The following is a 57458-nucleotide window of genomic DNA, read 5'->3' as shown; positions in this document are numbered from 1 at the left end:
CGGATCCTCGCGACGCTCATCGACCGGCAGTTCGTCTCGCTCGCCGCGGACGGCACCTACCTGCCGGGGCCCAAGATCCTGTCGCTCGCCGGGCAGGCGATGGCCCGCATCGACATCGCGGCGATCGCCCAGCCGTTCGTCGACGAGCTCGTCGAGAGGACGCACTGCACGGTGCACGTGGGGGCCAAGAACGGCGACGAGATCGTCTACCTGGTCCGCGCGGACTCCGACAAGCCGTACCTCATGCCGTCGCGCGTCGGCCTGGCGATCCCGCTGCACACCTCGGGGATCGGCAAGGCCGTGCTCAGCGGCTTCACGGACCAGGGTCTCGAGCGCTTCGTCGAGCGCGTCGGGCTCCCGCGCCGCACCCCGCACACCATCACGACCCTCGAGGAGCTGCGGGCCGAGGTCGCCGAGATCCGGCGGCTCGGCTACGCGATGGACCGCGAGGAGAACGTCCCCGGCGTCGCCTGCGTCGCCGCACCCATCCGGGACACCACGCACAGCATCACCTACGGGCTCAGCATCTCGACGCTGACGCTCGAGCACAGCATCGACCAGATCGAGGCGATGGCCCCCTTGGCCGTCGAGGCGGCGGAGCGCATCTCCGCGGCACTCGGTCACACGGGCTGACCCTCCGGTCGGCTCGCCACCCCTCACCAGGAGAGCCGACATGAGCACCGCCACCAGCCCCGCCGCCCCGCACAGCACCGCCGCGTACGCCGAGAGCCTGTTCGGGCTCTCGGGCCGGACCGCGGTCGTGACCGGGGCGAGCCGGGGGATCGGCCTCGCGATCGCGGAGGCGCTGGCCTCGGCGGGCGCGGACATCATCGGCGTGAGCCACGACATGCCCGCGGGCGAGAGCGACGCGCGCACCGTGGTCGAGGGGCTGGGGCGCACGTTCGTGCCGCTGCAGGCCGACTTCTCGGTGCGCGAGCAGGTCACGGCCCTCGCGGCGGACCTCGCGGCGCGGGACGTGGACATCCTCGTGAACAACGGCGGGACGATCCGCCGCACGCCGGCGGCGCTGCACTCCGACGAGGACTTCGACCACGTGCTCGACGTCAACCTGCGCTCGGCGTTCGTCCTCTCGCGCGAGGTCGGCCGCACGATGGTCGCCCGCGGCTCCGGCAAGATCGTCAACACCGCCTCGATGCTCAGCTTCCAGGGCGGGATCAACGTCCCTGGCTACACGTCGTCGAAGTCGGGGATCGCCGGCCTGACGCGCGCGCTCGCGAACGAGTGGGCCGAGTCGGGCGTCAACGTCAACGCCGTCGCACCCGGGTACGTCGCGACCGCGAACACCCACGACCTGCGCCAGGACCAGGCGCGCAGCGACGAGATCCTCAGCCGCATCCCGGCGGGGCGCTGGGCGCTGGCCTCGGACATCGCGGGTGCGGTGCTGTTCCTGTGCTCGCACGCGGCCGACTACGTCAACGGCGCGATCCTGCCCGTCGACGGCGGCTGGCTCGCCCGCTGACGGCCGGGCCGGGGAGGCGTGCGCGGCTCGCTCCGCACGCCCCCGGGGGTTGAGCCGCACGCCCTTCGTGTGCGACAGTCGTTTCACACAACGACACGGCCATTGCGCCTAGCGAAACGGAACCCGAATGGACACCCTGTCAGCCCTCGCCGAGGCCCGCCTCGTCCCCGTGGTCGTGCTCGACGACGCCGCCGACGCCCCGGCGCTCGGTGACGCGCTCGTCGCCGGCGGCCTGCCGGTCGCCGAGGTCACGTTCCGCACCGCCGCGGCGGCCGAGGCGATCCGCGTGCTCGCCGGCCGCGGGGATGTGCTCGTCGGCGCCGGCACGGTGCTCACCGTCGAGCAGGTCGACCAGGCCGTCGCCGCCGGCGCGAGCTACGTCGTGTCCCCGGGCACGAGCCGCGCGGTCGTCGAGCGCTGCCACGAGCACGGCATCCTCGCGCTGCCCGGCGCGGTCACCGCGACCGAGATCCAGGCCGCGCTCGAGCTCGGCCTCACGACCGTCAAGTTCTTCCCGGCCGGCACCTCGGGCGGCGCACCGGCGATCGCCGCGCTCGCCGCGCCGTTCGGCGGCGTGCAGTTCGTGCCGACCGGCGGCGTGAGCCCCACGAACCTGCACGAGTACCTCGCGCTGCCGTCCGTCGCGGCCGTCGGCGGCTCGTGGATGGTCCCGCGCGACAGGATCCGCGCCCGCGACACCGCCGGCATCACCGAGCTCACGGCCTCCGCCGTCGCGCTCGCCGCCCGCGGCGCCTGACGGCCTCGCCGCCCGGCGGCGCCCGTCGGCTCGCCGCGTCCGACCCCGACGACCACCGGTCGCCGCACCCGCAGCACGCACCTGCACGCCGCACGCCCGGCACGCTGCACACCCGCACCCGCCCGACCTGCCCGACGAGGAAGCCCCGATGACCGAGCTCCAGATCCGCCCCGCGTCCGAGTGCCGCTACGACATCGTGTCCCTCGGCGAGGTCATGCTCCGCCTCGACCCCGGCGAGGGCCGGATCCGCACCGCCCGGCAGTTCCGCGCCTGGGAGGGCGGCGGCGAGTACAACGTGGCCCGCGGTCTGCGCCGGGCGTTCGGGCTGCGCGGCGCGATCGTCACCGCGCTCGCCGACAACGAGATCGGCCGGCTCGTCGAGGACCTCGTCCTCACCGGCGGGCTCGACACCGAGCACATCCGGTGGGTGCCGTACGACGGCATCGGCCGCAGCGTGCGCAACGGCCTCAACTTCACCGAGCGCGGGTTCGGCGTGCGCGGCGCGGTCGGCGTGAGCGACCGCGGGCACACCGCCGCGAGCCAGCTCAAGCCCGGCGACGTCGACTGGGACCACCTGTTCGGCACGCTCGGCGCGCGGTGGCTGCACACGGGCGGCATCTTCGCGGCGCTCAGCGAGTCGGCGGCCGAGGTCGTCCTCGAGGCGGTCACCGCGGCCAAGCGGCACGGCACCGTCGTCTCCTACGACCTCAACTACCGCCCCAGCCTGTGGAAGGCGATCGGCGGCCAGGCCAAGGCGCAGGAGGTCAACCGGGCCATCGCGCCGTCCATCGACGTCATGATCGGCAACGAGGAGGACTTCACCGCGAGCCTCGGCTTCGAGGTCGAGGGCGTCGACCAGAACCTCTCCGAGCTCGAGCTCGACTCGTTCACGGCGATGATCGAGAAGGCCGCGGCGACGTACCCGAACTTCTCGGTCATCGGCACGACGCTGCGCACCGTGCGCTCCGCGACGGTCAACGACTGGGGCGCCATCGCCTGGTCGAAGGAGACCGGCGTCGTGCAGGCCACGCACCGCGAGCGCCTCGAGATCCTCGACCGCGTCGGCGGCGGCGACTCGTTCGCGTCGGGCCTCATCTACGGCCTGCTCGACGGGCAGCCGCTGCAGACCGCCGTCGAGTACGGCGCGGCGCACGGCGCGCTCGCGATGACCACCCCGGGCGACACCACGATGGTGACCAAGGCCGAGGTGCTCAAGCTCGCCGGCGGCGGCAGCGCACGCGTCGACCGCTGACCGGCCGCGGGACCGGCGCCGAACCGGTCCCGCGCAGCAGGACGGCCCCCGGGTGTGCGGTGCACCCGGGGGCCGTCGTGCGTCAGCGTCCCGCGGCCCGGGCGACCTCGCGGCGGTCCGGTCCCGTCGCTCCGCGCACGCCCGCGCCGCCCGACGCCGCCGCCCGCACGGGACCGGGCGGCGGCGTGCGCGGCGTGTAGTCCTGCACGAAGAACCCGCGCCACCGACCGCCGACCGACGACGTCCAGCCGACCTCGTCGCGCTCCGACGTCAGGTGCACCTCGACCCCCGGCGCGGCGCTGTCGTGCACGAGCACCGTCGTGCGCCCGGTCGCGCGGTCGTGCTCGAACCCGTACGCGACGACCTGGTGGTTCTCGCCGGCCTCCGCGAGCGAGCGGGCCCGCACGAGCCCGAGCGGCACCGGGCGCCCGGCGCGCAGCTCCGCGACGAGCCGCGGCAGCTCGCCCTCGGTGCACCAGCGGTCGACGCCCTCGTAGAGCCACGTCGCGTGGTCCGGGTGGGCCGACCACTCGGCGAACCGCGCGGCCGACGGCACCCGGAACGAGTCGTCGGTGCGCGCGCGCAGGTGCTCGGTGAGCGGGTGCCCGTCGGGCGGCACGTCGTCGGGCACCGGGGCCGACGGGTCCGCCGCCGGGACGGGTACGCCTGCGTACCAGTGGTCGAGCGCCGCGAACGCCATGCCGCCGCACAGCCCGCACACCGCGACGTCGCCGACCCCGGGCAGGGTCGCGACGACGCCCGCGAACGCGTCGGGGAACGCGAAGCCGTCGCGCTCGGGCCGGAAGTCGACGCGCGCGTACCCGAGCCGCGTGCCCGACGCCCAGGCGGTCCTCCCGTCGGGCCGCTCGAGCACCAGGTCGCCGTCGTCGCGCAGCACGAGCTCCGCGCCCGCGCTGCCCGCCGTCCCCGAGTCCCACAGCACGTGACCGTCGGCGCGGCGCACCACGAGCTCGCCGTCGTCCTGCAGGTGCGCTACCGCACCCGGGCTGCCCGCGGTCGCGCTGTCCCACAGGTGCGCGCGCCGGCCGCTCGCGAAGTACTCGTACAGGACCAGGTTCCCGTCGCCCTGCATCGTCAGGAGCGCGCGGCCGTCCCCCGAGACGAGCGCCTGCCCGTCCCGCAGCGACGCGCCGGGACGCAGTCGTCGCTCCACGTGGACACCCCCTCGGCCGGCCGTCGTCGGGCCGTTCGGCGACGGCCCGGTCCGGACCGTGCGGCGACGGTCCTGTGTGGGAGGACAGCGGTGCGGGGCGGCTGATACGCGCGCCGGGGGGTGCGCCCGGTGGGCCGTGCCCCCGACCCGTGCACCCGGTCGGCCGTGCGCCCGAGCGGGCGCACCGCCCTCGCACCCGTGCACCCGGCCGCGCACCCGTGCCGCCGGGCGGCCCGCGTGCGCCTCGTCCTCGATCCTCCCCACCACCGCGCCGCCTCGTGCGCCAGGATGGCGAAATGGGTCGGGGTCGCACGGTGACGGTCGGGCGCCGGGCTGCGCTCGTGGTGGCCGGCGCGGTCGTGCTCGCGACGACGGTCGGGTGCACGGGCGACGCGTCGCCCCCGCAGCCGGCCGGGCTCACGTCGTCGAGCGAGGGGATCGCACCGCTGCCGCCCGAGGTCCTGGCCGCGCTGCGGGTCGAGGTGCGCCAGAGCCGGACCGACCGGGCCGCGCGCGTCGTGCAGGTCGCCGTGCACAACGACGGGACGACGGACCTCGATGTCGTCGGGGCGCGGCTCACGAGCCCCACGGTCGAGGGAGCCGCCGTGAGCGAGGACGGGCGGCGCGCACCGGCCGGGACGCGCCGCGACCTCTCCGTCGCGCTCGGTGCCCCGGTGTGCGACGCCGGCGCGGGGGCGACCCCGCGGGCGACGGCGGCTCCCGACGTGGCGGGCACGACCGGCGCACCCGACACGGCCGGGACGTCCGGGCCTACCGGGACGACCACCACGGCCGACGCGACCGTGCGGCTCGAGGTCGTCGACGAGGCCGGCCGCCGCGGGACGCTCGAGGTCGCGCCCGAGGACCCGAACGGGCACCTGGCCCGCATCCACGGCGAGGACTGCGCCGCGGTCGCGGTCGCCCGAGGGGGGACGCTGACGCTGGGCCCGCAGCTCGCGACGCGGCAGGAGCCCGACGGCCGGTGGGTCGGGACGGTCGAGCTCACGCTCGCCCCGCGCGCCGGCGGCCCCGAGATCGGGGTCGACGCCGTCGAGCGGACGGTCCTGCTCGACCCGGCGCCGGGCGGCGCGCAGTGGACCGCGGCGCTGTCGACCGCGCCCGGCGGCGCGCGCACGGTCCGCCTCGACGTCGTGCCCGCGCGGTGCGACCCGCACGCCGTCGCCGAGGACAAGCGCGGCACGGCGTTCGGGGTGCACGCCCGCGTCGACGGCGTCCCGCAGCACGTCTTCCACGTGACGGCGGATGACGACCTCCGCGGCCTCGTGCACGACTTCGTGGCGCTCGCGTGCGGGTGGCCCACGTCCTGACCCACCGCCGGGACACGCGCGCCGCACCCTCCGGGGACACGTCCTCCCACCCCCGGAGAGCGTTCTCTCCCGCGTGCTAGCGTCCCCGGCATGGCCGACCCCGCGACGTCCGCCGCGCGCCCGACGCTCGAGGACGTCGCACGGGTCGCCGGGGTCTCCCGGGCCACCGTCTCGCGCGTCGTCAACGGCCGCCAGGACGTCGCGGAGCACCTCCAGGAGCTCGTCCGGGACGCGATCGCCCGCACCGGCTACGTCCCCAACCGGGCCGCGCGCTCGCTCGTGACCCGGCGCTCGGGGCTCGTCGTCGTCGCGGTCGCCGGTGCCGCGTCGCCCCACGGCCCCCCGGACGAGGTCGACTTCCACGACCCGTTCGTCGGCCGCGCGGTCGGCGGGATCCTGCGCGCGCTGCGGCCCCGCGACGTCGACCCCGTCCTCATGCTCGCCGAGACGGACGCCGACCGCGTCCGTGTGCTCGGGCACCTGCAGCAGGGTCACGCCGACGGCGCGCTGCTCGTCTCGACGCGCCCCGACGACCCGCTCGCGCCGCTGCTCGTCGACGCGGGCGTGCCCGCCGTGATCTTCGCGCACCCGGCCGCGCCGCTCCCCGTGAGCTTCGTCGACGTCGGGAACCGGGAGGGCGGCGCGCTCGCGGCCGAGCACCTCGTCGCCCGGGGGCGGCGCCGGCTCGTCGTGATCGAGGGCCCGCCGGACGTGCCGTCCGCGCACGAGCGGCTCGCGGGCTTCCGGGACGTGGCCGCGCGCCACGGCCTGCCCGACGTCGCGACCGCCCCGGGCGGCTTCTCGTTCGTGACCGGTGCCGAGGCGATGCGCACGCTGCTCGCCCGGGAGCCGGCGCTCGACGGGGTGTTCGCGGCGAACGACCTCATGGCGCTCGGCGCGGTCGACGTGCTCGAGGAGGCCGGGCGTCGGGTGCCGCAGGACGTGTCCGTCGTGGGGTTCGACGACAGCGCGCTCGCGCCCGTCGCCCGGCCGGCGCTCACGAGCGTCCGCCAGCCGATCGAGGAGATGACCGCCGAGATGGTCGCGATCCTGCTCGCGCAGATCGACGCGCCCGACCGGCCCGTGACCGAGTCGATCTTCGAGGCGACGCTGCAGGTCCGCGCGTCGTCCTGAGCGGCGTCAGCGGCGCAGCATCAGGGCCCGCGCGGCGCTCGGGACGTCCACCCCGGCGCGCTCGGCGGCGTCGGTGAGCCGGCGCCGCGCCTCGTCCGCCCCGACCCGCTGCTCCGCCATCACGAAGCCGACGGCCTGCTCCACGAGGTCGAGCTCGTCGAGCGTGCGGGTCGCGCCCCGGGCGCTCTCCCGCGTCCGGAACGGCAGGTCCGCGTTCGACACCCCCAGGTCCTGGCCCCCGCCGACCGCGCGCCGCAGCTCCTCCTCTACCCCGGCGAACGCGCGCGGGTCGGCCGCGTACAGGTTGACGGCCCCGGCGATCCCGCCGCCCGCGGCGAGGGGCAGCGACAGCGTGCTGCGGACGTCCTGCGCCGCGGCGGCCCGGGCGAAGTGCTGCCAGCGCGCCTCGTCGAGCACGTCGTCGAGCTGGATCTCGTCGCCCGTCGAGGCGCTCTCGACGCACGGGCCGGACGCGACGTACTGGACGGCGTCGAGCGCGGCGACCTGCTCCGTCGTCGCCACGAGCGTGAACGTCAGCCCGCTGTCGACGAGGCTCACGCTCAGGCCCACGCAGCTCGGCACGATCGCGACGACGCGCTCCGCGAGGGCGTCGATCATCTCCGCGAGGTCGCGCTCGCTGGTCTGGTTGAGGGACCGGAGGACCTCGGCGGTCTCGGGTACGGGTTCCACGGCTCTCCCGGCGTGCACGGACGAAACGCCCGTCGTTTCCCGGGGCGACGTCTCCAGGATGCATGACGACCTCGGTGCCCCGCACCCGCTCCGGGGCCGCACCGCCCGGACCCCGGACCGGCGCCCGCCCGCGGCCGTCGCTGCTCGCTCCCGCGGCGCCGTTGGTAGGGTCGCGGCAGCCCGCCGGGGCCGGTCCGCGCAGGACCGTCGCGGCGGTCGCCGAGCAGCGACGACGCGCAGGAGGACCCATGGCGGCAACGGGCGCAGGCGCGCACGACGGGCAGTCCGGGGGCGGCCGGGAGGCGCTCGTCCGGCACGTCGTCCCGCGCACGGGGACGGTCGTGACGGGCCTCGGCCTCGGGACCGCGCAGCTCGGCAACCTCGGTCGCGTCACGACCGACGAGGAGGCCCACGGCGCCGTCGCGCGCGCGTGGGAGCGGGGCATCCGCTACCTCGACACGGCCCCGTCGTACGGGCTCGGGCTGTCCGAGCGGCGCCTCGGCGCGCTGCTCGCCGCGTACCCGCGCGAGGAGTGCACGGTCTCGACGAAGGTGGGCCGCCGCCTCGTCCCGAGCCGCGAGCGCGCGCACCTGCGCGACGACGAGGGCTTCGACGTCCCCGCGGACACCCGGCGGGCCTGGGACCTCACGCGGGACGGCATCCGGCGCTCGATCGAGGAGAGCCTCGAGCGCACGGGCCTCGACCGCATCGACGTCGCCTACCTGCACGACCCCGACGACCTCGGCGACGAGGCCGTCGCGACGGCGCTGCCCGCGCTCGTCGAGCTGCGCGACGAGGGGGTGCTCGGGGCCGTCGGCGCGGGCATGAACCAGTCGGCGATGCTCGCGCGGTTCGTGCGCGAGACCGACATCGACGTCGTGATGCTCGCGGGGCGCTACACGCTGCTCGAGCAGGGCGCGCTCGCCGACCTCCTGCCGCTCGCCGTCGAGCGCAGCGTCGCCGTCGTGGCCGCCGCGCCGTACAACTCCGGCATCCTCGCCCGGCCGCGCCCGGCCCCGGGGGCGCACCACAACTACGCGCCCGCGGCCGCCGCGCTGATCGAACGCGCCCACGCGATCGCCGACGTGTGCGAGCGGCACGGAGTGACGCTGCCCGACGCCGCGCTCGCGTTCCCGGCGGCGCACCCCGCCGTCGTCTCGGTCGTGGTCGGCGCGCGCACCGCCGGGCAGGTCGACGACGCCGTCGACCGGTTCCGCACGCACGTCCCCGCCGACGTGTGGTCCGAGCTGCGCGAGGCCGGCCTGCTCGACCCGTCCGCCCCCACGCCCGCGTGAGCCCGGCGGGCGGCGGCGCCGACGACCTGACCCTGCGCTACGCGGCACCGGCGGCCGCGTGGACCGACGCGCTGCCGCTCGGCAACGGACGGATCGGCGCCATGTGCTTCGGCGGGCCGCTGCGCGACCGCGTGCAGGTCAACGACGACACGTGCTGGTCCGGGTCGCCCGCGACGAACGCGGGCCTGCCGCGGATCGAGCCCGGCGAGGGTCCGGCGGTCGTGGCCGCCGCCCGCGAGGCGCTCGCGCGCGGCGACGTGCGGGCCGCCGAGCGCCACGTCCAGCGCCTGCAGCACGGCCACTCGCAGGCGTACCAGCCGCTCGTCGACCTGTGGGTCGAGCAGCTCCCCGGGCCGGGCGAGCGGGCGTGGCCGGACGAGCCGGCCGCCGCGCCCGGTGCCGGGACGTCCTACGCGCGCTGGCTCGACCTGCGCGACGCCGTCGCCGGGCACGCGTGGACGTCCGGCGGGGTCCCGTCGGAGCAGGAGGTCTTCGTCAGCGCACCCGCGGGCGTGCTCGTGCTGCGCCGCGTCGTCGAGAGGGCGCACGCCGACCTCGTGCTGAGCGTGACGTCGGCCCACCCGCTCGACGACGTGCGCACGTCGACGTCCGACCCGGACGACGACGGGGTGCGCGGCGCGGGCTGGGTCGCGGCCGCGCGGATGCCGTCGCACGTGTGGCCGCCGCACGAGGACGTCCCCGAGCCGGTCGAGCGCGGTACCGCGCCGGGCAGCGCCGTGACCGCGGTCGTGGGGCTGCGCGTGCTCAGCGACGGCGACGTCGTGGCCGGCGACGAGCAGGTGGCGGTCCGCGGGGCCCGCGAGGTCGTCGTCCTGCTCGCGACCGCGACCGACTTCGGCGGCCCCGGCGTGGTGCCGCACGGGGACGTCGAGCGGCTGCGCGCCGCCGTCGAGGAGCGGCTCGACGCCGCGGTGGCCGCGGGTCACGAGCGGCTGCGCGCCGAGCACGTCGCGGAGCACCGGGCGCTGCTCGACCGCGTCGCGCTCGTCCTCGGCCCGGCCGGCGACCCGCCGCGGCTCACGACCGACGAGCGTCTCGTGCGGCACGCCGACGGCGCCGCCGACCCCGGGCTCGCCGCGCTCGCGTTCCAGTACGGCCGCTACCTCCTGGTCGCCGGCTCGCGGCCCGGCACGCGGCCCATGGGCCTCCAGGGCCTGTGGAACGAGCACGTGCAGCCGCCGTGGTCCGGCAACTACACGCTCAACATCAACACCGAGATGAACTACTGGCCGGCGCTCGGGGCGAACCTCGCCGAGTGCCACGAGCCGCTGCTCACGTGGCTCGGTGCGCTCGCGGCGTCGGGCACCCGCACCGCGCGCGAGCTGTACGGCGCGCGCGGGTGGGCGGCGCACCACAACTCGGACGTGTGGGGCTTCTCGCTCCCCGCGGGCGAGGGTGACGGCGACCCGTGCTGGACCGCGTGGCCGCTCGCCGGCGCCTGGCTCTCGCGCCACGTCTGGGACCACTACGAGTACACCGGTGACGCCGCGTTCCTCGAGCGAGCGTGGCCCGTCCTGCGCGGCGCCGCGCTCTTCGTGCTCGACTGGCTCGTCGAGCTGCCCGACGGCTCGCTCGGCACCGCCCCGGCCACCAGCCCGGAGAACAAGTACGTCGCCGCGGACGGCCTGCCCGCCGCCGTCTCGACGTCGACGACCTCCGACCTCGCGATGGTCCGCGACCTGCTCGAGCGCACGCTCGACGCCCGTGCCGTCCTCGCGGGCGGGGCGGCGGGGGAGGCGTCCGGCGTCACCGGGTCCGCAGCCGCGGACGCCCCCGGGTCCGCCGGTGCGGACGACGACGACCTCGACGCCCGCATCCGCGAGGTCCTGCGCCGGCTCCCCGCGGAGCGCGTCGGCGCCGACGGACGGCTCGCGGAGTGGCTGACCGACGTGCCGGACGCCGAGCCGACGCACCGCCACCAGTCCCACCTCTACCGCGTGCACCCCGGGACGTCGATCGACCCCGACCAGGCGCCCGCGCTGGCCGCCGCCGCGGTCGCGAGCCTCGACGCGCGCGGACCGGAGTCGACGGGGTGGTCGCTCGCGTGGCGGCTGAACCTGCGCGCGCGGCTGCGGGACGTCGCGGGCGTCGAGGCGTCCGTCCGGGCGTTCCTGGCGCCGGTGGACCTCGACCTTCCGGGCCGCTCGGGCCCGCGGTTCGGCGAGGGCGGCGGGGTCTACCGGAACCTGTTCTGCGCGCACCCGCCGTTCCAGGTCGACGGCAACCTCGGCTTCACCGCGGGCGTCGTCGAGACGCTCGTCCAGGGGCACCGGACCGTCGCGTCCGACGGGGACGCGGTGCGCGAGGTGCACCTGCTGCCCGCGCTGCCCGGCGCGTGGGCCGAGGGGTCGGTGCGCGGGCTGCGGGTGCGCGGCGGGGTCACCGTCGCGATCACGTGGTCGGCGGGCCGGGTCACGCACGCCGAGCTGGTCGGGGACCGGGCGACGACCGTTGTCGTGCGCGAGGGCGCGGGGGAGGGGCCGCGCGTCACGCTCCGGCTCGACGCAGGCGTCCCGGCCCGGCTCGGCGCGGGCCTCGTCGCCCTCTGACCGCGCGGTCAGACCGCCAGACCGTAGACCCGGGTCGCCGTCCCGCCGAGCACCTCGGCCCGCTCGCCCTCGTCGAGCCCGCCGAGGGTGTCGCGGGTCGCGGTCCACACCTCGGTGTACGAGCGCGCGGCGAGCAGCGCGAGCGGCCAGTCGCTGCCGATCATGAGCCGGCTCGGGCCGAAGACCTCGAGCGCGTGGTCGACGGCGGGCCGCAGGTCGTCGACCGTCCACCCGGGCCCGGCCGCGGTGTTGAGGCCCGAGACCTTGGCGACGACGTTGGGCGCCTGGGCGATCTCGGCGATCATGCCCGCCCAGAGGTTCCAGACCGCGCGGTGGCCCGAGCGCAGCGCGGCGATCGGCGGCTTCGCGAGGTGGTCGAGCACGATCGTGAGGTCGGGGTGCCGCTCCGCGAGCATCGTGACGTGCGCGAGCAGCGTCGGCGTCTCGGCGCTCACGTCGAACGTCATGCGCCGGTCCGCGAGCAGGCCGAGGCTCTTGCCGACGTCGTCGCGCAGAAGCCAGCTCGGGTCCGTCTCGAGGTGCACCATGTGCCGCACCCCGACCACGGGCTCGCTGCGCCACGCGTCGAGCTGCGCGGCCGTGTCGTCGGGCGAGACGAGCGGGACCCAGGCGACGACGCCCGCGACCTCGGGGTTGCCCAGCGCCTGGTTGAGCATGTTCTCGCTGTCGGCGCGGTTGTCGGCCGCCTGGACGAGCACGACGTGACCGACGCCCTGCTCCCGCAGCTCGGGTGCCGCGTCGCCGACCGTGAAGACGCGATCGATCGCGGTCAGGTCGTGGGTGAGCCACGGGTAGTGCACGGCCTCGGGATTCCAGACGTGCACATGGGCGTCGACCACGGTGTCGGCAGGGGGCATGACGCGAACGTAGCATTGCGCGGAGATTTCTCCCAGGTTTACCGGGATAACCTCATCGAACCCTCACCAATGGGTGTAAGAGGTCTGATGAATGACGCGTCACGTTCCTGTCATGACGATTGTGACGGCAGTCAGATACGACTAGCCGTGCCGTGCAGCGCGGTCCACGACTCGGGCGCGAGCGTGACGGTCGTCGACCCGTCGCCCGTGCCGGCGGGCGGGGCGCCGAGCGTCGACAGGCACGCCGCCGCGACCTTCGCCGCGTGCTCCGGACCCTCGACCGCGGGCTCGTGGTCGGCGAGGAGCTGCACGCCGCCGGTGAGCTCGACGCGCAGGCCCGGGTGGGTCAGGTCGACGTCGACCGGCTCGCCGGACCGGTTGACGAGGAACAGCGCCAGCGCGCCGTCGGTCCCGTCGACGTCGTCCCACGTCGCCGCCGCCGTGACGAGCGGGACCGCGCCGTGCAGCGCGGTCGTGACCGACGGTGCCTGGACGCGCAGGTCGAGCGCGACGCCGCGCGCGAGGCGGGCCGTCTCGGCGAACGGGTAGAACGTCGGCTGGCGCCAGGCCGGGCCCTCGGGCTCGGTCATGATCGGCGCGATCGCGTTGACCATCTGCGCGAGGCACGCGACCGGCACGCGGTCGGCGTGGTTCACGAGCGTCACCAGCAGGTCGCCGACCACGACGCCGTCGAGCGCCGAGTAGACGTCCTCGATGACCCGCGGGGCGTCGCGCTGCAGCGGGAGGTTCTCGCCGCCGGCGAACCGGGACTCGAGGTACCAGACGTTCCACTCGTCGAACGAGATGGTGATCCGCTTGTCCGAGCGGCGCTGGGCGCCCACGGCGTCGGCGGTGGCGACGACCCGCTCGATGAACCGGTCCATCGCGGTGCCCGAGCCGAGGAAGCTCGCGCGGTCGCCGTCGCGGTCCTCGTAGTACGCGTGCATCGAGATGTGGTCGACGATGTCGTAGGTGTACGACAGGACCGTCCGCTCCCACGAGCCGAACGTCGTCATCTGCATCGAGGACGATCCGCACGCGACGAGCTCGATGCCCGGGTCGACGAGCTTCATCGCCTTCCCGGCCTCGGCGGCGAGCCTGCCGTACTCGTGCGCGTCCTTGTGGCCGATCTGCCAGGGGCCGTCCATCTCGTTGCCGAGGCACCACAGGCGCACGCCGTAGGGCTTCTCGCGGCCGTTCGCGATCCGCATGTCGGCCCACTTCGAGCCGGCCTCGCCGTTGCAGTACTCGACGAGCGCGGCCGCGGCGGCGACCCCGCGCGTGCCGAGGTTGACCGCCATCATCGGCTCGATGCCCTCGCGCTCGGCCCACTGGAGGAACTCGTCGGTCCCGACCTGGTTGGGCTCGATCGTGCGCCACGCGAGGTCGATGAACGGCTCGCGCTCCTCGCGCGGGCCGACGCCGTCCTCCCACACGCAGTTGGAGACGAAGTTGCCGCCGGGGTAGCGGACCGTGGTGACGCCGAGCTCGCGCGTGAGGTCCGCGACGTCACGCCGGAAGCCGTGCTCGTCGGCGGTCGCGTGCCCGGGCTCGTAGAGGCCGGTGTAGACCGCGCGGCCGATGTGCTCGACGAACGACCCGAACATCCGGCGGTCGACGGCGCCGATCCGGAAGTCGGGGTGGAGTACGACGGTCGCGCGCTGGCGCTCGGGCATGGGCAGAGCTCCTCGACGGTGGCCGGCTTCGTCGTCCGGCGCTTCAACAACGTTGTAGAACCCTAGGGCACAGGTGGCGCAGCGTCCGGAGGTCGGTCTCGACCTCGCCCGGACCTGCTTCGGCCGGACCGGTCGGCGGCTGCGGACCCGGCGCCCACGATACCGATATCGAAGCGGCGCAGGGTCGACTCCGCGGAGCGGGCTGGTGGGCGGAGGAGACGCGGGGGAGCGGCGACGCGGTCGATGACGAGGTCGGCGTGCGCGGTGGTAGGTGGCCGTGCGGGCGGCCGGCGCGCGCTGCGCCCGCGCGGGCGGCCCGCGCGCGCCTTGCGGCGCCCGCTCGACTGACGTCGAGGCGATCGCGGGCTACGATCGAGGCGCGGCGGGAACGCGCTTTCCCACTGGGTGCGACGACGCCCCGGAGCGACGGTCCGGCGCCGCCGAGGAGACCCGCGTGACCGACGTGCCGACCACCGTCCCGCAGCCCGCCGTCGCCCGGCCCGACGCCCCCGAGGCCGCGCCCGCGCAGCCCGCCGCCGCGCAGCCCGCCGTGCGCCGCCGCTACGCCGTCGCCGGGACCGGCCACCGCGCGCAGATGTACGTCGACGCCGTCCTCGGCGACCACGCCGACGTCGCAGAGCTCGTCGCCTGGTGCGAGCCCAACCCCGCGCGCGCCGACTGGTACGACGCCCGCGTCGGCGCGTCGCTCCCGCGCTACGCCCCCGCCGACCTCGAGCGCATGGTCGCCGAGCAGCGCGTCGACACCGTCGTCGTCACCAGCCCGGACCACACGCACGCGGACGTCGTCGCGCGCGTGCTCGACGCGGGCGCCGACGTGGTCGTCGAGAAGCCGCTCACGATCGACGCGAACGGCTGCCGCCGCATCACCGACGCGATCGCGCGGACCGGGCGCGACGTCGTCATGACGTTCAACTACCGGTACTCGCCCCGCAACACCGCGCTGCGGGAGGTGATCGCGTCCGGGGTGATCGGCGAGGTCACGTCGGTGCACTTCGAGTGGGCCCTCGACACCGTGCACGGCGCCGACTACTTCCGCCGGTGGCACCGCGAGAAGGTGCACTCCGGCGGGCTCCTCGTGCACAAGTCGAGCCACCACTTCGACCTGGTCAACTGGTGGCTCTCGGACGTGCCGGTGCGGGTCTACGCCTCGGGCGCGCTGCGGTTCTACGGCGACAAGAACGCCGAGGTCCGCGGGCTCGGCGAGCGGCCCGCGCGCGGCACCGGGAACGCCGGCGACCCGTTCGCGCTCGACCTGACCAAGGACGCGCGGCTCCAGGCGCTCTACCTCGACGCCGAGCACCACGACGGCTACGTCCGCGACCAGGACGTCTTCGCCCCCGGGGTCACGATCCAGGACAACATGGCGGTCCTCGTCGACTACCGCCGAGGCGCGACGCTGACGTACTCGCTCAACGCGCACAGCCCGTGGGAGGGGTACCGGGTCACGGTCAACGGGACCGCGGGGCGCGCCGAGCTCGAGGTCGTGGAGCGCGGCGCGGTCGTGCTCGACGCCGAGGGCAACGCGGTGCTCGACCCCAGCGCGACGCCCGGTGGCCCCGCGGCCGACCCGGTCCGGCCCGAGGGCGAGCGCCTGCTCGTGCAGCGGCACTGGGAGCGCGCGACCGAGCACCCGATCCCGGTCGGCGAGGGCAGCCACGGCGGCGGCGACGCGATCCTGCTGTCGGACGTCTTCCGCGGCCCGTCGCCCGACCCCCTGGGGCGTCCGGCGGGCTTCCTCGACGGCGTGCGCGCGGTGTCGGTCGGCATCGCGGCCAACCAGTCGATGCTCACGGGGCAGCCGGTGCGCGTCGCGGACCTCGGCCTCGGGGCGGACCTCACGGCCCCCTGACGCCGACGGCCGGTCGGTGCGCTGGTGTCGACCCCGGCCGTCGCCCTGGTGCCGGCCGACGACCTCCGACCGCCGGTCCCGGTCGCCGGTCGCGGCGGGGCTCGGCGCCGACCGCTCATGTCCGCGCTCCTCCGGTCGATACGCAGGGCGACCCGTGACGACTGGAGAAGCGTGATCAGCAACCGGACCAAGGCTCGCCTCGGCGTGCTCGTCCCCCTCGTGGCCCTCGTCGTCGTGTGCGTGGCGGCCCGCAGCACGACCTCCCGGGCGGCGGCGCAGCTCGCGGGCGGTGACACGGCGGCCGCGTCGGCGACCCTTGCGTCGCTCGGCTGGCTCGTCTGGGTGCCCGTGCTCGTGCTCGTCCCGTCCGTGGCGTTCGCGATGTGGGCCCAGGTCAGCGTGACCGCCCCGCTGAGGCGCACCGGCGAGTTCCTGCGCCTGGTGCACTCGGGCGACCTCACGGGCCGCATGGAGGCGCTGAGCAACGACGAGCTCGGCCAGATGGGCACCGCGCTCAACGGCACGGTGGACTGGATGGCGACGACGGTCCGCACGCTGCGCACGAGCGCCGGCGCGCTGCGTCAGGCCGCCGACCGGCTCACGGGCGTGAGCAGCTCGATGACGGCCGCGGCCGGGACGACCGCGACGCAGCTCGACATCGTCGACGAGGCGGCCCGCGGCGTGACCGCGGACGCCCAGACGGTCGCCGCGGGCGCCGACCAGATGCGCCAGGCGATCAACGAGATCTCGCACAACGCCGGCCAGGCCGCGCTCATCGCGGACGACGCCGTGCGGGCCGCGTCGGCGGCGCAGGAGACGGTCGGGCGCCTCGGTGACGCGAGCGCCGAGATCGGCCAGGTCATCAAGCTCATCACCTCGATCGCGGAGCAGACCAACCTCCTCGCGCTCAACGCCACCATCGAGGCGGCGCGTGCGGGCGAGGCCGGCAAGGGCTTCGCGGTCGTCGCGAGCGAGGTCAAGGAGCTCGCCCGCGAGACGGCGACCGCGACCGAGTCGATCACCGCGCAGGTCGGGTCCATCCAGTCGCAGACGGGCCGCGCGGCGACCGAGCTCGCGAGCGTGACGGACGTCATCAGGACGATCTCGGAGTACCAGGCGAGCATCTCCGCCGCGGTCGAGGAGCAGTCCGCGACGACCGCGCACATGTCGCGTGCGGTCGCGGGCGCCGCGGCCGGCTCGGAGCGCATCGCGAGCTCGATCTCGTCGGTGCGGGCCGCGGCCCGCGAGGCGCAGGACGGCGCGGCGGCCACCGACTCCGCGGCGCGCGAGATGCGCGAGCTCTCGGGCGAGCTGCTCTCGATGGTCTCGACGATCAAGGCCTGACGCGTTGCGCGCCCGGCACGCCGTGCCGGCGCCGACGGTGCACGACGACGCCCGCCCGACCCCTGCCGTGAGCGGGGGCGGGCAGGCGTCGTCGTCGTGCGCGAGGGAGCCGCGAGCGGCCCGGCGCTCAGGTGTCGATGCGGCGACCCGTGCGGGACACGCCCTCCATGTCCTCGAGCGCGATGCCCTTGGTCTCGGGGACCTTGGTCAGCACGAACACGAAGGACAGCGCCGCGAAGATCGCGTACATCAGGTAGGGCCCGGTCGCGCCGAACTGCTCGAGCATCGGCGGGAACGAGACGGTGATCAGGAAGTTCGCGATCCACTGGCACGCGGCGGCGACGCCGAGCGCGGCGGCGCGGATCCGGTTCGGGAACATCTCGCCCAGGAGCACCCAGACGATCGGGCCCCACGACGCCCCGAAGAAGACGACGAACGCGTTCGCGGCGACGAGCGCGACGGTGCCCCACGGGGCGTCGAGCTGCACGTCCTTGCCGCTGCCGGTCGCGTTCGTGAACGCGAGCGCCATGAGGCCGAGCGAGATCGCCATGCCCGCGGAGCCCGTCAGCAGGATCGGACGGCGGCCCACCCGGTCGACGAGCCCGATCGCGATGAACGTCACGAGGACGTTCGTCACGGACGTGGCCACGGTCACGACGAACGAGTCCGACTCGTCGAACCCGACGGCCTGCCACAGCGTGACCGAGTAGTAGAAGATCACGTTGATCCCGACGAACTGCTGGAAGACCGACAGCAGGATGCCGACCCACACGATGGGCAGGAGCCCGAGCACGGGCCCGCGCAGGCTCGCCTGCTGGGCGAGCGCCTTGTCGGCCGCGATCGTCTGCTCGATCTGGTGCACGCGCTCGACGGGGTCCTCGTCGGCACCCGAGACCGAGCGCAGGACCGCGACGGCCTCGTCCTTGCGGCCGGCGGCGACCAGGAAGCGCGGGGACTCGGGGATCCGCAGGGCCAGGACACCGTAGATCGCGGCCGGGACGACGGCGACGAGGAACATCCAGCGCCACGCGTCGAGCCCGAAGAGGGACGGCTCGGCGGCCCCGCCCGCGGTGTTGGCGAACACCGCGTCGGAGAGCAGGGCCGCGAAGATGCCGATCGTGATCGCGAGCTGCTGGAGCGAGCCGAGGCGTCCGCGCATCGCGGCCGGCGCGATCTCGGCGATGTACGCGGGGGCGATCACGGACGCGATCCCGATGCCGAGGCCGCCGACGACGCGCCACAGGATGAGGTCGTAGACGGAGAACGCGAACGCCGCCCCGATCGAGGACACGAAGAACAGCACCGACCCGAGCAGCATCACCTTGGTGCGGCCCCAGCGGTCGGCCAGGCGCCCGGCACCCCAGGCGCCGAGCGCGCAGCCGAGGAGCGCGACGGCGACCGCGAAGCCGGTCACGGCGGCGCTGAGCGCGAACTCGCCCTCGATCGCCTCGACCGCGCCGTTGATCACGGAGCTGTCGAAGCCGAAGAGGAACCCGCCGACCGCCGCGGCGACCGCGAGGCCCACCGCCTTGCCGTGCGACGGGTGACGGCCCGACGCCCCTGCCGAGCCCTGCGACGGTCGTGCAGCGGATGACGACATGGCGACGCCCTTTCCCTCGCTGGCCGATCACGGGCGGCGGCGCGGGAACCGTCCTCGCTGACGACGTGCGCTGCAGGATCGACCTGTCTGACAATCTAACGATGACCACCTCAGACGGCGCGGCGAGGCGTCCACGACGCCCGGCGATGCTCGACCCCCGACAGGCCGACGAGCTCCCCGGCGACATCGACCCCGCGCTGCGCTCCGAGATCGCGCACACCACGGCCGGCGCGATCGTGCACCAGGGCCGCAGCGCCGGCGACGACCCCGCGCTCGTGGCCCGGCTCGTGAGCCTCGTGGAGGCGGAGGGGCTCGACGTCGTCGCCGCGATGTGGGCGGACAGCCCCGCGGGGACGCTGCCCGGCGCGCTCTGGCGGCTGTACGTGCTGCGCGAGTGGGTCCGCCGCGACCCGCAGACGCTCGCCGAGCGGTACCGCCTGGGCGTCGAGGCGGCCCCGGTGCACGACGTCGTCGCCGGCGTCGCGAGCCCGCCCGGGCCGAACGACCTGCGCGACCTCGCCGACGCGGTCCTCTCAGGCGTGTACACCGGGGACCTCGCGGTCGCGCTCGAGCGCGGCGCGGCGTTCTGCCGGGTCCTCGCGACGGGCGCGGCGTTCGACGCCGACCACCTCGAGGGGACCGACGAGGACGCGGCGCACCGCCTGACGCGCGGCGCGTCCTCGCTCGTGCGGACCGCCGAGGAGCTCGAGCACGCCGCGGCGCTGTGGCGCGCGGAGCGGCTCGAGTGACCGGGCCCGAGGTCCGGCCCGGCGTGCCCGACGACGGCGTCCGGGGGCCGCACGGACCCGACGGCGCGCGCCGCGAGCACGGGGACGACGGCGCTGCCCGCGGGCACGGGACCGACGGCACCCCGCGCGGGCCCGCGCACGACGAAGCCCACGGCGCCCACGAGCACGACGGCGCGCTCGGCTCCGTGCGGGCGTGGCTCACGGGGCTGCCGCGCCCGGTGCGCCTCCCGCTCGTCGTCGTGGTCGGCTCGGTGCTGCTGCTCGCCGGCGCCGCGATGCTCGTGCTCCCCGGGCCGGGCCTGCTCGTGATGTTCGCGGGCGTCGCGGTGCTCGCGGCCGAGTTCCCGTGGGCCGGGCGCCTCGTCGTCCGGATCCGGCTGGTCGCGACGCGGGTCTGGGTGCCGGTCCGCAGGAGGCTGCGCCGCGAGCGGTGAGCCGTCGCGGGCCGTGCGACGTGGGCCGGGTCACCCGTGGGGGTGCCCGGCCCGCGGCATCCGGGTGACACGCGCGCGGCTGCGCGTCGTCCCTGGTCGCGCGGTCGTGGGTCCCCGCAGCGGTCGTCCCCCGGCGGCCTGGCCGCCCTTCGGGGCACCGCCGGGCGTGGGTCTCGTCACAGCGTGGGCCCAGACGGACGGGCGTACAGTTGTTCCCGACGCCGGGTCGCGGTAGCCCCGGGCTCCACATGAAGCCGCCTCGAGCGGCCTTCGCGCCGACAGGCGCTCCCGGCCCGGCGTCACTCATCTCCCACCGCGACGTCGCGTGCTGTACAGATCCAGGGTTGCGTGTTCACCCGAGCGTTGCCCTAGCCTGTCTGCGACATGCGTCCCCTTCACCGGAGCCTCCCGTGCGCCTGCGCCTGACCCCGCGCGACACCTCGTTCTTCGACCTCCTCGCAGCATCGGCGGCTCATCTGGTCACCGGCGCCAACCTGCTCGGGGAGCTCCTCGGAGCCGACCGCCCGACCCGCAAGGAGATCGGCAAGCGCATCAGCGACGCCGAGCACCTCGCGGACGAGGCGACCCACACGATCATGCGTCGGCTCAACCAGACGTTCGTGACGCCGTTCGACCGCGACGACATCTACAACCTGGCGTCGGCGCTGGACGACTGCATGGACTTCATGGAGGAGGCCGCCGACCTGATCGTGCTCTACAAGCTCGACGGTCTGCCGGCCCGCGTCTCCGACCAGGTCCAGGTGCTGCAGCGCGCCGCGGAGCTCACCGCCGAGGCCATGCCCCGGCTGCGCTCGATGGAGAACCTGTCCGACTACTGGATCGAGATCAACCGTCTCGAGAACCAGGCGGACAAGGTCCACCGCAAGCTCCTCGCGCAGATGTTCGACGAGATCACCGACCCCATCCAGCTCATGAAGCTGAAAGAGGTCGTCGAGAAGCTCGAGGACGCCGCCGACGGCTTCGAGAAGGTCGCGAACATGGTCGAGACCATCGCGCTCAAGGAGTCCTGAGCTCCGGTGGAGACTGCGCTCGTCATCGTCGTCGTCGCGTTCGCGCTCGGCTTCGACTACACCAACGGCTTCCACGACGCGGCGAACGCCATCGCGACCTCGGTCTCGACGCGCGCGCTGACGCCGCGCGCGGCGCTCATCATGGCCGCGGTGATGAACTTCGCCGGCGCGCTGCTGGGCACCGAGGTCGCCGAGACGATCGCCAAGGAGATCGTCAACCTCGACGGGGCCCCGACCTCGCACTTCGCGCTCGTCGTCGTGCTGTGCGCGCTCGTCGGGGCGATCACGTGGAACCTCATCACGTGGTGGTTCGGGCTGCCGTCGTCCTCGACGCACGCGCTCATCGGCGGGCTCGTCGGCGCCGGGGTCGCCTCCGGTCTGGGCATCTACTGGTCGGCGATCGTCGACAAGGTCGTCCTGCCGATGATCATCTCGCCGCTCGTGGGCTTCGGGCTCGCGTTCTTCATCATGGTCGGCGTGCTGTGGATCGTCCGGAACAACGCCCCGGCGAAGACGACGCGGCGGTTCCGCCTCGCGCAGACGGCCTCGGCCGCCGCGATGGCGCTCGGCCACGGCCTGCAGGACGCGCAGAAGACGATGGGCGTGATCTTCCTCGCGCTGCTCTCGGTCGGCTGGGCCCGGCCCGAGGACGGCATCCCGCTCTGGGTCAAGCTCTCCGCCGCGGCCGCGATCTCGGCGGGCACGTACGCGGGCGGGTGGCGCATCATGCGCACGCTCGGGCGCAAGATCATCGAGCTCGACCCGGCGCGCGGCTTCGTCGCGGAGTCGGTCGCGGCGATCGTGCTCTACGTCAACGCGTTCGCGCTGCACGCGCCGGTCTCGACGACGCACACGATCACCTCGGCGATCATGGGCGTCGGCGCGACGAAGCGGCTCTCGGCCGTGCGCTGGGGCGTCGCGAAGAACATCGGCGCCGCGTGGGTCCTGACCATCCCGGCCGCCGCCCTCGTCGCCGCGGTCATCTTCTGGATCCTGAGCCCGATCCTCAACTGAGCGCTGAGCGCTCGGCCGGCGGGCGCCGAGGTCGGAGCGCGCGGGCGCGGGCCGGCTCAGTCGTGGCGGACGGGCGTGTGCCGCTCCGTGGCCACGAGCCGCGGGCCCTTGGCCGAGTCCACCACGTGCGCCACGAGCATCTCGCCGGGCCGCAGGAACGGGTCCTCGTGCGGCAGCTCGTCGGCCACCGAGCGGCGCGAGTGCTGCGCGAGCACGTCGAGCACGGTCGGCAGCACCGGGCGGTGCGTGCACAGCACGACGTCGCGCCGCGACCCGAGCAGCGTCCCGACGAGCGCGGCGACGCGCGCGGGGGAGTCCTCGTGGCGTGACTCGGTCAGCTCGGCGGCGAGCCGCGGCTCGAGGTGGGTCGCGGCGGCGTACGGCGCGAGGGTCTGCGCGCAGCGGGCCCAGTGGCTCGTCACGAGGTCGGTGACCCCGAACGCCGAGAGCACGGGCACGAGCTGCTCGGCCTGCTCCTGGCCGGTCCGCGTGAGCGGGCGGTCGTCCTCGCTGCCGGGCCAGCTGCTGCGCTTGCGCGCCTGCCCGTGCCGCGCGACGACGACTGCGCGCGTGTCGAGCCGGCCCTTCGCGTGCTCCGCGAGCAGCACGTCGAGCGGCTCGCGGTCCTCGGCGCGCGTGAGCTTCTTGCGGGCCACCTCGGCGTCCACCCAGCGCACCGCGTCGATCTCGTCGCGCGACGCCCGCGGGACCGGCGGGCGGGCGAGCAGCGCGGGGCCGTCGGGCCGGCCGGCGACCTGCGCCGCCCAGTAGTGCACGCGCTTGAGGCGCCCGTCGGAGATCCGGTACTCGAGCCCGGGCAGGCGCCGCCCGAGCACGACGTCGCTCCCCGTCTCCTCGGCCACCTCGCGGACCGCGGCCACCGCGGGGGTCTCGTCGCCCTCGAGCTTGCCCTTGGGCCACGACCAGTCCTTGTAGCGGGGCCGGTGCACGAGGGCGAGCTGGAGCCGCTCCTGGCGCACGCGCCACACCAGCGCCCCCGCCGCCTCGACGGTCGTGTCCGAGGCGTGCCTCGTCGTCGTGCTCACCGGCTCACCGGGAGGCTCCCGGACGGCGCCGCTGACGCTGGATGAGCGCGGTCTGCTGGTCGAGCAGCGGCGCGCCGTCGGGGCCCATGTGGTGCCGGGTCCACGTCCCGTCGGCCTCGAGGTGCCAGGTCGACGTGCCGTCGTCCATCGACTCGTCGAGCAGGCTCACGAGCTCCGCGGTCTGGTCGGGGTCCGCGAGCCGCACGAGCGCCTCGACGCGGCGGTCGAGGTTGCGGTGCATGAGGTCCGCGGAGCCGATGAACACCTCGGGCCCCTCCTCGTCGGGCTGCGAGCTGCGCGAGGACGGGATGCCGTCGGACGCCGCGAACGCGAAGATGCGCGCGTGCTCGAGGAATCGCCCGAGGATCGACCGCACGCGGATCGTCTCGCTGAGGCCGGGGACCCCGGGGCGCACCGCGCAGATCCCGCGCACGACGAGGTCGACGGGGACGCCGGCCTGCGACGCGCGGTACAGGGCGTCGATGACGGCCTCGTCGACCATCGAGTTGACCTTGATCTTGATCCACGCGGGCTTGCCGGCGCGCGCGGCGGCGGCCTCGCGGTCGATCCGCTCGACGAGCCCCGAGCGCACCGAGCGCGGCGCGACGAGGAGCCGGTGGAAGCGCGACTTGGGCGCGTACCCGGAGAGCTGGTTGAACAGGCGCGTGAGGTCCTGGCCGACGTCCGGGTCGGCCGTGAGCAGCCCGAGGTCGGTGTAGAGCCGCGCGGTCTTCGGATTGTAGTTGCCCGTGCCGATGCGGCAGTAGCGGCGCAGCCCGTCGGGCTCCTGGCGCACGACGAGGCTCAGCTTGCAGTGCGTCTTGAGCCCGACGATGCCGTAGACCACGTGCACGCCGGCCTGCTCGAGCTTGCGGGCCCACGAGATGTTGGCCTGCTCGTCGAACCGGGCCTTGATCTCGACGAGCGCGAGGACCTGCTTGCCCGCCTCGGCCGCGTCGATCAGCGCGTCGACGATCGGGGAGTCGCCCGACGTCCGGTACAGCGTCTGCTTGATCGCGAGCACGTGCGGGTCCGCGGCGGCCTGCTGCAGGAACGTCTGCACCGATGTCGAGAACGAGTCGTACGGGTGGTGCAGCAGGATGTCGCGGCGGCGGATCGCCGCGAACGCGTCGCTGGCCGACGCGCTCTCGACCTCCGCGAGGTACCGGTGCGTCGAGCCCGCGAAGCGCGGGTTCTGCAGCGCCGGGCGGTCGAGGTCGGCCACGAGGTTGAGGCCCGTGTGGTCGAGCGGCGCGGGCAGCTCGTAGACCTCCTCGTCGACGACGCCGAGCTCGCGCACGAGCAGGTCGCGGATGCGCGGGGAGATCCCGTCGGCGAGCTCGAGGCGCACCGGCGGGCCGAAGCGGCGGCGCAGGAGCTCCTTCTCCATGGCCTGCAGGAGGTTCTCGGCGTCGTCCTCCTCGACCTCGACGTCCTCGTTGCGCGTGACCCGGAACGTGTGGTGCTCGATGACCTCCATGCCGGGGAACAGGTGGTCGAGGTGCTGGGAGATCACGTCCTCGAGCGGCACGAACTGCGTCGGGCCCATCTCGACGGCGGCGGCCTGGTTGCTCGGGCGGCCCCGCGCGTCGACGGCGATGTACCGGGGGAGCAGCGGCGGGACCTTGACGCGCGCGAAGTGCTCCTTGCCCGTCTGCGGGTTGAGCACGACGACGGCGAGGTTGAGCGAGAGCCCCGAGATGTACGGGAAGGGGTGCGCGGGGTCGACCGCGAGCGGCGTCAGCACCGGGAAGATCTGCTTGCGGAAGAACTTGTGCAGGCGCTCCTGCTCGTCGTCGCCGAGCTCGTCCCAGCGCGCGAGCGTGATCCCCTCGGCAGCGAGCGCCGGCTGGACCTGCTCGGTGAAGCAGCGGGCGTGCCGCGCCATGAGCTCGTGCGCGCGCACGCTGATCGCCTCGAGCACCTGCCGGGGGCTCAGGCCCGACGCCGCGGTCACGGCGAGGCCCGTCGCGATGCGGCGCTTGAGGCCCGCGACGCGGACCATGAAGAACTCGTCGAGGTTCGAGGCGAAGATCGCGAGGTAGCGCACGCGCTCCAGCAGCGGCTGGTCGGGGTCCTCGGCGAGCTCGAGCACGCGCTGGTTGAACGCGAGCCAGCTGATCTCCCGGTCGAGGAACCGGTCGTCGGGCAGCGGCCCGTCCTCGGGCGACTCGGCGTGCACGGAGGCGGGCTCGTCGGCGATGTGCTCCGCGATGTGCGCGGCGAGCTCGGGCGGCAGCGGGCGCGGCCCGGGACGGCCCGTGACGTGGTCGACCGGCGCCTCCGCCGGGTCGGCCGGGGGCAGCGGGACCGCGCGCGTGGCCTCGGCGAGGGTCGCGGCGTCGTCCGGTGCCTCGACCACCGCGGCGGCCGCGGCGGCCGCGGACGCGGCGCGGGTCGTGCGGGTCGTGCGCGTGCGGCGTGCTGGCGTGGCGTCGGTCATCGTTCCATCGTTCCACTCGCAGGTGAACCGGGGGTGTCCGGCGGGTTCGTCGGGACCGTGGGGTCCGTGCGGTCCATGGGGGGCTCCGTGCGCGCGGGCGACCCGAGCAGCACGTCGACGGCGCTGCGCACGAAGCCCGCGCGCGTGTAGGTGCGGACCGCGGCGGTGTTCTCGCGCTCGGTGTACAGGATCACCGTGCGCAGCCCGCGCGTCGCGAGGTGCTCGAGCGCGAGCCCGGTGAGCGCACCGCCGAGGCCGAGGCCCTGCGCGTCGGGGTCGACGCCGAGCGCGTAGATCTCGCCGACCGGCTCGGGGCTCGTCGCGTCCGGGGCGTGCACCTTGGTCCACAGCGACGCGAGCAGCGCGCCGTCGCGCTCCGCGAGCAGCAGCCCGTCCGGGTCGAACCACGGCTCCGCCTCGCGCGCGCGCAGGTCCGCGAGGGTCATCCGGCCCTGCTCGGGGTGGCCCGTGAACGCGCGCGCGTTGACGCGCAGCCACGCGTCCTCGTCCTGGCCCGGGACGAACGCGCGGACGCGCACGCCGTCGGGCAGTGGGCGCGGGGCGGGCGTGGGGGTGGTGGGCGGGGGTGCCTCGGTGTCCGCGACCTCCGGCGGGGCGGAGGCGAGGTCGAGGCGCATCTGCCACAGCTCGCGCACCGGCACGAGCCCGTGGCGGGCGGCGAGCGCGCGGGCCGCCGGGAGGTCGCCGTGCGCCCAGACCGCGACCGACCCGTGCGCGTCCCCGGCGGCGACCGAGCCGGCGCCGCCGAGCAGCGCGGTCCCGGTCCCGGCGCGGCGGGCGTCCGGCGCGACGACGAGCTCGGCGGTCGGCACGGGCGTCGCGGCGATGTCGACCTGCGCGTACCCGACGAGCGCCCCCGCGTCGTCGCGCGCGAGCACGTGGCGGACGGCGGCGGCAGGGTCGGTGAGCCAGAGCAGCGGCTGCTCGGATAGCGGGGCGACGCCGTCGGCGGCGTGCGCGGCGTCCGCCACACGGCGCACGTCGGCGGCGACCGGCTCGGGGAGCGGGCCGGTCACGACGTCGAGGGCCACCATGCGGCTCATCCCACCACGCCGGTCGGGGTGCGCGCAGCGCGACGGACCGGGGTGGGCGCCGCCCCCACCCTCAGCGCCCGGGCGACGACCGCACGGCGCGGACGAACGCCGCCGCCCGGGCGAGCCGGTCACCCAGCCCGGGCGGCACCTCGTCGGGCAGGGCGTCGACCGGCCACCACGCGACGTCGGTGCTCTCGTCGTTCCCCGCGACCGCACGGGCAGGGTCGGCGAGGACGACGTACCCGACGTCGAGGTGCCACGCGCACCGCCCGAAGCCGTCGCCGAGCGCGTGCCGGTCGAGGTCCGCCGCGCGGGCCGACGGGACCTCCGCGTCCGTGACCCCGGTCTCCTCGCGGAGCTCGCGCAGCGCGGCGGCGAGCACGTCCGCGTCGTCGGGGTCGACGTGACCGCCGGGCTGGACCCAGAACTGGCCCTTGCGGTGGAAGCACAGCAGCGTCCGGGTCAGCGACGGGTCGAGCACGAACGCGCTCGCGGTCAGGTGCTCGGGGAGCTCCCGGCCGATCGTGGCCTCGCCGTGCGCGTCGAGGTACGCGAGCACGGCCGCGCGCATCTCCGCCGGGCCGGGCCCGTCCGGGTCGACGCCCTCGACCACGCGCCGGGCGTCGTCCAGGAGCGCGCTCACCGCGAGGCCGCCCGCGCCGTCGTGGCCGCGGCCGACGCCGGCCACTCGTCGGCGAGCATCGCGAACACGAGCTCGTCCGACCACTCACCCTTGAACAGCTCGTTGCGCACGAAGTGCGCCTCGTGCCGCAGCCCGAGCCGCGCCGCGAGCCGCGCCGACGCGCCGTTGCGGGCGTCGAGCCGGGCGACGACGCGGTGCAGGCCGAGACCGTCGAAGCCGAGGCCGAGCAGCGCGGCCGCCGCCTCGTTCGCGTACCCGCGGCCCCGCACGTCGGGGTGCAGCACGTAGCCGATCTCCCCGGCGGCGTGCCGGACGCTGTGGAAGAACAGCACGACGTCGCCCACGAGCCGCCCGGTGCCGCGCTCCTCGACCCCGAGCGTCAGCGTCTGCCCCTCCGCCGTCAGCTCGTGGCGCGCCCAGTCGCCCGCGAGGCGCGTGCGCAGCACCTCGAGCGTCATCGGCTCGAACGGCAGGTAGCGGCACACCTCCGGGTCCCCGCGGTACGTGAGCATCGCGTCGAGGTCCGCCTCGGTGAGCGGGCGCAGGAGCAGGCGCCTCGTGGTGATCGGGTACGTCGGTCGCAGGTGCACGGCGCCCACCCTGGCACCGACCGCCGCTCTCGGGCCAGGCACCGTGCAGCCTGCCCGCCCGGCGGCGCGACCTGCACACGTCCCCCGCGGCGTCTCCTCGGGTCGGTGCCCGTCCCGGTGGGAGACTGGGGCAGTGCCCCCCACGACCCTGCCCCGCCGCGTGCGGGTGGTGGGGATCAGCGGCGCGGGCAAGACGACGACGGCACGCGAGGCCGCCGCGCGGCTCGGTGTCCCGCACCTCGAGCTCGACGACGTCTTCTGGCTCCCGGGCTGGCAGCTGCGCGAGATCGACGACGGCTTGCGGGAGCTGCGGGAGCGGGTCGAGCAGGCGCCGGGCGGCTGGGTCGCGTGCGGGAACTGGACGACGCGCGTCGGGTCGCTGCTCGACGACGTCGACCTCGTCGTGTGGCTCGACCATCCCCGGTGGCTCGTCATGGCGCAGGTCGTGCGGCGGACGCTCGTGCGGGCCGTGACGCGGCAGGAGGTCTGCCACGGCAACCGGGAGCTCTGGTCGGGGATGGTCGCGCGCGACCCCGAGCACAACATCGTGCTCTGGAGCTGGACGCGCTACGGGAGCACCCAGGAGCGGTACCGCGCGCTCGCCGCCGAGGGGACCGTGCCCGTGCTCCGGCTGCGGGGGCGGCGCGCGGTGCGGGCCTGGCTCGACGGCCTCGGGGGAGCGGTGTGAGCGGCGCGACGACGGATGACCTCATCGGGCCCGCGGTGGGGGAGGCCGGGCCCGCGGTGGGCGAGGCCGAGACCGAGGCCGGGCCCACGACCCGGCCGCTCCCGCCCGACGTCGACGTCGTCGTCATCGGCGCCGGCCAGGCCGGGCTGTCCGCGGCGTTCCACCTGCGGCGCGTCGGGTTCGTCCCGCACGCCGAGTCGGGCCGCGCGCGGTCCGGGGGGCGCGGCACGTTCGTCGTGCTCGACGCCGACGCCGCCCCCGGCGGGGCGTGGCAGCACCGCGCGGCCGGGCTGACGATGGCGCACGTCCACGGCGTCCACGAGCTGCCGGGCTCGGTGCTCCCGGACGCGGACCCCGATGCGCTCGCCCGGGACGTCATCAGCGCCTACTTCGCGGCGTACGAGGCCGAGCACGCGCTGCACGTCCGCCGGCCGGTGCACGTGCGTGCGGTGCGCGACGTCGGCGGGCCGGACCGGCTGCTCGCGGTCGAGACGGTCGAGTCCTCGGGCGTGGCGGTGCGCGCGGACGCCGGGGTCGACGACGGGCCGCGGCGCCGCGTCGACCCCGGACCGCGGGCCCGCACCTGGCGCACGCGCGCGGTCGTCAACGCGACGGGCACCTGGAACAAGCCGTTCTGGCCCGCCTACCCCGGGCGGTCGACGTTCCGCGGCCGCCAGCTGCACTCCCGCGACGTGCACGACGTCGCCGACCTCGCGGGCGAGCGCGTGATCGTCGTCGGCGGCGGGACGTCCGCGGTGCAGCTGCTCCTCGCGCTCGCGGACGTCGCCGCGCGCACCACCTGGGTCACGCGGCGCGAGCCCCGGTGGATCGACGACGCCGCGCTGACCCCCGAGCTCGGGCGCGAGGCGGTCGCGCGCGTCGCCGAGCGCACCGCGGCGGGCCTGCCGCCCGAGAGCGTCGTGAGCGTCACCGGGCTGCCGCTCACCGACGCCTACCGCGCGGGCATCGCGTCGGGCGTCCTCGCGCGCCGCCCGATGTTCGCCCGGCTCGTGCCGCGCGGCGCCCGCTGGGAGGTCGGGTCCGTGCCCGACGACGTGCCGGTCTACGTGCGCGCCGACACGATCGTCTGGGCGACGGGGTTCCGCTCGGCGCTCGACCACCTCGCGCCGCTGCGCCTGCGTGCGCCCGGCGGCGGGATCGTCATGGAGGGCACGCAGGTCGCCGCCGACCCACGGCTCCAGCTCGTCGGGTACGGCCCGAGCGCGTCGACCGTCGGCGCGAACCGGGCCGGGCGCGAGGCCGTGCGGAACCTGCGGCGCGCGCTCGGGCTCTGACCGCGGGCGTCGGTCGCGGCGCCGGGCCGACACCGGCGCCGCCCCGGCGTGGCGGCGCCGGCGCCTCACCACGGCGCCGGTCCCGGACGTCGCGTCCGACCTGCACCGTGCCCGTCCCGTCCCGCCCCGCCCCGCACGCCGGCGGCCCGGCCCCGAGGGATCGGGACCGGGCCGCCGGTGTCGTGCGGTGTCGCTGACCTGGCGTCAGCCGGGGTGCGTCAGCCCGCGGTGCACGCGACCGGCACGGAGCCGGTCGGGGCCGTGCCCGCGCCGATGAAGCCGTAGGTCGTGGTCCCGCCCGCGTTGAGCAGGCCGTTCCACGCCGCGTTCTTCACCGTGCTCGTCCCGCCCGACGCGGAGTGCGAGCCGCTCCACAGCTGGGAGACGGTGCTGCCCGCGGGCAGCGCGAACGACGTCGACCAGGAGCCGATCATCTTCGGGCCGGCCGTGACGGTGACGGAGGCCTGGAAGCCGCCGCCCCAGCTGTTGCCGACCGTGAGCGTCGCGGAGCACGCGCCGGTGCCCTGCGTCGGGGTCGGGGTCGGCGTCGGGGTGGCCGTGGGGGTCGGCGTCGCGGTGACCGTCGGCGTCGGGGTCGGGGTCACGGTGACCGTCGGGGTCGGCGTGGGGGTCGGGGTCGGGCCGCCGAAGACCGTGGCCGTCTTCGCGGTCGCCTTGATGCCGTTGGCGCCGTTGAACAGGCGGGTGCCCCACGGGGACAGCGCGTTCTTGTTGAAGCCCGTGACGAGGTCGAGGTACTCGACGCCGCCGCCGTTGCCGCTCCACGACCAGCCGAGCCAGCCGATGCCGCGTGCCTGCGACTCCGCGAGGATCGTGTCCTCGTCGGGGTTGCCGTCGGAGTGGTCGAAGCCGAACTCGCCGACGATGAGCGGCAGCTTCTTGGCCTGGAACGCGTCCATGTACGCCTTGATGGTGGACGCCTGCGCGTAGACCCCGTACATGTGCACGGAGAACACGGTGTTCGCGTCGGGGTCGGCGGCGAAGATGGCGGCGGCGTTGTCGCGCATGATGCCGGCCCAGTCCTGGCCCCAGTTGGGGGCGTCGACGACGATCGTGTTCTTGATGCCGGCGGCGCGCAGGCGCTTGATCGCGGCCTGGTTGTCGGCGACGTAGCTCGCGTTGGTCGTCGCGTTGTTGCCGTAGGGCTCGTTGCCGATGTTGACGAGGACGTAGTCCTCCTGGCCGACCACGGCGTCCTTGACGGAGATCCAGTAGTCGGTCGCCTTCGCGAGCGTCGTCGCGCCGGACTGCTCGCCGTAGCCGGTCGTGTCGTGGACCTCGAGGATCGAGATCATCTTGTTGGCCTTGGCGAGCGAGATGACGTTCTTGACGTCGGCGACGTCGTTCTTGGTCCAGCGGTCGCCGTTGGAGAGCACGGTGCGGACGGAGTTCGAGCCGAGGCTCGCCATGTCCGCGAACGACTGCGTCTGCGTCGCGTACCAGGTGTGGGCGTGGTTGACGCCCCGGAAGACGAACGGCGTGCCGTTGCGCTCGACGAGCCGGCCGTTCGAGACGTGCAGACCGACGGGGTCGGCGGCGACCGCCGACGTGGCGGCACCGACGGGGAGGATCAGCGCGGCGGCGAGTGCGCCGGCGACCCAGAGTCGATTCCTCATGTACTTCCTCGTTCCCAGCGCCATGTTCGTGGGCACGGCGGCGCGTCAGCGACGATGGCGGCTCTGCGTCGTTGCTGACGGGGACAGCCCGTCGTGCCGCGCACCTGGGGGTGCGTCGGGGGTCTGCCTATCACCGGTTTCTCGGGCCGCTCCACGGACTAAGCGTTTAGGCGCCCGGACCTCGGCGGTCCTGAGACGGACCCCCTGACAACGGTGGACAGCGGCCCGGTGACGCGGCCTCGTCGGCCCCCGCTCCTGACCTGGGAAAAGGCTTCCCGAGCCCTCGCGAGGAGCCGCCGCCCGGCACGGCGGAGCCCCGCCGTCCGGGGGACGACGGGGCTCCGGGACGGGCGTGGAGGCTCAGTCCGCGCTCGACGCCGACGGGGTGTTCAGGCCCGCGGTGATGAGGTCCATCACCGAGGAGTCGGCGAGCGTCGTCGCGTCGCCGACCACGCGGTGCTCCGCGACGTCCCGCAGCAGGCGCCGCATGATCTTCCCCGAGCGGGTCTTGGGCAGCTCCTGGACGACGAGGATCCTGCGCGGCTTCGCGATCGGCCCGATCTCCTTCGCGACGTGCGTGCGCAGCTCGGCCTGGACGTCCATGCCCGACGCCTGCGCGGCGTCGCCCTCCTCGGTCCGCAGGATCACGAACGCGACGACCGCCTGGCCCGTCGTCTCGTCGTTCGCGCCCACCACGGCCGCCTCGGCGACGATCGGGTGCGAGACGAGCGCCGACTCGATCTCGGTGGTCGAGAGCCGGTGGCCCGAGACGTTCATGACGTCGTCGACGCGGCCCAGCAGCCAGATGTCGCCGTCCTCGTCCTTCTTCGCGCCGTCGCCCGCGAAGTACCGCCCGGGGAACCGCGACCAGTACGTGTCCCGGAACCGCTCCTCGTCACCCCAGATGCCGCGCAGCATCGCCGGCCACGGCTCGGTCAGCACGAGGTAGCCGCCCGAGCCGTTCGGCACCGGCTGCGCGTCGTCGTCGAGCACGTCGGCCGCGATGCCCGGGAGCGGCACCTGCGCCGAGCCCGGCTTGGCCGTCGTGACGCCGGGGAGCGGCGAGATCATGATCGCGCCGGTCTCGGTCTGCCACCACGTGTCGACGATCGGGGCCTTGTCGCCGCCGATGACACGCCGGTACCAGGTCCACGCCGCCGGGTTGATCGACTCGCCGACCGAGCCGAGCAGGCGGATCGACGACAGGTCGTGCGCCGCCGGGATCTCCTCGCCCCACTTCATGCAGGTGCGGATCGCCGTCGGGGCGGTGTAGAGGATCGAGACCTTGTACTTCTCGACGACGCTCCACCAGCGGCCCTTGTCCGGGGTGTCCGGCGTGCCCTCGTAGATGACCTGCGTCGCGCCGTTCACGAGCGGGCCGTAGACGACGTACGAGTGCCCGGTGACCCAGCCGATGTCGGCGGTGCACCAGTACACGTCGGTCTCGGGCTTGAGGTCGAAGACCGCGCGGTGCGTGAACGCCGTCTGGGTCAGGTACCCGCCGGTCGTGTGGAAGATGCCCTTGGGCTTCCCGGTCGTGCCCGACGTGTAGAGGATGAACAGCGGGTGCTCGGACTCGACCTCGACGGGCGCGTGCGTGTCGCTCGCGGAGTCGACCACGTCGTGCCACCAGACGTCGCGGCCCTCGGTCCAGGCGACGTCCTGGCCGGTGCGGCGCACCACGAGCACGTGCTCGATCGTCGGGGCGCCCTTCTCGAGCGCCTCGTCGACCGCGGGCTTGAGCGCGCTCGCGGACCCGCGCCGGTAGCCGCCGTCGGCGGTGATGACGAGCTTCGCCTCGGCGTCGAGGATGCGCGAGTGCAGGGCCTCGGCGGAGAAGCCGCCGAAGACGACGGAGTGCGGGGCGCCGATCCGGGCGCACGCGAGCATCGCGACGACGGCCTCGGGGACGAGCGGCATGTAGATCGCGACCCGGTCGCCCGTGCCGACGCCGAGCTCGGTGAGCGCGTTCGCGGCCCGGGAGACCTCGCGCTGGAGCTCCGCGTAGGTGATCGCGCGGGAGTCGCCGGGCTCGCCCTCGAAGTGCAGCGCGACGCGGTCGCCGTTGCCGGCCTCGACGTGCCGGTCGACCGCGTTGTACGCGGCGTTGAGCTTCCCGTCGCCGAACCAGCGCGCGACGGGCGCACCGGACCAGTCGAGGACCTCGGAGAACGGTGTCGACCACGTGATCAGCTCGCGGGCCTGGTCGGCCCAGAACCCGAGGCGGTCGGCGGCGGCCCACGAGTAGACCTCGGGGTGCACGTTGGCCTGGGCCGCGAACTCGGGGTCCGGCGGGAACCGGCGGTCCTCCGTGAGGAGGTTCTCGATGTCCGGGTGCTCGGGGTTCGTGGGTTCGGCGGCCTGAGCCACGATCTACCTCCTGCGCAGCGACGATGGTGCGAAAGGGACGGGGCGTCCCGTCCGTCGCACTCTAGTAGGACGAAAGTCCCTCGCGCGGCCCTGTCCCGCCCCGGCTCGTCCGTGCGGCCGCCGTGGCTCCACGTCGCGGGACGGGTGCCCGACGACGCTGGCCCGGGGCCGCAGGGCGGCAGCTCAGGAGGCGTCGGCCGCCGCCCGGTCGGCCGCCGCCCGGTCGGCCTCGGCGGCGTGCGCCCCGTGCCGCGCGCGCCAGTCGCCGATCGCCTTGCCGCGCCGCCGCGACTGCCACGCCGTGAGCCCCGCGACGAGCACGAGCGCCCCCGTCAGCAGCACCGTGCCCGACGTCGCGGCGACCGTCGCGGTGCCGCCCGTGGTGCGCCAGCTCGTGCCGTCGAGCACCGCGAGGACTGTCTCCCGCGCCAGGGAGGGCGCGTACAGGAACACCCCGCCCGCGACGGCCGTGACGAGCCCGCCGACGATCGGCACGGTCGGCGACCAGACCCCGAGGTACACGGTCGCGGCGAGCAGCAGGACGCCGACCGAGACGAGCACGATGCCGACGGCGTCGGTCGACGCGTCCCACCCGTCCGTCTGCGCGACGAGGATGCGGGACTCGCCGACGAGCGCGACCGCGAGCGCCGACGGCACGAGCACGAGCCCGACGACGGTGCCGAGCAGGTGGCCCGCCGGGCCGGTGCGGCGCGGGGCGTGCGGACCGGGGAAGAGGTCGTCGCGCTCGTCAGCCGCGCGGGCCGCCGGAGCGGGGCCGTCGGTGCCGGGGGGCGTGCTCCCGGTGCGGGGGTCGGAGGTGCTCATCGCCGCTCCTTCGTGCGTCAGCAGCGCCGTCGAGCGGCACCGTCCGGACTCACGGTAGGGCGGGCTCCCGCACCTCGCGCGGCGCCGCACCGGGCGTCGTGCGCGCGTCGCCGCCCTGGACGTCGGGGTTCGGGACGGCGACGACCGGGCCGACGCCCGCGACGGCGGGCTCGACGCGGACGGGCGCCGCCGGGGGCACCGGCGCGGGCGCGGCCGGCGGGAGCGACGCGGCGAGCAGCCCGGTGGCCGGCCGCGCGCTGTACGCGTACGCCGCGCCGACCAGCAGGCCGCCGCCGACGAGGTTGCCGAGGCCGACGAGGCTGACGTTGCGCGCGAACTCGAGCCACGTCGCGCCCGGCAGCCCGCCGAGCAGGCCGAACGAGAACGTCGTCATGTTCGCGACCACGTGCTCGAACCCCGAGGTGATGAAGACCGCGACGCACGCGAAGATCATCACCAGGCGCGCGCCCTCGCTGCGCAGTCGCGCCGCGCACCACACCGCGAGGCACACCATGAGGTTGCACAGGACGCCGCGGAAGAACAGCTGCGTCCCGGTCTCGGCGGCCTTGTGCTCGATGATCCGGGCGATCGTCTGCCCGGCGGCGGTGGACGGGCCGAGCGCGCCGGACAGGTGCACGACCGTCGCGAACACCATCGCGCCCAGCAGGTTGCCGGCGAGGCACGCCAGCAGCGTCGCCCCGGCGCGGCCCCAGGAGACCGTGCCGCGCATCGCGCCCTGGGTCAGGATCATCATGGCGGACGTCGCGAGCTCGCCCCCGGCGACCACGACGACGGCCAGCGCGACCCCGAAGACGAGGCCCTGCACGAGCGGCGCCCACGGGGACCCCGCGACCGCGAGCGGGCCGCCCGCGGTCGTCAGGATCACCACGCCGATGCCGATGTACGCGCCGGCGAGCATGGTCTGGACGAGGTAGGGGAGCGGGCGTCGCGCGAGCGTGGTCTTGGCGACCGCGGCCTGCGCGTGGTGGTCCGTCGCCTCGGCGATCGTGAGCATGCGTCCAGCGTGCCGCCCTCCGCGGCGTCGGCCCTGGGACGAAAGCCCGGGCACGACCCGGGGAATCGCGTCGCGCGTCCGGGCGTTGCGGTGGCCGTGACCCTCCTCTTCGAGCCGCTGACCCTGCGCGGCACCACGTTCCCGAACCGCGCCTGGCTCGCCCCCATGTGCCAGTACTCCGCGACCGACGGGCTGCCGGACGACTGGCACCTCGTGCACCTCGGCGCGCGCGCGGCCGGCGGGTTCGGGCTCGTGATCGCCGAGGCGACGGCGGTCGTCCCCGAGGGCCGGATCAGCCCGCAGGACACCGGGCTGTGGAACGACGCGCAGGTCGCCGCGTGGTCGCGCATCACCGACTTCGTGCGAGCCCGCGGCTCGTACTCGGGGGTCCAGCTCGCGCACGCCGGGCGCAAGGCCTCGACGTACTCGCCGTTCGCCGCCGGCCGGGGCACCGTGCCCGCGTCCGAGGGCGGGTGGACGAGCGTCGGGCCGTCCGCCGTCGCCTACCCGGGGCTCGAGGCCCCCGCCGAGCTGACGGACGCGCAGGTCGAGGCGGTGCCCGGCCAGTTCGCCGCCGCGGCCGGCCGTGCCCTCGCCGCCGGGTTCGACGTCGTCGAGCTGCACGCCGCGCACGGGTACCTGCTGCACGAGTTCCTCTCGCCGCTGTCGAACACGCGCACCGACGAGTACGGCGGCTCGCTCGAGAACCGTTCGCGGCTCCTCGTCGAGACGACCGACGCCGTCCGGGCCGTCTGGCCCGACGACAAGCCGCTGCTCGTGCGCTTCTCCGCGACGGACTGGGCCGAGGGCGGCCTCACGGTCGAGGAGGTCGGGCTCGTCGCGAAGGAGCTCGCGGGGCACGGCGTGGACCTCGTCGACGTCTCGACCGGCGGCAACGTCCCGGCGCCGATCCCCGTCGGCCCCGGCTACCAGGTGCCGGCCGCGCGGGCCGTGCGCGAGGCGTCGGGCGTCCCGGTCGCGGCCGTCGGGCTCATCACGACCGCGCACCAGGCCGAGCAGGTGCTCGTCGACGGCGCCGCGGACGCCGTGCTGCTCGGGCGCGTGGCGCTGCGCGACGCGTCGTGGCCGCTGCGTGCCGCGCACGAGCTCGGGGTCGACGCGACGGCGCTCACCCCGCCGCAGTACGGGCGTGCCTGGGGCTGACACGCCGGCGCGCGGGTGGCGCCCGGTCCTGCCGTCGCCGGGTGCGGCTGGCAGGATCGGACGACCACCCAGCGCGAGAGGAGCCGCCGTGACGCTGTCGGCCGGCGACGTGCGGGAGGTGCGGTTCACCCGCACCTCGTTCCGCGAGGGCTACGACCCCGACGAGGTCGACGCGTTCCTGGAACGGGTCGCGACGACGCTCGGGGCGTTCGCGGCGGGCCGGCCGCCCGAGGCGCCGCTCACGCCCGAGCACGTCGAGGCGGTGCGGTTCCGACCGACGAAGTTCCGCGAGGGCTACGACCAGGACGAGGTCGACGACTTCCTCGACCTCGTCGCCGAGGCGCTCGCGGAGGCGGCCCGGTCCGCCCACGAGAGCGCGCCCGGCCAGCCCGGCCAGCACAGGCTGCACGGCGAGCACGCGCAGCCTGGCCCGCGCGGCCCGCGGACGGTGCTCGAGGCGTACGCCGCCGCGCGCGGGATCGACGCGGCGACCCTGCGGGCGTCGGTCCCCCCGGTGACGCGCCGCGGCTCGGGATACGTGACCGCGGACGTCGACGCGTTCCTCGAGCGCGCGGCCCGCGCCCTGGAGGACCGGCGCCGCGGCGTGCTCCCCGAGCTGACCGCCCACGAGGTCCGCACCGTCCGGTTCCGCGCGGCCGGGTGGCGCGCGGAGCGGTACGACCACGAGACGATCGACGCGCTGCTCGACCGCGTCGAGGCGGCGCTGACCGGCTGAGGGGTGCGGTGGGGCTCAGCCCTCGGAGAGCACGGCCTGGTGCTCGGTCCGCACCAGGAACTCGCGGATCGTGTCGCGGCTCCGCGTCAGGCAGCGGATGCGGTCCTCGAGCCCGCTCAGCTCGTGCGCGAGCAGCTCGGCGACCGTGCGCGGGCACGTCGGGTGCTCGGCGGCGGCCGCGTCCTCCATGTCGAGCAGCACCTTGACGAGGCGGGTCGGGAGGCCGGACTGCACGAGGCCGGCGATGCGCTCGACCCGCTCGACGTGCTCCTCGGTGTAGCTGCGGTAGCCGTTGGCCGAGCGCGCCGGTGCCAGCAGCTCCTGCTGCTCGTAGTACCGCACGAGGCGCGGCGACACCCCGGCCCGGGCGGCGAGCTCGCCGATCTTCATGTGCGGGGGCCTCCGGGCTTGACATTGACATCAGTGTCAGAGTTTAGCGTCCGAGACATGAGCGACGCGAGGTCCGTGCAGCACCCGTCCCCGGCCGCCTCCGCGTCCGCCGACCCGCGGCCGGCGGACCCGCTCCCGTGGCCGTCGCTGGTCGTGCTCGGGGCCGCCGCGTTCCTCATGGTGACCGCGGAGATGCTGCCGACGGCGCTCCTGCCGCAGCTCGCCGCGGGCCTCGGCGTCGACGCGCCCCGCGTCGGGCTCCTCGTGTCCCTCTGGGCGGGCGTCGTGGTCGTCGCGAGCTTCCCGCTGGTGCGGCTCGTCGCGCGCCGGGACCGGCGGACCGTCGTCGCCGCCGCGCTCGTGCTCCTCGCCGCGTCGAGCGGGCTGAGCGCCGCGGCGCCCGACTACGGGTGGATGGTCGGTGCCCGGCTCGTCGGGGCGCTCGCCGTGGGCCTGCTGTGGGCCACGATCAACGCGCACACCGCCGACATCGTCCCCGACTCCCGGCTCGCCCCCGCCGTCGCGGTGGTGCTCGGCGGCGCGACCCTGGGAACCGTGCTCGGCACCTCCGGCGCGAGCCTGGTCGGCGTCGCCACGAGCTGGCGGGTGCCGTTCGGAGTGCTCGGCGGGCTCGCGCTCGTCGCGGCCGTGCTCGTGCGCGCCGTCGTCGTCGCCGCACCGCACCCCGCGGCGGCGCGCCCCGCCGCGGCACCGCGTGGTCCCGCGGCCCGTCCGGACGGCGCCCGGCGCCCGCGCGTGGTCACCGACCCGATGCTCGTCGTGACGGCGCTGGTCGCCCTCGTGCTGGTCGGGCACTACGGCGCCTTCACCTACATCACCCGGCTCACGGAGCGGCCCGCGGCGGCGCTGCCCGGCGGGACGGCGACCCTGCTGCTGGTGTTCGGGACCGCCTCGGCGCTGGGCATCGCGGCGGCCGGCCGCTACGGCACGCGCACCTCGGCCGCGCTCCTGCTCAGCTCGCTCGCCACCGCGGGCGCGGTGCTCGCCCTGACGCTCGTCGACGCCCACCCCGTCGTCGGGGTGACCGTCGTCGTGCTGTGGGGCGCCGTGTCCGGGGCGCTCCCGGCGCTCGCGCAGACGCTGATCCTCCGGCTCGCCGGACCGGGCCGGCGCACGCTCGCCGGTGCGCTCATCCCGGTGCTGTTCAACCTCGGGGTCGCCGCCGGTGCGGGTCTGGCCTCCGCCGTCGTCGCCGGCGGGGGGATCGGGGCGCTGCCCGTCGTCTCGGCTGCCGTCATCGGCGTCGCGGTGCTCGGTCAGGCGCTCACGGCGGGCGGGCGGCGGGCGGCCGTCAGCGGTGCGCCGGGGGCTCGCCCGCCGCGGTCCGGGCCGCGTTCTCGACCGCGGCCGCCACGACCGTCGTCACCTCGGGGTTGAAGACGCTCGGCACGATGTAGGTCGGGTTGAGCTCGTCCTCGGTCACGACCGACGCGAGCGCCGTCGGCGCCGCGAGGAGCATGCTCTCGGTGACCTTGTGCGAGCGCGCGTCGAGCAGGCCGCGGAACACTCCCGGGAACGCGAGCACGTTGTTGATCTGGTTCGCGAAGTCGCTGCGCCCGGTCCCGACGACGGCGGCGTGCTGCGCGGCGTCGTCCGGGTCGACCTCGGGGCGGGGGTTCGCGAGCGCGAAGACGATCGAGTCCGGCGCCATCGTCGCGACGTCGTCGCCCGAGATCACGTCCGGCGCCGAGACGCCGATGAACACGTCGGCCCCCGCGAGCGCCGCCCGCAGGGTCCCCGTGACGCCGCGCGGGTTCGTGTGCTCCGCGGTCCAGACGAGCTGCGGCGCGAGGTCCGGGCGCCCGGCGTGGACCACGCCGTCGATGTCCGCGACCACGACGTCACGCGCGCCCGCCGCGAGCAGCAGCTTGAGCACGGCCGTGCCCGCGGCACCCGCGCCCGAGAGCACGATCCGCACGTCCCCGAGCTGCTTGCGGACGACCTTGAGCGCGTTCGTGAGCGCGGCGACGACGACGATCGCGGTGCCGTGCTGGTCGTCGTGGAACACCGGGATGTCGAGGCGCTCGCGCAGCCGCCGCTCGACCTCGAAGCAGCGCGGCGCCGAGATGTCCTCGAGGTTGATCCCCGCGAACACGGGCGCGATCGCGCACACCGTGGCCACGATCTCGTCGACGTCGGTCGTGTCGAGCGCGATCGGGAACGCGTCGATGTCCGCGAACCGCTTGAACAGCACCGCCTTGCCCTCCATCACCGGGAGCGCGGCGAGCGGGCCCAGGTCCCCGAGGCCGAGCACCGCGGTGCCGTCCGTGACCACCGCGATGGTGTTGCGCTTGATCGTCAGGCGCCGGGCGTCCTCCGGGTGGGCCGCGATCGCCTGGCACACGCGCGCGACGCCCGGGGTGTAGACCATCGACAGGTCGTCGCGGTTGCGCAGCGGCACCTTGGACTCGATCGACAGCTTGCCGCCGAGGTGCATGAGGAACGTGCGGTCGCTGACCCGGTCGACGACGACGCCCGGCAGCCCGCGCAGCGCCTCGACGATGTCGCCCGCGTGCTCCTCGCCGCGCGTGGCGCACGTGACGTCGACCGTCATGTGCTCGTGCCCCGACGCCGTGACGTCGAGCGCCGTGACGATGCCGCCCTCGCGCTCGATCGCGGTGGTGAGCTCGCTGACCGCCGTGGGGCGGGCCAGGACCTCGAGGCGGGCGGTGATGGACGACGACACGCTCGGCGCTGAGACCATGCCGCCATTGTGTCCGGTCCTCGGCGTCGTCGTCGGTCGAGGCGGGGTGCGGCGTGGCGGGGGTGCGGTCGGGACATGCAGGGCAGGGCGTGGCGCGTGGGCTGGGGGCGGTTGACGGAGCGCGGACCCGTCCGGCCCGGGTGTCGCGCTGCACCGTGGCGTGGTGGGCGCCCGCGGCGGCCGGCGGGCCGACGACGCGCCGTAGGGTGACGCCGTGCACGAGCCGGCCGCCCCCAGGACCCTCGCCGACGACCCGCTCGCCGGCGTCGCGGCGCTGCCCGGCGTCGCGGAGTCCGTCGACGCCGCGCGGCGCGCGTGCGAGGAGCTGCGCTGGCACGAGGCGTACCGGCGGCGCTGGCGCGAGGTGCGGGCCGAGGCCGGCCTGCGATCCGCGCGCGGCAGCGCGGCGCTCGACGGCGCGCGGGTGCCGCTCGACGTGGTGCGGGCGCTCGCCGTGGGCGAGGGACCCGGTCGCGACCCGCGGGGCACGGCCGCGCCCGGCCTCGCGCCGCAGGCGGCCGCCGAGCCCGCACCGGGCGCCCGGTCGGCCCCCGACGTCGCCGTCGCGGCCGGGGCGCTCCGGGTCGCGGCCGAGGTCGAGCGGCTCATGCCCGAGCTCGGGGCGCGCGGCGCCGCGGCGCTCCCGCCGTTCGGTCAGCTCGCCGCGCGGTTGCACGCCGCGGCCGGACGCGGCTGGGTCGCCGACGACGACCTCGGCCGCCTGCGCACCACGCAGGTGCCGCTCGACCTGCGCGGTCTCGGCGCGGCGCCGTCGGGCGCGGAGGTCGCCGGCCGGCTCGACCTGCTCAACCGGGTGCTGCGCGAGACGCGAGCGCCCGCGCTGGTGGTCGCGGCCGTCGTGCACGGGGAGGTGCTCGCGCTGCGGCCCTTCGTCGCGGGCAACGGGCTCGTCGCCCGCGCGCTGTCGCGGCTCGTGCTCACCTCTCGCGGACTCGACCCGACCGGCTCGCTCGTCCCCGAGCAGGCGTGGTCGTCGGCGCCCAACCCGTACCTGTCCGCGGCTGCCGGCTTCGCGACCGGCACGCCCGACGGCCTCGCGGGCTGGGTCGCGTTCTGCGCCCGCGGCGCGGTCGACGGGGCGCGCGAGGCCCGGACGGTCGCGGACGCGGTGCTCGCGGGACGGCTCACGACCGGCGGTTGAGGCGGACGCACGGCGACTGCGGCGGTGCGGGAGGGGCCGGCGGGCGGCCGGACATGGACGACGGCGCCCGTGAGGACGCCGTCGCCGAACAACGGACCGGAGGGGTAGCAGGCGTGCAACTGCGTCGTCGCTACGGGCGAGCCCGGTCGACGTGTCCTATGCGTGGACGATCGCGCGTGGGTCCCCTGCGGGTCCGACTGTCGTGGGTCCTTCGTACTCCCGCCCGGTGCGCAGGGGAAGAGCGGGGGCGTCCGCGCCGGTCACGGCGCCGACCGGGCGGTCACTGGATGGACGCCCGGTCCGAGGCGCGGACGCGGGGGACGAACCGGGCACGGCGGCGTCGCCCGGAAGGCCGGTCCCCGACGGGCTCCGTGCCGCCGACGCACGCCGACGGGCCAGCGGCTCAGGAGCCGCGACGACCCCGGCGCACCAGGTGCCAGGCGAGCACGCCCACCGCTACCGCAGCGGCCGCAGCCAGCCCGGCGACGACGGTGCGCGGCGGCGTCATGAGCGCGCGCAGCGCGACGGGCCGGCTGAACGTCAGCACGCCCCAGCCGGACTCGGCCGCGAGGCGGCGCAGCGCGCGGTCGGGGTTCACCGCGAACCCGTGCCCGACGACCTCGAGCATCGGCGCGTCCGTGATCGAGTCGGAGTACGCGTAGCTCGCGGCGAGGTCGTAGCCCCGCTCGGCCGCGAGCTCGGTGATCGCGAGCGCCTTGTTCTCGCCGTACGCGTAGAAGTCGATCGCCCCGGTGTACCGGCCGTCGACGACGCTCATCCGGGTCGCGATGACGTGGTCCGCCCCGAGCACGGCGGCGATCGGGCGCACGACCTCGGCGCCCGACGCGGACACCACGACGACGTCACGCCCGGCGGCGTGGTGCTCCTCGATGAGGGCGACCGCCTCGGCGTAGACCGCGGCGTCGATCGACTCGTGCAGCGTGTCCTCGACGATCGAGGACACCTGCGCGACGTCCCAGCCCGTCACCGTCTGCGCCAGGTTCGCGCGCAGCCGCTCGGTCTGCACCGCGTCGGCGCCGCCCACGAGGTAGAGGAACTGCGCGATCGCGGTGCGCACGACGGCTCGCCGGGTCAGCAGGCCGCCCGCGAGGAAGGGACGCGAGAACGCGGTGGCCGACGACGTCGCGATGATCGTCTTGTCGAGGTCGAAGAACGCTGCGGCGCCGGGCCGGGGGACGGGGTGCGACGACACCGGCCGGTGCGCCGACGCCTGCGCCGGGGGCAGGGTCGCGGGGGTGGTGTCGCGCGCGTCGTCGCCGGCGGTGCCGGAGCCCGCCGGGACCGCGTCGTCCGATCCGTTCTCGTCCATGACCTGACCAGGTGCCTCTCGTCGCCCGCCGCCGGTGAGCCTAGCCGCAGCCACCGACGCGCCGCCGGGCCACCCCCAGCCCGCTCCGACCCCGTGCGAGTCGAGCCGCTGGGCAGCGCGGCCGTCTCCGGGCGCTCGGGGCGTGCAGCATCGGCCACCGCGAGTGGGTCGGTCGGGCCCGCCGCGGACGCGGAGGAGGTCGGCGTGTTCGCTCCCAGCTCAGGGGTGCTCGCGGAGGAGTCGCACGCCCACGCAGGGCTCGTGCGGGACGGTCGGCCGCACCCGGAGGTGACCGGCGCGCCGCCGGGCGTGCTCCGGGGTCCAGGTGCCCACGTCGTCCGGTCGACCGGTGGTGGGGCGGGGTCGCTGCGTCCCGCCGGCGTCGTCGTGGGCGTCGTCGGCGCGCGAGGCGGTGCGGGAGCCTCGACGTTCGCGGCCGCGCTCGCGCACCGCCTCGCTCGGCGCGGGTCGGCGGCGCTCGTCGACCTGGAACGCGCGGGCGGCGGGGTCGACGTGCTCGTGGGCCTCGAGGGCGCCGACGGGCTGCGCTGGCCCGACCTCGCCGGGGCGCGCGGCGAGGTCGCCGGCGCCGAGCTCGTGGCGCTGCTGCCGAGCTGGTCGGGCTGCACCGTCCTGAGCGCCGACCGGGCCCGTCCCGGCCCCCCGCCCTCCGCCGCAGTCGGCGACGTGCTCGGTGCGCTCGCCGCCGAGGTCGACCACGTCGTCCTCGACCTCGACCGGGCGGACGTGGCCGAGCGGTCCGAGGTCCTCGCGCTCTGCGGGCTCGTGCTCCTCGTCGTCCCGCGCGACCTGCGGGCGGTCGCGGGTGCCCTGGCGCTCCGCCCCGCCCTCGTCGAGTCCGTCGAGGACGTGCGCCTCGTCGTGCGCGGGCCCGCGCCGGGCGGCCTGAGCGCGCTCGAGCTCGCGCACGTCGTGGACCTCCCGATCGGGGTGTCCATGCCCGCGGACCGGGCGGTCGCGGCGGCGTGCGAACGAGGCGGCGGACCGGCCGGCCCGGCGCTGCGGCGCGGCCCGTTGCGGCGTGCCGTCGCGCGGCTGGCCGCGGAGCTGTGAGCCTGCCCGGGGGCCGACGAGCGCGGCTCGTCGGCACGGCGCGCACGGACGGGACGGGTGAACGCCTCGACGCGACGCACGCGGACCGGTCGGACGGGCCGGTCGACGCGGTGCGGACCGGGCGGCCCCGGGAGCTCGTCGGTGCGCCGCGGGCAGGGCGGTCCGGGGAGCTCGTGGACCCCGGGTGGAGCGTCGACCCCCGGCCGTCCGTCGACCCCGCGCTGCTCGACGACGTGCGGGACCGCCTCGCGCGGCGCGGTGCGGCACCCGACGCCGGCGAGATCGCCGCAGCGCTGCGCGCGTCCGGGACGGTGCTCGGCAGCCGCGCGATCGTCGACCTCGAGCGCGCCGTGCGGGCCGAGCTGCTCGGCGCGGGCCCGCTCCAGCAGTACCTCGAGGACCCCGACGTGACCGACGTGCTCGTCAACGCGCCCGACGAGGTGTGGGTCGAGCGCTCCGGGCGGCTCGAGCGGACGCCCGTCGACCTCGGGACCGTGCACGGCGTCCGGGAGCTCGCGGTCCGGCTCGCGGCCGTCGGCGGCCAGCGGCTCGACGACGCGAGCCCGACGGTCGACGCCCGGCTGCCGGACGGCACGCGCCTGCACGCCGTCCTGCCGCCCGTCGCCGGCGGCTGCACGCTGCTGTCGCTCCGGGTGCTGCGGCGGCGCGCCTTCACGCTGCCCGAGCTCGTCGCGTCCGGGAGCGTCGCGCCCGCGCTCGCGCCGGTCCTGCGGGCGCTGGTCGACGCGCGCGCGAGCTTCCTCGTCTCCGGCTCGACCGGCACCGGCAAGACGACGCTCCTCGCGGCGCTGCTCTCGCTCGTCCCCGCGCACGAGCGGATCGTGTGCATCGAGGAGTCGGGCGAGCTCGCGCCGGCGCACCCGCACGTGGTCCACCTGCTCGCGCGGCACGCGAACGTCGACGGCGCGGGGGGCGTCGACCTCGCGGACCTCGTGCGGCAGGCGCTGCGCATGCGGCCCGACCGGATCGTCCTCGGCGAGTGCCGCGGCGCCGAGGTCCGCGAGGTGCTGACCGCGCTCAACACCGGGCACGACGGCGGGTGCGCGACCGTCCACGCCAACACCGCGACCGATGTCCCCGCCCGACTCGAGGCCCTCGCGTCGCTCGCGGGGATGTCGCGGGCGTCCGTCGCCGCGCAGGCCGCGAGCGCGCTCGACGCGGTGCTCCACGTGCGGCGCAACGGTCCGCTGCGTCACCTCGCGCAGGTCGGCGTCGTGCGGCGCGACGGCGACGGCGAGCTGCGCGTCGAGATCGCGGTCGACGTCACCGGCGGCGTCGCGGTCCGCGGCCCGGGGTGGCCGGTCCTCGCCGACCGGCTCGGGCTCGGGGTCGGTGCGCCGTGACGGCCGGATGGGCGGGGCTCGTCGTGGCGCTCGCCGTGCTGGCCGCCGTCGGGCCGCGCGGTCGGTCGGCGACGGTGCTGGGCCGCGGGGGAGATCGCGTGCGAGGCGGCGCCCGGGGCCGTGCGGGCGTGGACCGGGCGGGCGGCGCGCTGCCGCACCGGGTCCTGCTCGAGACGGGTGAGCTCGGCGCGGCCGTCACCGGTGTCGCGTCGGCGCTGCGGGCGGGCAGCTCCCCGGCGCACGCGTGGCTCACGGTCACGGGGACGGTCGTCGGGCCGCACGGCGTGCCGGCGCTCTCGGACCTCGTGCCCGCACGAGCGCGCCTGCGGACGAACGCGGCGCACGTGCGCGAGCAGCACGTGCGCCGCGCGCGCGCCGTCGTCGCCGCCGGCCGGCTCGCGGCCGAGCTCGGGACGCCGCTCGGTCCGGTCCTCGACCGGGTCGCGCGCACGCTCGCGAGCGACGAGGAGCTCGAGGGCGAGCGCGGCGCCGCCCTCGCCGGTCCGCGGTCGACCGCGACGGTGCTGCGCTGGCTGCCCGTGCTGGGCGTCGTGCTCGGGGCGGCGCTCGGGGCCGACCCGCTCGGCGTGCTGCTCGACGGCGGGCCGGGTGCGGTGTCCGCGCTCGTCGGCGCGGTGCTGCTCGGCGCGGGTCACGTGTGGACGCGGCGGCTCGTCGCCACCGCCCAGGCTTCGGGCGACCGGTGAGCGTCGGGGTCATCGCGGCCGTCGTCGCGCTGCTCGTGGCGCTCGCGCGGGCGCCCTGGAGCGCCGGGCGGTCGGCGCGGGTCGTTGCGGTGGCGCGGCGGTGCGAGCGCTTCGCGGGGAACAGGGGCGCGAACGGTGGCGGGAACCGGAACGGCAACGGCTACAGGAACGGCTACAGGAACGGGGGCCCGGTCGGCGGCGTCCTCGGTCGGGATGCGGAGGACGACGCGCTCGGTGCCGGGGGAGGCGTCGACGTCGTGCTCGTCCTCGACCTGCTCGAGGTCGCGGTGGCGTCCGGGGCGGCGCTGCCGCGCGCCGTCCAGGCGGTCGGGGCCGCTGTCGGTGGCGACGACGGCGCCGCGCTGACGGCCGCTGCCCGGGCGCTCGTGCTGGGTGCGGGATGGTCGGCGGCGTGGGCGGGTGCGCCGTCCCGCCTCGCACCGGTCGCGGAGTGCCTCGCGGACTCGTGGACCTCCGGGGCGGCGCCCGGACCGCGCCTGCGCGCCGCTGCGGACGAGGTGAACCGCGACCGGCGGCGCACCGCGCGCGAGGCCGCCGGGCGTCTCGGCGTCCGGCTCGTGCTGCCGCTCGGGCTGTGCCTGCTCCCGGCGTTCGTGCTGCTCGGGCTCGTGCCCGTCGTCCTGTCGCTCGCGGGCGGGCTCCTCGGCTGAGGGGCTCCCCACCCTCCCGCGCGAGACACACGTTGCCGGGTCTGCGGCTTTTGCATAACCTGCCGCTGTCGCATCGGCGCGACGACGCGAGGGAGGTGACCCGGTGGGAACCCTGCTCGCCGCCAGCACGTCCCGGCACGACCCCTGCGGCTCACGACGTCCCCCCTCGACGAAGACCGGCGGTGTCCGGCGAGCCGCGACCCCGTCATCTGCCCCGACCGGGCACCACGAGGCTGGGCGGTGCACCGGGTCCTGACCTGTGAGCACGCCCGTGAAGGCGGCGCCCGGTCCAGGGGGTGGACCGGGCGTCGCTGTGTCCGGCGCCGGGCACGCGGGCCGCTGACGGGCACCAGAGGGGCTGCGTCGTCGGCCGTGCGGGCCGCTGACCGGCACCGGTGAGGCTGCGGCATCGGCCGTGCGGGCCGCTGAAGGGCGCAGGTGAGCGCGGCGTCGGTCGTGCGTGCCGCTGAAGCGTGCAGGCGGGTTGCGGCGTCGGACGTCGACAGGCGTCGGAGCGCTCGGAGGTCGTGCCGGTAGCCGCTCGCCGGTCGCGGGTCAGATCGACGCGCGCCGAGACCCGGTGCACCCCCAGCCCTCGTCGCGGCGCGCGCGGTGGGCGGCGGCGGGTTCCCCCGGTCCGCGTGGCGCGCACGGACGCCACCGTGGGATCCACGAGGCGCCGCGAGGGCGCCCCCGAAGGAGGACTGCCATGCGCACCACCACCGATCTCCACCCGGCCCGACGCACCCGACCCGGCGGGCACGGTCCTGCGCCGACGGCTCCCCGTCCCCGGACGCGCGCCGCCCACCTCTCGACGCGGCGCACCCCCGTTCCCGCACCCGTCCCCCCGAGCGGAGACGCCACCGCCGGCGAGGGGACGCCGACGCAGCGGGCAGGACGCACGCGGACCGTCGCGCGCGTCGTGCAGGGCCGGGTCCTCGCGGGCGCGGACGCGGGCATGGCCACCGCGGAGTACGCGATCGCGACGGTCGCGGCCGTCGGGTTCGCGGGCCTTCTCGTCGTGGTGCTGCGCAGCGGTGAGGTGCAGGGGCTGCTCCTGGGCCTGATCCGCGGAGCGCTGTCGGTGTGAGCGCACGGCGTGGCGAGGGCGATCGGACCGCCGTGGGTGCCGCGGGGCGCGACGCGGCGCACGAACGCGGGAGCGTCACGGCGGAGCTCGCGGTGGTGCTGCCGGCGGTCGTGCTGCTCCTCGTGGCGCTCCTCGTCCTCGTCGCGTCGGCGCTCACGCAGCTCCGGTGCGCCGACGCAGCCCGGGCGGGTGCGCGTGCGGCGGCGATCGGCGACGACGAGTCCGGCGTGCGGGCGACCGCCGCGCGCGTCGCGGGCCCGGACGCGGACGTCACGGTCGCGCGCAGCGGGGACTGGGTGACCGTCTCCGTGAGCGACGCCGTCGTGAGCAGGGGCATGCGGACCGGTCCGCTCGTGGCCCGGGCGAGCGCGGTCGCCTGGGTCGAGCCATGACGAGGCGGGGGACGTCGGCGCACGCGGGCTCGCAGCTCTGCGCGGCGCCGGCGGACGGCGTCGGACGCGCGGGTGCGCCCCTGACACGGCGGAGGACGCCGGCGCCTGCCGACGCACGGGTGCGCCGCGTCCGGTCCGTGCGGACCGGTCGGGGTATCGGCCGCGCCGGTCCGGCTCGTGGCGTCCGGCCCGGCCACGGGGACGAGGGCGGCTCGGGCGCGCCTCCTGGTGCCCGGCGCGGGTGGGCGGACGAGAGCGGGTCGCGCGTGGGTCGTGGTGTCCGGCGCGGCCGCCCGGACGAGAGCGGCTCGGGCACGGTCCTGGTGCTCGGTGTCGTCGCCGTCGCCGGCGCGCTGCTCGCAGTCGTCGCGCTGCTCGTGGGTGCCCAAGGCGCCCGGGGTCGCGCGCAGGCGGGCGCCGACCTCGCCGCGCTCGCGGCCGCGCAGCACCTGCTCGACCACGGAGGAGCGGCCGAGGCCTGCGAGATCGCGCAGGCGGTGGCCCGCCGGAACGACGTGCGGCTCGTGTCGTGCAGCGACACGGGCTCCGGCGTGGTCGCCGTGAGCACGGTCCGTGCCTCGGCGGCCGGCCCCGCGACGGCCCGGGCCCGCGCCGGTCCGGTCTCGGCGCGCAGCTGACCGGGTCCACGCGGCCCGTGCGGTGCGACGGCGAGCGCGGAGCCCGGTGCGTCGACGGCTCGTGGGTGGCTGGCCAGGCTTCCGCGGACGGGTTGGTGCGGGGTCTCCCGCGGTCGCGGGGCCGGGACGACCGATCAGCCAGGGACGGCGTGGGCGAGCACGGCGTCGAGCAGTCGGACCGCGGCGGCCTTCTCCAGCGGGTTGTTCGCGTTCCCGCACTTGGGCGACTGCACGCACGCCGGGCACCCTCGCGTGCACCGGCAGGAGGCGACGGCGTCGCGGGTCGCCCGGAGCCACGTCTCGCCGAGCGCGTACCCCCGCTCGGCGAAGCCCGCACCGCCGGGGTAGGCGTCGTGCACGAAGACGGTCGCCATCCCGGTGTCCGCGTGCAGCGCGGTGGACACCCCGCCGAGGTCCCAGCGGTCGCACGTCGCGAGCAGCGGGAGGAGACCGATCGACGCGTGCTCGGCGGCGTGCAGCGCGCCGGGCGCGAGCTCGACCGTGACGCCCGCGGCCTCGAGGACCTCGGCGGGTGCCGTCCACCAGGTGGCGGTCGTCTGGAGCGTGCGCGCCGGCAGCTCGAGCAGCTCCGTGCCGAGCACCTGCAGGTCCGGGATGCGCTTGCGCTGGTAGCTGAGCACCTGGCTCGTGACGTCGACGGCCCCGAAGCCCCAGGTGACCGGGCCCCAGCGCCGCTCGCGCTGCACGGCCCGGATCTCCGTCGACGTCGCCCAGCGCGACCACGTGCCGTAGTCGACGTCGCGCTGCTCGACGAGCGCCACGGCGTCCGCGAGGTGCAGCTCGGAGACGACGAACGTCGCGCCCTGGTGCACGTACACCGCCCCGGGGTGCACGGTCGCGTCGGCCGCGGCGGCGTCGACCGTGCCGAGCATCCGCCCGGTCCCCGCCTCGACCACGCGCACCGGGTCGCCCCCGGTCCCGCGCAGGTCGGTCAGGCGCGCCGCCGCCTCGGCGTGCGTCCAGAACCACCCTGCCGCGCGGCGCCGGAGCGCACCCCGCTCGACGAGCACGTCGAGCAGCGCCCGGGTGTCGGGCCCGAACAGCGCGAGCTCGTCCTCCCGCAGCGGCAGCTCGGCGGCGGCCGCGCACAGGTGCGGCGCGAGGACGTACGGGTTCGCGGGGTCGAAGACCGTCGCCTCGACCGGGGTGTCGAACACCGCCTCCGGGTGGTGCACGAGGAACGTGTCGAGCGGGTCCTCGCGCGCGATCAGCGCGACGAGCCCGTCCGCTCCGGCCCGCCCCGCACGTCCCGCCTGCTGCCACAGCGACACCCGCGTGCCCGGCCACCCGGCGATCAGCACGGCGTCCAGGCCCGTGATGTCGACACCGAGCTCGAGCGCGTTCGTCGTGGCCAGCGCCCGCAGCCGGCCGTCGCGGATCGCCCCCTCGAGCGCGCGCCGCTCCTCGGGCAGGTACCCGCCGCGGTAGGCCGCGACCGTGCGGGCGAGGCGCTCGTCGATCTGGCTCAGGTGGTTCCGGGTGACGGTCGCCACGGACTCGGCCGCGCGCCGCGACCGGGTGAACGCGAGCGTGCGCGCGCCGGCCGCGGTCAGGTCGGCGAGCAGGTCGGCCGTCTCCGCGGTGACCGAGCGCCGCGGCCGGTCCGAGGGGTCGGTCACGACGTTCTCCCCGGTGCCGCGCGGGCCGGACCCCTCGTGCGGGGCGAGCGCCGCCGCGCCGCCCGGGTCGGCGTCCTGCGTCGGGAGGCCCGCGACGGGCGAGACGGCGACGAGGGAACGGGGGTCCGCAGCGGGGTCGGTCACTCCTCCGGAGAGCTGGATGCCGACCCCTCCCGGGTGCGACCCGGTGCCGGTACGCGTCTCCGTCGCCGCTGCACCGGCCACGGCCGCGCCGCCGTCCGACGCGTCCCGGTCGGGCTCCCTCGTGATCACGGGATCGACCGGCTCGGGGTGCGGGAGCGGCGTCGCCCACGGGTCCTCCTCGGGGACGAGGTCGGCCCACGGGCCGCTCGCGCCGGGCAGCTCGGGCGGCTGCCAGAGCACGAACGTCTTCCGCCCGGCCGGGGAGGTGTCCTCCGTCACGGTCGCGATCGAGTCCGGCCCGACGCCCAGCAGCCGGGCGGCGCTCGCGGCGGGGTCGGCGGTCGTCGCGGACGCGAGCAGGAACACCGGCCCGCCCGGTCCTGCGAGCACGGGACCGTCCGTGCGCCGCCCGGCGGGGGTCGGCGCGTAGTGCACCGCGAGCCGCCGCAGCCGGCGCAGGATCGCGGCGACGTGCGCGCCGAACACCCCGCGGAACGCGTGGCACTCGTCAACCACGACGTAGCGCAGCGACCCGAGCAGCCGGGACCAGCGCCGGTGGTTCGGCAGCAGCGCGAAGTGCAGGAAGTCGGGGTTCGTCAGGACGACGTCGGCGTGCTCCTGGACCCAGCGGCGCTCGTCGAAGCCGGTGTCGCCGTCGCACGCCGCGACGCGGATGTCGCGGGTGCGCGCAGCGGTGACGAGCCGGTCGAGCCCGCCGAGCTGGTCGTGCGCGAGGGCCTTCGTCGGGCACAGGTAGAGCACCGAGCCGCGACGCGCGACCGTCTCGATGCGCCCGGGGTCGAGCAGCCCGGCGGCGCGGTCGGTGCGGACGGCCGTCAGCGAGGGCAGCCAGAACGCGAGCGACTTGCCCGAGCCCGTCGACGTCGCGAGCACCGTGTGCCGGCCGGACCACGCGGCGTCGGCTGCCTCGACCTGGTGACGCCACGGACGCTCGACGCCCAGCGCGCGGTACCCGGCGACGAGGTCCGGGTCGGCCCACGACGGCCAGTCCGCCCGGACGCCCTCGCGCGCGGGCAGGTGGCGCACGTGCGTGAGGCGGTCGTCGCGGCGCCCGCCCGAGAGCAGCACGTCGAGCAGCCCGTCGGATCCCAGCACGTCGGCCATCCTCGCACCGGGTCCCGTCCGGCGACGGTCGACGAGGTCGTGCGCGGCGGGGGCCCTGCGCCGGACGAGGGGGCGACGGCTGCGCGCCGCCCTCCGGTCACGGCTCCGTGCAGGCGTGTCCCGAGCCCGGGACGTGCTCGTCCATCCAGCGCGCGAGCCGCTCCGGCTCCCGGAGCTGCATGTCCCAGGCCCACCACGGCGAGCTGACCCACGGACCCCCGACCAGTCGGACCGTCCCCAGGAGCTCAAGGTCGGCGTAGAGCGCGAGGATCGGGCTCGGTGCGGCTATCCACATGCCCCCGAGCTCCTGCACGTCGGCGAGGCGTAGCGCCGCGGGGAGCTGCGCCAGGGCCGCAGGGTCGTCGACCTGGCCGACGATCTCGTTGCGCGGGGCCTGCCTGCGCTTGACCGGGGTCGGGTCGAACTCGATGCCCCGCGCCACGACGATGCGCGTCGCCCGGTCCAGGGCGTCTCGCAGGGTGTCCACCGCCCGACCGTAGCGGGGTGGCCGACGCGCCGGTGACGTCGGGGTCGCGCGCTCCTCAGGGCGCGCACCGCCGGAGACGGAGGAGGGCAGGACGCACCCTGGCCCGACCTCCCGCGGCGCGCCAGGATGGAGGCGTGCACATCGACCTGAACTGCGACCTCGGCGAGGGGTACGCGGTGTGGCGGCTCGGGGAGCCGGGGCTCGACGCCGCGCTGCTCGACCTCGTGACCAGCGCGAACATCGCGTGCGGGTTCCACGCGGGCGACCCCGAGATCATGGCCGCCACCTGCGCGGGTGCCGTCGAGCGCGGCGTCGCGATCGGGGCGCACGTCGGGTACCGGGACCTCGTCGGCTTCGGGCGCCGCCCGCTCGACGTGCCCGCCGACGTGCTGCGCGCCGAGACCACGTACCAGCTCGGTGCGCTCGCGGCCCTGGCCCGGTCGGCCGGGGGAGCCGTCGCGTACGTCAAGCCGCACGGCGCGCTGTACAACAGCGTGGTGCACGACGAGGCGCAGGCCCGCGCGGTCGTCGACGCCGTCGCACGGTTCGACGCGAGCCTGGCGGTCCTCTGCCTGCCGGGCTCCCGGCTGCTCGCGTGCGCCCGCGAGGCGGGGCTGCGGGTCGTCGCCGAGGCGTTCGCCGACCGCGGGTACACGCCGCAGGGCACGCTCGTCCCGCGCTCGCAGCCTGGCGCCGTCGTGGCCGACCCCGCGCTCGCCGCTGCGCGCGCGGTCCGGCTCGCCCGTGAGGGCGTCGTCGTGGCCGTCGACGGGACGGTGGTCGAGGTCGCCGCCGAGTCCCTGTGCGTGCACTCGGACACCCCGGGCGCGCTCGCGCTGCTGCGGTCGGTGCACGCGGGCCTCGAGCTGTCGGGGGTCGAGCTCCGGTCGTTCACCGCGTGAGCCTGCCGGACGCGGACGCCGACCCCGACCCGACGGACGCCGACCTCGTCACGGCGGACGACGCCGCCGGAGCGGACCATGGCACGGCGGACGACGCCGCCGGAGCGGACCACGGCACGGCGGACGACGCCGCCGGAGCGGACCACGGCACGGCGGACGACGCCGCTGCGGACGCCCCCGTCGACCCCGCCCCCGGCGAGGTGCGCATCCAGCCCTACGGCGAACGCGCGTTCCTGGTCGACGTCGCCGGCCTGGACGAGGTTCGGGTGCTCGACGCCGCGCTGCGCGCCGACCCTCCGCCGGGGACCGAGGACCTCGTCCCCGCGGCCCGCACGGTGCTCGTCCGGTTCGCCGCGGGCACGCCCGCCGGTGACATCGAGCAGCACGTGCACGCGGTCGGGCGTCGGGCGCTGACGGGCGGGGGACCGGCCCACGACACCCGCTCACCGGAGGGCGCGGTCCGTCTGGGCGTGCACTACGACGGGCCGGACCTCGACGAGGTCGCAGCGCTGACCGGCCTCACCCGCGCGGAGGTCGTCGCGCGGCACACCGGGCGCGACCACGTCGTCGCGTTCGGTGGCTTCATGCCGGGGTTCGCGTACCTGACGGGCGTCGACCCGGCGCTGCACGTCCCGCGCCGGTCGAGCCCGCGCGAGCGGGTGCCCGCAGGGTCGGTGGCGCTCGCCGGGGAGTTCACGGCCGTCTACCCGGCGGCGACGCCCGGGGGCTGGCGGCTGATCGGACGGTCCGACGCGGTGCTGTTCGACGCGGCGCGCGCCCACCCGGCGCTGCTCGTCCCGGGCGCCCGCGTGCGCTTCGTGGACCTCGGGGACGCCCCGTGATCGAGGTGCTGGCCCCGGGCGTCCTCACGCTCGTCGAGGACGCCGGCCGCCCGGGCTTCGCCGCGGTGGGGGTCGGGCGGTCGGGCACCGCGGACCCGGCGGCGTTGCGGCTCGGCAACCGGCTCGTCGGCAACGAGCCCGGGGCGGCCGCGCTCGAGGTGCTGCTCGGCGGGCTCGAGGTGCACGCGCTGCAGACCACGGTCGTCGCGCTCACGGGGGCGGTCGGCCCGGCGTGGGTCGACGAGGCGCCGGTCGACCACGGTGCGGCGCTCCGGCTGCCGGCCGGGTCGCGGCTCCGGCTCGGGACGGCGGAGCACGGGCTCCGCACGTACGTCGCGGTGCGTGGCGGCGTGGCCGTCCCGGCGGTGCTCGGGTCGCGGTCGGCGGACCGGCTCTCGGGGCTCGGGCCCCCGCCGCTGGCCGCGGGGGACGTGCTGCCGGTCGGCACCGGCACGCGCGGGCTCCCGGAGCTCGGCACGGCGGCTCCGCACGTCGGCCCCGAGCGCGACGTCCCGCCCGTCCCGCCCGTCCTGCCCGTCCTGCCCGGCCCTCGGCTCGACTGGTTCGTCCCGGACGCGCTCGACGTGCTCACCCGCGCGGTCTACCGGGTGACGCCGTCGAGCGACCGCATCGCGCTCCGGCTGGCCGGGCCGCCGCTGCCGCGAACGCCGCGCGGGGAGCTGCCGTCCGAGGGCCTCGTCGTCGGGGCCGTGCAGGTCCCGCCCGACGGGCAGCCGGTCGTGTTCGGGCCCGACCACCCCGTCACGGGCGGCTACCCGGTGCTCGCCGTGGTGCGCACCGACGGTCTGTCCGCCGCGGCCCAGCTGCGCCCGGGCGATCCCGTGCGGTTCACGCTCGCGCGCTGAGGCCGCGCCGGGAGCGACACGCCGGGGCGCCCGGACGCGCATCGTCGTCCCTGCGCAGGCCCGCAGCCCGGCAGCGCGAGGCACGGGACCAAGGTCCCCAGGCGCGCGGGGCCTCCGGGCATAGAAATGCCACATCTTGTTGCCCGGCGCCGCGCGGACCACCACATGTTGTGAAGACATTCCGGACAGGCGGCGCGGCACCGCAGGACCCGCACCCCGCACAGCCCGCCGGAGGAGACCGTCATGCAGCACCACCCCGTCGTCGAGGTCGGCTCGTCGATCGACGAGTACCTCGACCGCAGCGACTGGCGCGTCAACGCCAACGCCAACCAGGGCTACTCGCTGGGCGGGATGATCCTCAACACCGCGGGCAAGGTCGTCGCGAACTACTGGCTGAGCCATGTGTACGCCCCGGAGATCGGCCGGGCGCACCGCGAGGGCGACCTGCACATCCACGACCTCGACATGTTCTCGGGCTACTGCGCGGGCTGGTCGCTGCGCACGCTGCTGCAGGAGGGTCTCAACGGCGTCCCGGGCAAGGTCGAGGCGCGCGCCCCGAAGCACTTCAGCTCGGCGATCGGGCAGATCGTCAACTTCCTCGGGACGATGCAGAACGAGTGGGCGGGCGCGCAGGCGTTCAGCTCGTTCGACACGTACATGGCCCCGTACGTGCGGGTCGACGCGCTGACGTACGCCCAGGTCAAGCAGGGCATCCAGGAGCTCGTCTACAACCTCAACGTGCCGTCGCGCTGGGGCACGCAGACGCCGTTCACGAACCTCACGTTCGACTGGACGTGCCCCGAGGACCTGCGCGAGCAGGTGCCCTTCATCGCCGACGAGCCGATGGACTTCACGTACGGCGACCTGCAGGTCGAGATGGACCTGATCAACCGCGCGTACATCGAGGTCATGACCGACGGGGACGCGAGCGGCCGGGTCTTCACGTTCCCGATCCCGACGTACAACATCACCGAGGACTTCCCGTGGGAGTCCGAGAACGCCGAGCTGCTGTTCGCGATGACCGCGAAGTACGGGCTGCCGTACTTCCAGAACTTCATCCGCTCCGACATGAAGCCGGGCGACGTGCGCTCGATGTGCTGCCGCCTCCAGCTCGACCTGCGCGAGCTGCTCAAGCGCGGCAACGGGCTGTTCGGCTCTGCGGAGCAGACGGGGTCGCTCGGCGTCGTGACCGTCAACTGCGCGCGGCTCGGCTACCTGTACCGGGGCGACGAGGCGACGCTGCTGCGCGAGCTCGACCGCCTGCTCGACCTCGCCCGGGACTCCCTCGAGGTCAAGCGCACGGTCATCCAGAAGTACATCGACGAGGGCCTGTTCCCCTACACGAAGCGCTACCTCGGCACGCTCGACAACCACTTCTCGACGATCGGCGTCAACGGGATCAACGAGATGGTCCGGAACTTCACGTCGGACCTCGAGGACGTCACGACGGACGACGGGCACGCGCTCGCTGTCCGGCTCCTCGACCGCGTCCGCGCACGCATGGTCGAGTTCCAGGAGGCGACGGGGCACCTGTACAACCTCGAGGCCACGCCGGCCGAGGGGACGACGTACCGGTTCGCCAAGGAGGACCGCAAGCGGTTCGCGGACATCATCCAGGCCGGCACCGACGCCAACCCGTACTACACGAACTCCTCGCAGCTCCCGGTCGGCTTCACCGACGACCCGTTCGAGGCGCTCGAGCGCCAGGAGGAGCTGCAGCGCAAGTACACGGGCGGCACGGTGCTGCACCTGTACATGTCCGAGCGGCTGAGCACGGCGCAGGCGTGCCGCGAGCTCGTGCGCCGGTCGCTGTCGACGTACGCGCTGCCGTACATCACGATCACGCCGACGTTCTCGATCTGCCCGAACCACGGCTACCTCGCGGGGGAGCACCCGACGTGCGAGCGCTGCGGCGACGAGCGGCCCGGCGCGGACCCCGTCGTGTGCGAGGTGTGGACGCGCGTCATGGGCTACCACCGGCCCGTGAGCTCGTTCAACATCGGCAAGAAGGGCGAGCACGCCGAGCGCACGCCGTTCCTCGAGCCGGTCCGCGCGTGAGCGGTGCGGGTCCCGCCGGCTCGGGTGACGCGCTCGAGATCGCGGGGCTCACGGCGCTGTCGACGTGC

General features: G+C 75.9%; 51 protein-coding genes (2 of these 51 running past the window's edge). 32 read left to right on the top strand and 19 right to left on the bottom strand.

From position 1 onward, the window contains the following. From CCE01nite_RS02335 to CCE01nite_RS02320, 4 genes are all read left to right on the top strand, one after another. Positions 1-633, top strand: partial view of an IclR family transcriptional regulator gene (locus CCE01nite_RS02335; protein WP_246056292.1) — the 3' portion only. The gene continues 141 nt to the left of window position 1, outside the view; the window shows 633 of its 774 coding nt (coding positions 142-774); the start codon falls outside the window, past its left edge; it ends in the stop codon at positions 631-633. 40 nt (positions 634-673) lie between these two features. Then, complete coding sequence (locus CCE01nite_RS02330) at positions 674-1480, top strand: SDR family oxidoreductase (RefSeq protein ID WP_052104195.1); 807 nt, start codon at positions 674-676, stop codon at positions 1478-1480. Between the two features lie 127 nt (positions 1481-1607). Next, positions 1608-2237, top strand: coding sequence for a bifunctional 4-hydroxy-2-oxoglutarate aldolase/2-dehydro-3-deoxy-phosphogluconate aldolase (gene eda / locus CCE01nite_RS02325; RefSeq protein ID WP_034630869.1), 630 nt, complete (start codon positions 1608-1610; stop codon positions 2235-2237). 148 nt (positions 2238-2385) lie between these two features. Next, the gene (locus CCE01nite_RS02320; RefSeq protein ID WP_034630872.1) at positions 2386-3489 is read left to right on the top strand and encodes a sugar kinase; all 1104 of its coding nucleotides are present in this window, start codon (positions 2386-2388) and stop codon (positions 3487-3489) included. Positions 3490-3571: 82 nt separating this feature from the next. Here the strand turns inward: CCE01nite_RS02320 and CCE01nite_RS02315 are convergent, their stop codons facing one another. Further along, the gene (locus CCE01nite_RS02315; protein WP_052104196.1) at positions 3572-4663 is read right to left on the bottom strand and encodes a hypothetical protein; all 1092 of its coding nucleotides are present in this window, start codon (positions 4661-4663) and stop codon (positions 3572-3574) included. 296 nt (positions 4664-4959) lie between these two features. Between CCE01nite_RS02315 and CCE01nite_RS02310 the strand changes: the two genes are divergently transcribed. After that, on the top strand, positions 4960-5991 hold the full coding sequence (locus CCE01nite_RS02310) for a hypothetical protein (protein WP_034630875.1): 1032 nt from the start codon (positions 4960-4962) through the stop codon (positions 5989-5991). A 90-nt stretch (positions 5992-6081) separates the two neighbouring features. Continuing rightward, a complete protein-coding gene (locus CCE01nite_RS02305; RefSeq protein WP_034630879.1) occupies positions 6082-7125 on the top strand; it encodes a LacI family DNA-binding transcriptional regulator in 1044 nt (347 codons plus the stop codon). A 6-nt stretch (positions 7126-7131) separates the two neighbouring features. Here the strand turns inward: CCE01nite_RS02305 and CCE01nite_RS02300 are convergent, their stop codons facing one another. After that, the gene (locus CCE01nite_RS02300; protein ID WP_034630882.1) at positions 7132-7815 is read right to left on the bottom strand and encodes a GAF and ANTAR domain-containing protein; all 684 of its coding nucleotides are present in this window, start codon (positions 7813-7815) and stop codon (positions 7132-7134) included. A 248-nt stretch (positions 7816-8063) separates the two neighbouring features. Between CCE01nite_RS02300 and CCE01nite_RS02295 the strand changes: the two genes are divergently transcribed. Further along, positions 8064-9110, top strand: coding sequence for an aldo/keto reductase (locus CCE01nite_RS02295; protein WP_084142731.1), 1047 nt, complete (start codon positions 8064-8066; stop codon positions 9108-9110). Further along, complete coding sequence (locus tag CCE01nite_RS02290) at positions 9107-11680, top strand: glycoside hydrolase family 95 protein (protein WP_052104197.1); 2574 nt, start codon at positions 9107-9109, stop codon at positions 11678-11680. The genes CCE01nite_RS02295 and CCE01nite_RS02290 overlap by 4 nt, the downstream gene beginning before the upstream one ends. An 8-nt stretch (positions 11681-11688) precedes the next feature. Here the strand turns inward: CCE01nite_RS02290 and CCE01nite_RS02285 are convergent, their stop codons facing one another. After that, positions 11689-12558 carry an amidohydrolase family protein gene (locus tag CCE01nite_RS02285; RefSeq protein WP_034630885.1) on the bottom strand — a complete coding sequence of 290 codons (870 nt, stop codon included), beginning with the start codon at positions 12556-12558 and terminating at the stop codon, positions 11689-11691. A gap of 131 nt (positions 12559-12689) precedes the next feature. Beyond that, entirely contained in the window at positions 12690-14234 is a 1545-nt protein-coding gene (gene arfA, locus CCE01nite_RS02280) for an arabinosylfuranosidase ArfA (RefSeq protein WP_034630887.1), read from the bottom strand. Between the two features lie 454 nt (positions 14235-14688). On the opposite strand from arfA, the gene CCE01nite_RS02275 reads away from it, so the two are divergent. Beyond that, positions 14689-16104 carry a Gfo/Idh/MocA family protein gene (locus CCE01nite_RS02275; RefSeq protein ID WP_371861005.1) on the top strand — a complete coding sequence of 472 codons (1416 nt, stop codon included), beginning with the start codon at positions 14689-14691 and terminating at the stop codon, positions 16102-16104. A 171-nt stretch (positions 16105-16275) separates the two neighbouring features. Continuing rightward, positions 16276-17448, top strand: coding sequence for a methyl-accepting chemotaxis protein (locus tag CCE01nite_RS02270; protein WP_052104433.1), 1173 nt, complete (start codon positions 16276-16278; stop codon positions 17446-17448). 127 nt (positions 17449-17575) lie between these two features. Here the strand turns inward: CCE01nite_RS02270 and CCE01nite_RS02265 are convergent, their stop codons facing one another. Next, positions 17576-19048, bottom strand: a complete 1473-nt coding sequence (locus tag CCE01nite_RS02265) for a sugar porter family MFS transporter (RefSeq protein WP_084142932.1) — start codon at positions 19046-19048, stop codon at positions 17576-17578. A 146-nt stretch (positions 19049-19194) separates the two neighbouring features. On the opposite strand from CCE01nite_RS02265, the gene CCE01nite_RS02260 reads away from it, so the two are divergent. The 4 genes from CCE01nite_RS02260 (at position 19195) to CCE01nite_RS02245 (ending at position 22276) form a co-directional block, all read left to right on the top strand. After that, entirely contained in the window at positions 19195-19797 is a 603-nt protein-coding gene (locus CCE01nite_RS02260) for a hypothetical protein (RefSeq protein WP_034634456.1), read from the top strand. After that, a complete protein-coding gene (locus tag CCE01nite_RS21690; RefSeq protein WP_052104432.1) occupies positions 19794-20231 on the top strand; it encodes a PGPGW domain-containing protein in 438 nt (145 codons plus the stop codon). Before CCE01nite_RS02260 ends, CCE01nite_RS21690 begins: the two co-directional genes overlap by 4 nt. 410 nt (positions 20232-20641) lie before the next feature. Then, positions 20642-21262, top strand: coding sequence for a DUF47 domain-containing protein (locus tag CCE01nite_RS02250; protein WP_034634454.1), 621 nt, complete (start codon positions 20642-20644; stop codon positions 21260-21262). Between the two features lie 6 nt (positions 21263-21268). Then, on the top strand, positions 21269-22276 hold the full coding sequence (locus tag CCE01nite_RS02245; RefSeq protein WP_034634452.1) for an inorganic phosphate transporter: 1008 nt from the start codon (positions 21269-21271) through the stop codon (positions 22274-22276). A 56-nt stretch (positions 22277-22332) separates the two neighbouring features. On the opposite strand, the gene CCE01nite_RS02240 is transcribed toward CCE01nite_RS02245, so the two are convergent. The 5 genes from CCE01nite_RS02240 to CCE01nite_RS02220 form a co-directional block, all read right to left on the bottom strand. Further along, the gene (locus tag CCE01nite_RS02240; protein ID WP_034634450.1) at positions 22333-23322 is read right to left on the bottom strand and encodes an NUDIX hydrolase; all 990 of its coding nucleotides are present in this window, start codon (positions 23320-23322) and stop codon (positions 22333-22335) included. Between the two features lie 4 nt (positions 23323-23326). After that, complete coding sequence (locus tag CCE01nite_RS02235; protein WP_246056291.1) at positions 23327-25765, bottom strand: RNA degradosome polyphosphate kinase; 2439 nt, start codon at positions 25763-25765, stop codon at positions 23327-23329. Further along, positions 25762-26829 (bottom strand): mycothiol synthase, encoded by a 1068-nt coding sequence (gene mshD / locus CCE01nite_RS02230; protein ID WP_307722708.1) that lies wholly within the window; start codon positions 26827-26829, stop codon positions 25762-25764. Before mshD ends, CCE01nite_RS02235 begins: the two co-directional genes overlap by 4 nt. 61 nt (positions 26830-26890) lie before the next feature. Beyond that, positions 26891-27463 carry an NUDIX hydrolase gene (locus CCE01nite_RS02225; protein WP_246056289.1) on the bottom strand — a complete coding sequence of 191 codons (573 nt, stop codon included), beginning with the start codon at positions 27461-27463 and terminating at the stop codon, positions 26891-26893. Continuing rightward, positions 27460-28053: a GNAT family N-acetyltransferase gene (locus tag CCE01nite_RS02220; RefSeq protein ID WP_141371924.1), complete on the bottom strand. Its 594-nt coding sequence runs from the start codon at positions 28051-28053 to the stop codon at positions 27460-27462. Before CCE01nite_RS02220 ends, CCE01nite_RS02225 begins: the two co-directional genes overlap by 4 nt. A gap of 133 nt (positions 28054-28186) precedes the next feature. On the opposite strand from CCE01nite_RS02220, the gene CCE01nite_RS02215 reads away from it, so the two are divergent. Next, complete coding sequence (locus CCE01nite_RS02215) at positions 28187-28741, top strand: P-loop NTPase family protein (protein ID WP_141371923.1); 555 nt, start codon at positions 28187-28189, stop codon at positions 28739-28741. After that, entirely contained in the window at positions 28738-30036 is a 1299-nt protein-coding gene (locus CCE01nite_RS02210; protein ID WP_246056287.1) for an NAD(P)-binding domain-containing protein, read from the top strand. Before CCE01nite_RS02215 ends, CCE01nite_RS02210 begins: the two co-directional genes overlap by 4 nt. A 218-nt stretch (positions 30037-30254) precedes the next feature. On the opposite strand, the gene CCE01nite_RS02205 is transcribed toward CCE01nite_RS02210, so the two are convergent. The 4 genes from CCE01nite_RS02205 to CCE01nite_RS02190 form a co-directional block, all read right to left on the bottom strand. Then, a complete protein-coding gene (locus CCE01nite_RS02205; RefSeq protein WP_141371922.1) occupies positions 30255-31673 on the bottom strand; it encodes a cellulase family glycosylhydrolase in 1419 nt (472 codons plus the stop codon). A gap of 360 nt (positions 31674-32033) precedes the next feature. After that, positions 32034-34043 (bottom strand): acetate--CoA ligase, encoded by a 2010-nt coding sequence (gene acs, locus CCE01nite_RS02200; protein ID WP_141371921.1) that lies wholly within the window; start codon positions 34041-34043, stop codon positions 32034-32036. 183 nt (positions 34044-34226) lie between these two features. Next, the gene (locus CCE01nite_RS02195) at positions 34227-34868 is read right to left on the bottom strand and encodes a hypothetical protein (protein ID WP_141371920.1); all 642 of its coding nucleotides are present in this window, start codon (positions 34866-34868) and stop codon (positions 34227-34229) included. Positions 34869-34917: 49 nt separating this feature from the next. Further along, the gene (locus CCE01nite_RS02190) at positions 34918-35883 is read right to left on the bottom strand and encodes a formate/nitrite transporter family protein (protein WP_141371919.1); all 966 of its coding nucleotides are present in this window, start codon (positions 35881-35883) and stop codon (positions 34918-34920) included. Positions 35884-35979: 96 nt separating this feature from the next. Between CCE01nite_RS02190 and CCE01nite_RS02185 the strand changes: the two genes are divergently transcribed. After that, complete coding sequence (locus tag CCE01nite_RS02185; protein ID WP_174774672.1) at positions 35980-37047, top strand: NADH:flavin oxidoreductase/NADH oxidase; 1068 nt, start codon at positions 35980-35982, stop codon at positions 37045-37047. 88 nt (positions 37048-37135) lie between these two features. After that, positions 37136-37783 (top strand): DivIVA domain-containing protein, encoded by a 648-nt coding sequence (locus CCE01nite_RS02180; protein WP_170223928.1) that lies wholly within the window; start codon positions 37136-37138, stop codon positions 37781-37783. A gap of 15 nt (positions 37784-37798) precedes the next feature. Here the strand turns inward: CCE01nite_RS02180 and CCE01nite_RS02175 are convergent, their stop codons facing one another. Continuing rightward, the gene (locus CCE01nite_RS02175) at positions 37799-38173 is read right to left on the bottom strand and encodes a MerR family transcriptional regulator (RefSeq protein ID WP_141371916.1); all 375 of its coding nucleotides are present in this window, start codon (positions 38171-38173) and stop codon (positions 37799-37801) included. Positions 38174-38230: 57 nt separating this feature from the next. Here CCE01nite_RS02175 and CCE01nite_RS02170 point away from each other — a divergent pair, with 57 nt between their 5' ends. Beyond that, positions 38231-39571, top strand: a complete 1341-nt coding sequence (locus CCE01nite_RS02170; protein ID WP_141371915.1) for an MFS transporter — start codon at positions 38231-38233, stop codon at positions 39569-39571. Here CCE01nite_RS02170 and CCE01nite_RS02165 read toward each other — a convergent pair. Continuing rightward, entirely contained in the window at positions 39486-40898 is a 1413-nt protein-coding gene (locus CCE01nite_RS02165; protein ID WP_141371914.1) for an NAD-dependent malic enzyme, read from the bottom strand. The two genes, CCE01nite_RS02170 and CCE01nite_RS02165, sit on opposite strands and share 86 nt — an antisense overlap. Positions 40899-41112: 214 nt before the next feature. Between CCE01nite_RS02165 and CCE01nite_RS02160 the strand changes: the two genes are divergently transcribed. Next, on the top strand, positions 41113-42060 hold the full coding sequence (locus CCE01nite_RS02160; protein WP_141371913.1) for a Fic family protein: 948 nt from the start codon (positions 41113-41115) through the stop codon (positions 42058-42060). A 403-nt stretch (positions 42061-42463) separates the two neighbouring features. Here CCE01nite_RS02160 and CCE01nite_RS02155 read toward each other — a convergent pair whose 3' ends face one another. Beyond that, the gene (locus tag CCE01nite_RS02155) at positions 42464-43390 is read right to left on the bottom strand and encodes an HAD family hydrolase (protein WP_141371912.1); all 927 of its coding nucleotides are present in this window, start codon (positions 43388-43390) and stop codon (positions 42464-42466) included. A gap of 204 nt (positions 43391-43594) precedes the next feature. Here CCE01nite_RS02155 and ssd point away from each other — a divergent pair, with 204 nt between their 5' ends. The 7 genes from ssd to CCE01nite_RS21950 all read left to right on the top strand — a co-directional run bounded on the left by ssd (position 43595) and on the right by CCE01nite_RS21950 (position 49326). Continuing rightward, the gene (gene ssd / locus CCE01nite_RS02150; protein WP_246056285.1) at positions 43595-44464 is read left to right on the top strand and encodes a septum site-determining protein Ssd; all 870 of its coding nucleotides are present in this window, start codon (positions 43595-43597) and stop codon (positions 44462-44464) included. 173 nt (positions 44465-44637) lie between these two features. Beyond that, the gene (locus tag CCE01nite_RS02145; RefSeq protein ID WP_141371929.1) at positions 44638-45828 is read left to right on the top strand and encodes a TadA family conjugal transfer-associated ATPase; all 1191 of its coding nucleotides are present in this window, start codon (positions 44638-44640) and stop codon (positions 45826-45828) included. Continuing rightward, positions 45825-46535, top strand: a complete 711-nt coding sequence (locus CCE01nite_RS02140) for a type II secretion system F family protein (RefSeq protein WP_141371911.1) — start codon at positions 45825-45827, stop codon at positions 46533-46535. The genes CCE01nite_RS02145 and CCE01nite_RS02140 overlap by 4 nt, the downstream gene beginning before the upstream one ends. Then, positions 46532-47206 (top strand): type II secretion system F family protein, encoded by a 675-nt coding sequence (locus tag CCE01nite_RS02135; protein WP_052104153.1) that lies wholly within the window; start codon positions 46532-46534, stop codon positions 47204-47206. The genes CCE01nite_RS02140 and CCE01nite_RS02135 overlap by 4 nt, the downstream gene beginning before the upstream one ends. A gap of 709 nt (positions 47207-47915) precedes the next feature. Beyond that, complete coding sequence (locus tag CCE01nite_RS22570; RefSeq protein WP_034630035.1) at positions 47916-48296, top strand: DUF4244 domain-containing protein; 381 nt, start codon at positions 47916-47918, stop codon at positions 48294-48296. Continuing rightward, entirely contained in the window at positions 48293-48688 is a 396-nt protein-coding gene (locus CCE01nite_RS02125; protein ID WP_246056283.1) for a TadE family type IV pilus minor pilin, read from the top strand. The genes CCE01nite_RS22570 and CCE01nite_RS02125 overlap by 4 nt, the downstream gene beginning before the upstream one ends. 266 nt (positions 48689-48954) lie before the next feature. Beyond that, entirely contained in the window at positions 48955-49326 is a 372-nt protein-coding gene (locus CCE01nite_RS21950) for an Rv3654c family TadE-like protein (RefSeq protein WP_034630031.1), read from the top strand. Positions 49327-49460: 134 nt separating this feature from the next. On the opposite strand, the gene CCE01nite_RS02115 is transcribed toward CCE01nite_RS21950, so the two are convergent. Continuing rightward, entirely contained in the window at positions 49461-52223 is a 2763-nt protein-coding gene (locus CCE01nite_RS02115) for a DEAD/DEAH box helicase (protein ID WP_371861006.1), read from the bottom strand. Positions 52224-52332: 109 nt separating this feature from the next. Continuing rightward, complete coding sequence (locus tag CCE01nite_RS02110; protein ID WP_052104152.1) at positions 52333-52722, bottom strand: hypothetical protein; 390 nt, start codon at positions 52720-52722, stop codon at positions 52333-52335. A gap of 134 nt (positions 52723-52856) precedes the next feature. On the opposite strand from CCE01nite_RS02110, the gene CCE01nite_RS02105 reads away from it, so the two are divergent. The 5 genes from CCE01nite_RS02105 to CCE01nite_RS02085 form a co-directional block, all read left to right on the top strand. Next, positions 52857-53624 carry a LamB/YcsF family protein gene (locus CCE01nite_RS02105; RefSeq protein WP_034630024.1) on the top strand — a complete coding sequence of 256 codons (768 nt, stop codon included), beginning with the start codon at positions 52857-52859 and terminating at the stop codon, positions 53622-53624. After that, complete coding sequence (locus tag CCE01nite_RS02100; RefSeq protein WP_246056282.1) at positions 53621-54466, top strand: 5-oxoprolinase subunit B family protein; 846 nt, start codon at positions 53621-53623, stop codon at positions 54464-54466. The genes CCE01nite_RS02105 and CCE01nite_RS02100 overlap by 4 nt, the downstream gene beginning before the upstream one ends. Then, positions 54463-55332: a 5-oxoprolinase subunit C family protein gene (locus tag CCE01nite_RS02095; protein WP_034630021.1), complete on the top strand. Its 870-nt coding sequence runs from the start codon at positions 54463-54465 to the stop codon at positions 55330-55332. Before CCE01nite_RS02100 ends, CCE01nite_RS02095 begins: the two co-directional genes overlap by 4 nt. 243 nt (positions 55333-55575) lie before the next feature. Then, positions 55576-57390, top strand: coding sequence for a ribonucleoside triphosphate reductase (locus CCE01nite_RS02090; protein ID WP_034630018.1), 1815 nt, complete (start codon positions 55576-55578; stop codon positions 57388-57390). Next, positions 57387-57458, top strand: partial view of an anaerobic ribonucleoside-triphosphate reductase activating protein gene (locus CCE01nite_RS02085; RefSeq protein ID WP_052104151.1) — the 5' portion only. The gene runs 612 nt beyond the window's last position; only the first 72 of its 684 coding nucleotides appear in the window; it begins with the start codon at positions 57387-57389; its stop codon lies beyond the right edge, outside the window. The genes CCE01nite_RS02090 and CCE01nite_RS02085 overlap by 4 nt, the downstream gene beginning before the upstream one ends.

The sequence above is a fragment of the Cellulomonas cellasea genome (genome assembly GCF_006538745.1).
Taxonomy (GTDB): domain Bacteria; phylum Actinomycetota; class Actinomycetes; order Actinomycetales; family Cellulomonadaceae; genus Cellulomonas_A; species Cellulomonas_A cellasea.
This window is presented reverse-complemented; position numbering and strand designations above follow the sequence as displayed.

What these genes read in the sequence shown, in the direction of transcription:
- mshD (WP_307722708.1), bottom strand. Translation starts at nt 26,829, where the DNA reads ATGAGCCGCATGGTGGCCCTCGACGTCGTGACCGGCCCGCTCCCCGAG.
- CCE01nite_RS02320 (WP_034630872.1), top strand. Translation starts at nt 2,386, where the DNA reads ATGACCGAGCTCCAGATCCGCCCCGCGTCCGAGTGCCGCTACGACATC.
- CCE01nite_RS02285 (WP_034630885.1), bottom strand. Translation starts at nt 12,558, where the DNA reads ATGCCCCCTGCCGACACCGTGGTCGACGCCCATGTGCACGTCTGGAAT.
- arfA (WP_034630887.1), bottom strand. Translation starts at nt 14,234, where the DNA reads ATGCCCGAGCGCCAGCGCGCGACCGTCGTACTCCACCCCGACTTCCGG.
- eda (WP_034630869.1), top strand. Translation starts at nt 1,608, where the DNA reads ATGGACACCCTGTCAGCCCTCGCCGAGGCCCGCCTCGTCCCCGTGGTC.
- CCE01nite_RS02235 (WP_246056291.1), bottom strand. Translation starts at nt 25,765, where the DNA reads ATGACCGACGCCACGCCAGCACGCCGCACGCGCACGACCCGCACGACC.
- CCE01nite_RS02310 (WP_034630875.1), top strand. Translation starts at nt 4,960, where the DNA reads ATGGGTCGGGGTCGCACGGTGACGGTCGGGCGCCGGGCTGCGCTCGTG.
- CCE01nite_RS02265 (WP_084142932.1), bottom strand. Translation starts at nt 19,048, where the DNA reads ATGTCGTCATCCGCTGCACGACCGTCGCAGGGCTCGGCAGGGGCGTCG.
- CCE01nite_RS02205 (WP_141371922.1), bottom strand. Translation starts at nt 31,673, where the DNA reads ATGAGGAATCGACTCTGGGTCGCCGGCGCACTCGCCGCCGCGCTGATC.
- CCE01nite_RS22570 (WP_034630035.1), top strand. Translation starts at nt 47,916, where the DNA reads ATGCGCACCACCACCGATCTCCACCCGGCCCGACGCACCCGACCCGGC.
- CCE01nite_RS02305 (WP_034630879.1), top strand. Translation starts at nt 6,082, where the DNA reads ATGGCCGACCCCGCGACGTCCGCCGCGCGCCCGACGCTCGAGGACGTC.
- CCE01nite_RS02170 (WP_141371915.1), top strand. Translation starts at nt 38,231, where the DNA reads ATGAGCGACGCGAGGTCCGTGCAGCACCCGTCCCCGGCCGCCTCCGCG.
- CCE01nite_RS02330 (WP_052104195.1), top strand. Translation starts at nt 674, where the DNA reads ATGAGCACCGCCACCAGCCCCGCCGCCCCGCACAGCACCGCCGCGTAC.
- CCE01nite_RS02260 (WP_034634456.1), top strand. Translation starts at nt 19,195, where the DNA reads ATGCTCGACCCCCGACAGGCCGACGAGCTCCCCGGCGACATCGACCCC.
- CCE01nite_RS02190 (WP_141371919.1), bottom strand. Translation starts at nt 35,883, where the DNA reads ATGCTCACGATCGCCGAGGCGACGGACCACCACGCGCAGGCCGCGGTC.
- CCE01nite_RS02155 (WP_141371912.1), bottom strand. Translation starts at nt 43,390, where the DNA reads ATGGACGAGAACGGATCGGACGACGCGGTCCCGGCGGGCTCCGGCACC.
- CCE01nite_RS02165 (WP_141371914.1), bottom strand. Translation starts at nt 40,898, where the DNA reads ATGGTCTCAGCGCCGAGCGTGTCGTCGTCCATCACCGCCCGCCTCGAG.
- CCE01nite_RS02090 (WP_034630018.1), top strand. Translation starts at nt 55,576, where the DNA reads ATGCAGCACCACCCCGTCGTCGAGGTCGGCTCGTCGATCGACGAGTAC.
- CCE01nite_RS02195 (WP_141371920.1), bottom strand. Translation starts at nt 34,868, where the DNA reads ATGAGCACCTCCGACCCCCGCACCGGGAGCACGCCCCCCGGCACCGAC.
- CCE01nite_RS02175 (WP_141371916.1), bottom strand. Translation starts at nt 38,173, where the DNA reads ATGAAGATCGGCGAGCTCGCCGCCCGGGCCGGGGTGTCGCCGCGCCTC.
- CCE01nite_RS02295 (WP_084142731.1), top strand. Translation starts at nt 8,064, where the DNA reads ATGGCGGCAACGGGCGCAGGCGCGCACGACGGGCAGTCCGGGGGCGGC.